Below are 57,671 nucleotides of genomic sequence, written 5' to 3' on the forward strand. Positions count from 1 at the left end.
GTTAACGCAAATCAAAAAACAGGTTTAATTGAAGGAAGAATTACTAACTAATGAAGAAAAATCTTGTACGTATTATTCCGGAGAACATGGATAGAAGATCAGTAGCTTATCATCGCGATGTGTCTGCTAATTTTTCTTTCTCAAAAACATCAAGAAATATATTAGTACTTATTTTTGTTTTCTTTATGATTTCTGCTCTCAGTTTTCTACTTGCTAAAAATCTTAAAGAGTTACAAGCCTATGATGTTTCAAAATTCAGTGCAGGTAATATTATATCCGACTATACCATGTCAAATACTGAAACAATGAATGAGCAGCAAATTCAGGAGTTTTTAACCTCCAAGAATGCTTGTAGTGATCGTAATATTCAGCGGGCCACCAACTTCCCAGGCTACCAGTATCACATTGAAAATGGAAAATTTGTCTGTCTTTCCGAAGAAACTTTTGAATATAATGGTGAAAAACAAACTGCCGCCAGAGTTATTTATCAAGCTAGTCGTGATTTTCAAATCAATCCACAGGTCCTCATTACCCTGATTGAAAAAGAGCAAAGCCTAGTTACTGATACCTGGCCAAATCACATTCAATACCGTAGCGCCACTGGTTTCGGCTGTCCCGACACTGCTGCCTGTGATGCAAAATATTATGGTTTCCGCAATCAAGTCAGAAATGCCGCCAAACTCTTTAGGGATGTCCTAGATGGTGGTTATACTAATTACCCAGTCGGTGAAAACTTTATTTATTACAATCCAAATTTCTCTTGTGGCGGCTCTAAGGTCTATGTTGAGAACCTTGCCACTTCTGCCTTATATCGCTATACCCCATATCAACCAAATGCTGAGGCTCTTAAAAATTATCCAGGCACTTCATATTGTGGCGCTTATGGTAATCGCAACTTCTATATGCTCTTTTCTCGTTGGTTTGGAGATCCTACTGTTTCAAAACAAGTTATTAAATTTAAAGCCATTGCAAGACCAGATGCCACAGCTAATCAACAGGGGATTATTCAAGATGGCAAGTACTTCCTCTCCACTGGTTTAGATCCAAACTTCTATCTTGATGTTCAGTATGCCAGCAAAAATGAGCATGCGCTTATTCAGATGTATTCTCAATGGTCTAAAGAAAATCAGGCTCAGCAGTGGCAGTTTACTCATCTTGGTAATAATATTTACACTATCAAAAGCGTCCTCTCTAATAAAAATCTTTCATACAGCTTCGATGATATTCTAAACAAACCACAACTAAAGCTCACCACTGAAAATCTCGATGACTGTTCTAACCGCTGGAAAGCAGTTAAAACTCAGAATCAGTATACTTTTTATTCTTCCTGCGATGAAGCTAGAAGTCTAGCCGTACGTGGTCAATCTGTTACTTACGCTACCCCAGTAGAAGTCAATCTATCTAGTAATCCAACCACGCAATCTGAACACTGGCAACTCACGCCTGCCTCCACTCCCGCTCCTATCAAACCTCTCATCGAAGATGGCAACTATTATATTAAAACCTCCCTCAATCCAAACTTCTATCTTGATGTTGCTTTCTCCAGCCCAGCAGATTTTGCCAAAGTCCAACTCTATTCTCAATGGTCCAAAGAGAATAAAGCTCAGATCTGGAATATCAAACATCTAGGTAACAATAAATATCAGATTAAAAGCAGTCTTTCCGGTAAGCTCCTCAGTTTCAATCTCAACAATGTTTCAAATAATGAGCCAGTCTTCCTCCTGTCAGAAAGAAATAATAACTGTTCACAAATTTGGCAAGCTGAACAAGTAGATGGTGGCTTCTTCTTCCATACTACTTGTGATGAGAAAAAAGCATTAGATGTTAATGGTGCTCTTGCTTATTATGGTACACAGATTCAGATCTGGGATAAATGGTCCAACACCAATAAAGCTCAGATCTGGAGTTTAGAGAAAACATTTCTTTAGTACCCACTCTTCTTTCTCTATCGTGCTATAATTAAAACATGATGAAGGTAGATAAATCTTGCTTAAAAAACTGTATTTTAATATCCGGAACCGACCAGATTCTTTCGCAAAAAATTGCCGACAACCTTGGTCTTAAATTAGTAAACCGTACTTCGGATACTTTTAGTGACGGAGAAGTTCACGTTCAGATTCTCGACGATATTCGAGGTAAAGATGTCTTCATTATTCAGTCTACCAACCCTCCCATCGATCAGCATCTTTTTCCAGTTTTACTTTTAGCAGATGCCGCAAGACGTGGTTTTGCCAAGAGCATTAATCTAGTCATCCCTTATTTTGGCTATGCCCGTCAAGATCGTATGGCCGAACCTAATACTCCAATCAGCTCAAAAGTTATCGCTGATATATTACATTCTGTTGCCGTTAATCACGTTATTACCATTGATCTGCACTCCGCCCAAACTCAGGGTTTCTTTGATATGACTATAGAGAATATTACTCTTGAAAAGCAATTTGCCGCCTATATTGAAAAACATTATAAAAAAGATTCTTTTGCTATTGCTTCACCGGATGCTGGCGGTGTTAAGCGTGCTCGCAAGATCGCCGACCTAGTTCACTGTAATGATGTTATCATTATTGATAAAAACCGTTACGTTAAAAATAAGAGCAAGGTTATGAATATTATTGGTGACCCCAAAGATAAAAATATTATCATTATCGATGATATGATCGATACCGCAGGTACCATTTGTCATGCTGCCGCCGCTCTCAAAGAAAAAGGTGCAAATCATGTTAGTGTCATGGCCACTCACCCAGTTTTTAGTGGTAATGCCTATGAAAACCTCAGTAAAGAGGATATCGATAAAATTATTGTTACCAATACCCTCACCGTCAAACCCGAGCTCACTAAAGTTGACTTTATTGATATTTCAGAAATTCTTGCCGAAAATATTTATCAAATTTTTAGCCATAAATAGGGAATTATATGCAAAAAATTAAGAACATCATCAAACTTCTTCGTCCAAAACATTCAATCAAAAATCTTCTAATCTTCCTTCCATTAATTTTTGGACTTCGCAACCTCACCTTTCAAGATTTTCGTAGTTGTATTGCCGGCTTCTTTGTCTTTTGTTTGGTTGCCTCTTCAATTTATATTATTAATGACTATAAAGATATTGAAAAAGATCGTTTACATCCAGTTAAGAAAAATCGCCCGCTGGCCAGCGGTGCCGTCACTAAAAAAGAGGCCTGGATTACCTTAGCTGTCCTCCTGATCTTAGCCACTGTTATTTCATTAATTTTTCATTTCTCTTGGGTCTCTATTGCGCTCATTGTAGCTTATTTCTTCCTTAATTTATTTTACTCTCTTGGTCTTAAGAACATTCCAATCATCGATGTTTCTATTCTCGCCTCAGGTTTCCTTATTCGTCTCTTCCTTGGTAGTAGTCTCACTAATATTGCTATCTCCGCCCTACTCTACCTAGTTGTTATGTCCGGCGCCTTTTATCTAGGTATTTCAAAACGCTATAATGAAATCACCAAGACCGGTAGCCAAACTAGAGCTGTCCTCAAAAAATATAATGCTGATTATCTCAAATCTATCATGAATATGTTCTTGATGTTAATCATCGTTTTTTATACTGAATGGTGCATCAATGCTAATAATTCTCATCGTGACCTCTATCTTATTAGTGTCCCTCTTCTCATTATTCTCATGATTTCTTACATCTACACTGCCGAAAAGGATAAATATGGTGATCCAGCTGATGTTATCATGAAGAATAAACACCTTGCTCTCATGGGACTTATCTTTGTCGGTTATTTAATGGTCATTATTAGGCTCTAATATGAATGTTTATGATTTTGATAAAACCATCTATGACGGTGATGCTTCCTTAGATTTTTGGAGATATAAAGTCCGAAAGGAGCCGCTCCTATTAGGTTATCTCCCATACCAAGTCTTTTCAGCTTTCCTTTTTAAGGCTAAAATTATTAGTCGTAAAGAATTTAAGCAGCGTTTCTTTATCTTTCTAAGATCCATCCATAATTTAGACCTGAGTAATTTTTGGGATCAACATCAATCCAAAATTAAACCATGGTACCTAAAGCAGAAACAGCCAGACGATCTTATTATTTCAGCATCACCAGAGTTCATTCTCAAAGAAATGACAGATCGCCTTCAGATTTCTCTAATTGGTACTAAAATGAATCCTAAAACAGGGAAGATTACAGGTGAAAACTGTCGTGGTGAAGAAAAAGTTCTTCGCTTTAAAAAGCAGTACCAAGACGCCTCCATCAATCAATTCTACTCAGATAATCAAAGTGACACTCCATTGAAGCTTTTAGCAAAAGAATCATTTCTTGTTAAGAAGGATCAACTTAGTCCTTGGTCTTAAACTAATATCCAAATTTATCTCTTCTAAAAAATAAAAGCCCACATGGGCTTTTATTTTAATATAAAGCTCTCCCCCAGAAGAAAACATGTGGATGTTTTTCTTTTGCTTCGTCGTCGATTTCTCGTTTTAGAAACTCAAAATTACTTCCGTCTGCCTTCACGATTTTATGATCCAAAAGATTATAGAATACACCCATGTAATGATTATTAATTACTACTTTACTTTGTGGATTCTTTTCAACATAAGCTCTCGCTTCCATTAACTCTGTCTTAACTATGCGGTTACTCCCTGGCGTAATCGCTCTGAAATATAGAAATGGTAATTGGTTTAAGATAATAGTTACCACAAGCATTACTGATAATATCTTCGCAAGATGATCTTCCGGCTTCTGGTTCATTCGCCCTAATATGATCGCTAAGGCTATTGGGGTTAGTAGATAAATATTTGGTGCGTATCGAGCCCACCAGTTTTCCGTAGGTAATACCAAATAAAGCAAAATACTTATTAAGACGCAACTAATTATAATTTTATATATAGCCTCGTCACTCCCAGTCTTCTTCTTATTTTTTAAAACAGTAATCAAGTAACCAAGAATTATTGCAATACTTAAGATGAAGATAAAGCTATAGAAAATACCAAAACCGCCAATTCGTGTATCCGTAATATTGAGACTATTAATCTCTTCATTATTCCAAGTTAGTGGAATTTTATATTCAAGTGCCTTCCAAGAATAGAGCTGCACATTATCACTTCTTGAAAACACAGAAATCAATAGTTTTTCAATCTGATTTTTATTCATTAATTCCGCAGGTTGCATTGTTGTGATAATATCTGAGCGATTATCGCCAAGTAGTGGATAGAAGGGGTTCTTCATCGTAAGCGTATTTTTTACATAGCTAGTACTTCCAATCACTAAGATTGAGAAAAGTATCGAAAATACTGTCATTCCAAACAACTTATAATAGTCGGCAGCCTTAATTTTTTTCTGTACCATAAGGATAGTCAAATAGATGGCCAGTGGTAGAATACCAGCTGCGATCAATAGAATACCAGTTAGTTTTAGATTAGCTAAAATACAAATGCTAAAGAAGAAGATGAATAATAGGTCAACCGTAATTCGTCTATTTTTTATTAGCTCAAAAGTGATCAAGCTAATCGTTGCAATATAGATATAGAAGGCAATGGCTAGATTTCCGTCGATGTAGAAACTGAAAAATTGTGAAATCACTACTGGGGAAAAGACTGTTACACAAGCTAAGACTATGCTTTGTAAATTCTTAAATTTAAATCGTTTAAAATAATTTATCAGTATAAATAATGCTCCGCCAATCAATAGGAAATTCAGTGACTTTGCCGTCTCAATATTCCCAAATACACGGTAGACTGTAGCTCCAAAAATCCAACTTAGATTTTGATAGTGGTCTATCCAGGTAAAAATCTTAGCTCCTCGAATATGGAAAATATTATCACTATAATCTTCCGCTGTCTGATAAACTGGATTCCATCCATGTGCCATCATTCCAATCGCTCCCTTATGATAGCTATTTCCATCATAGGAGGAGTCATAAATCTTGCTAGCCACAAAAATCGCTCCAAACAACATTACTATGAATAAACCAATACTTAGTAGTTTATTTATCTGTGACTTATTATTCTTTGCTCCGATCAAGGTAAAGGTAATTAAAGTAATAATTAATGAGGACCAAAAATTAATAACCGAGATATTTAGCCTAAAGCAGAAGAGAATCACTGAAACCAGTACATCAACTACAATAAAGCCAATTAGTAACAATCCTGTACCGTATATTATTTTTAATAGTCTCTCAAATTTCTTCATAATCTCTCCCTTCTTATTTTAGTATAAATCTTGTAAAGAAATTCTGTCCCATTTCATATTTTGTAATAAAATTCTTGATGAAAACCTTTGATTCATTATGCTCGAAGTTTGCCAGAGAACCATAATCATCACTCTCAAAACGGTACACCGAGGCTTGTTTGTAAGTATATACTAGTGAACGATTAATTTCTGTCAGATTTGTCGGGAGAGACAATAGGAGTATTAAGTTAACAATCCATAATCGATATTTCTTTACCGTCTTGTCTAGATAGAAATTTACGGTCTCAATAAATAATAGAATCATAATTGGTATTGTCGATCGATTGCCGAAATCTGCTCCTCCACCAAGATAAAAGAGCGGTAGAATCGTTAATAAAATAATTGCAAACAGCACCGTGCTTCTGTTCTTCTTTGTTAAAATTGCCAAGAAGATCGAAACTTCAAACACTAAATAAACTACATAAGACAGTAGATATTCTCTGAGAGGAACAATATATGTCCTAGAAAACATTAATCCCACAGGACTCGAGTTTTGTTTATATAGGAATAAAATTGGTATAACACTTAGTGCCGGAATAATATTCTCAAAACAACAAGCTTTCTTAAAAGTCGCCGAAAAACCCTCTTTTCTTACATCAATTATTAGCTCACGTATCATTATTAATAAAAGACCTACCGTGGGTAGCGGTGCAAAAGCTACTGCAAGTGATAAATATAATCCAAAAAGTTTTATATTTTTATTATTCATTAGTAGCATAGTGACAATCCAAATTGGAATCGCTTGATGAAAAACCCAAAACCAATACGTGAAAAAACCATGAAAGGAGAACATCTGTAATGGTGTGTCAATGTAATTGATCATGTTAGGAAATTCAAAGCTTCCACGAATTAATAATCGGTCAAAGAAATAGGCTAGAAAATCAACTCCTGTTATCGCAATCAAGATTAACAAAATTTTTAAACTTGCTTTCTTAAAAAATCGAAAAATCAGATAGCAAATCGCTGTTACTCCAAAATATAAATAAAAGAATAAAAACAGTGAGGCTGCTGTATAGCTCTTGCTGATTTTTCCCACTGCTGCCGCCGGCAAGAACCAGGCCAAATAATAAGATAATAATCCTCGTTCTGAACCAATAAAATCCGCTTCCTTGGAGCCAGTTTCAAAATCATACTTCACCGGCCACTTATGATTGACCATATCATGAAGCAAAGCATTTCGACTATTATAATCCCAGTTCTGAAACATTAAACCACCTGCTCCTGAAATAATATTTAATCCCAGAATCATCACTAAACTTAAAGTAATTACTTTAATATTAAAGATTTTTTTATATTCCTCTAAAGTTCTAGTCTGAATACTTTTATAAAATATCACTAGTCCATAGATAGCAGCCAACATACAGGGAATTGCTACATATACTTTAAACCAGAACCATAGCCATATCAAAATTGGTATCATTAAGAAGATATAAATGAGTAATAAAATTGTTTTATCAACCTTCTTGTAGAAGTTCAGCCAGTTATTCTCAGTTTTCATTGTTACTCCCTATTATTTAACATTAGAAACATCTCAGAGGCATGCCAAATGCTAGATAGTCTTGGCCCCTTCTCATGACTATAGTGTTCATTGATCAGTTTTTGTTCTTCCGCCTCAGCTTCGGTTAATTCACCATCAAAAGTTAATGGGTATGCTTCATCCAAAATTGTCGTCAAACCATAATGACCAGGTTCTTGATGTACGCTCGCCCATTCTTTTGCCGGATGCATTGGATCTACAATATTGCCATGTTTGGCTTCTTTATAATCATTTAACCACCAAGTTAATCCCAGGTATTTATCAGGCTTTCCCAAATTAAAGTCATATCCAAGTTCAATCCTGTTTTTTCTCCCCCCGTTGATTAATAGGGCAGTCGGATAGTAACCCATTTCTTCCTCATCAACCTTACCAGTAAATTCTCCATCAATGGCTTTTTGTTTTACTTCAGTACGAATTTTATTTATCAAATCTTGTCGATTATTAGTAATCGCGCCAAGTAGATAAAGTAACTGGCCAGGATTATCTGCAGACTCTACGCATTTCGGTTCATTTTTTTCTAGTTTATTGCGACAATCGTAAATAGAACCAATCTGTTTCATCCAATTTTCAAACAGCCAAGTATTCTTAGTTTCTTCAAGTACCATAGCTGCCATCATACCCTCCCGGTACAATCCAGATTCATTTGTTTTTGCCATTAATGTTGTTCTTGGTTTTCCTTGGTTAATATTCACCAAAATTTCTTGATGTAGAACTTTTAGGATTCGACCTACTTTAGATTCTTCAAAGTTAGGTAGATTAATCTTATTTTTGCTGGTAGAAATAGTTTCAGTTGTAATATTTTCAACAAGTTTCGTTTCGCGATTATTAAGTCTATCATCTTCCCATTGGTTGTAATTATTCCAGTCCTCCCAAATTCTCGCCATGCGTCCTTTTTCAATATGTACGCCGGTTTCATCTTCATAAATTCTTGTAATTTTACCAGCCTGGTCAAGTAATAACACGGTGTACATGTTTGGGATAATCATCTCGTGGGTAAAGTCAAAACTTCGAACTGTTTGCTTAGTCTGTAAGTCAATTAATTTACCTTTTTTATAGATCAGCTTCTTGCGATCGCCCATGCCAAAACTAAAGAAATCCGAATTCTTTTTGTGGCTGATTTCATATTTTTGAATAAAATATGTCTGAGCTCTTAGCGGTACATCAAGTTCATATAGATACTCAGCTAACTCATTCGTCATTTGTTTTGTAAAATCATTTCTCAAAAATGGCTTATAATCAACCCCCGCTCTGTCTAGTGCTTCAACATTTTTTATCTCACGATTGTTCAGGTATCCAGAGAATGAAACCCATCCAACTAGGCTCACTATAACTATTACCACCCCAGCCACTACTTTTAACTTTACCTTCCTAATTACTACTGCCGCAAAAATTACTAAGCTTAATACGATTAATATTAGGATGTATTTTGGCATTGTTGCTTTGAAGCCAAATTTAGCGTGAACTTCTTGAAGATATTTTATAATACCAATCACCTGTAGGAATATATAGGTAGTCATCGTCTGTATTTTGTATTTTACAAAGAAGTCGCGCACGTAATTTAAAAATTTTGTTTTTTCATCCAAATGCGTGAAGATATAAAATAGGATTGCAATAATTAGAAAGTTATAATGTAGAACATATAGAAAACTTTCATATGGATTATAAAAAATATGTAATACAAAGTTAAAACCATAGGCAGAAAGTAGGGCAAAATAGATTTTCTCTTTGAAGATTTTTCGTTTAGTAAAGAAGTAGTAAAGATTAATTAAACTAAATAATCCAAAACATACTAATCCTAGCATGTTTATCAAATTACTTTTCTCTAGAATTAGACCTCCTAGTAAACCAAATTGATATACAAATGAAGTATTCATCTGGAAGATTACACGTTTAGCGCTCCAGGTTCTTTCAATATATGTAAATTCTTCAGAATTTTTATCCAGTACAAAGCCATTAATACTCGAGGTAAAGAAATTATTCGCAGATGGCCAAAAAGCTTTCTGTACATCAGCCAACATCACTGTGATTGAAAGTACCACTAGGAGGATCGAGCTAAACTTAATAAATTTACACTTTACGTTCTTGTTTAAGAAGATAATTATACTAAGTAAAATTAAGAACTGTACAATATTAGTGAGAGTAAAAGCTAAACTAAAAATTCCTGCGATAACTAGCAGCGCATAATCCTTTAATTCTAATTTCTTATCGATTAGACCAGCCGCAATGACCCACATTACCATTAATCCAAACTGTGAAAATACATAGGTTTCAAAGATTGAATTGAATGACACTTGTGTAAATGACAGTACTAAGATTACGGTTGCTAGTAAACCTGTTTTTTTACTAGCCCCAAGTTTTTGTATTAATCGATAAAATAAAGTTGCACTTAACGCTCCAACTGCGGCTTCGAAAATGACTGCTGCCACAATTACTCCAGTAACACGTCCGAGTATTCTTACGAATGGCTGTGTTAAAATCACAAATAAAGGATGCACTGAAGTTCGATAATGTAGCCCCTCCTGCATGGTCATATCTTGTAATACTCGTGGTGTGTCACCTCCGTAAAACACATCGGTTTCTGTGCCGTTAGTAATTAGGTTTACAAAAGACAGTAAGAAGAGATTTAGAGCAAAGACTACTGTAAATATTTTTAAAAACTCTTTAATTTTATCACCGTGGCTTGTTAGAAAATCTTTTATCTTCATCTTTAACTCTTTCATCTTATTTTTCCTTACTCCACCTCGTTATTTTTTAGAAGTCTTCCTTCATCTTCTTAATAAACGCCTTCCAGCTATGCCTCTCCTCAAGTAATTTCTGCGCCTCCTCCACATACTCTTCGTATTTTCTTGGGTTCTTTCTAAAATCTTTCAGCTTCCTTACGTAGCCATCAACATCTCTAATTTCTTTGACTAGGGAACCAGTCTTTCCATCTTGAATAAATTCATGTACGCCACCGTCGTTACTGGCCAGAATTGGCAACCCTGCCGCAGTTGCCTCAAGTAGAATATTTGGTACGCCATCACCCACGCTTGTGTAAAGCAAAATGTCATAATTCTCAGTTGGCAAGCTTGAAAATCCATCAAATGCCCCTCGATAATTAATTACCGGGACTCCATTAAAGAAGTTTTTATCTACATCATCCGAAAACGCCCCAAATACGTCAATCTGAAACTCCTTTGGATCCAACTTATTTGCGATTAACTTAATCATGTCTGGCATCTTTTCTCTTGTCACTCGACTCGCCCAAAGCACCTTCACTTTTTTGTTAGCTTCAGCATGATGAACCGGTTTTATTTCATCCATGATTGGTTGATATTGGACTTTGAATAGTTTCTCGTCCAGTGCGTTCTTCTCGACCGATTCTTCAACAAAAGTTTGATTGTCTGTGAAAATTTTCTTTACTACTGGATAGATATCAAAAATGAATGGATCATCAAAAGAGAAGCGGCAAGTAAAGTTACTCTCTGGAATAAAACAAGAGGCAAATACTGAGACAGTCAATTCATAATGATTTTTGATGAGCTCCTGGTGCTTATATGCCCAGGCATACGCATATTCTGAGTTAATAATATGTAGTCTCTTGCATTTAAGTTGCGTAATTACTCTTGATAATAACTCGTCTTTTTCATAAGGGGGGAGCCCCTCCGCCAATTTGCCAAACTCAATTAAATCAGTATTTTTTGGTAACATTTTTGCCCAGACATTTTTATTCGGCAAAGTTGTAATCACTGTAAACTTAGAACCCGGATGAATCTCCTCTATTGCTTTCATCATGTTTAGCATTACCTTATCAGCACCCCCTCGTACCACCCAAGGTACCATGAAAATATAATCAGGCGTATGTGTAACCGACTGCGCAATCTTCAAATAAGTTTCTCCAATCATTGACAAGTCACTTGGATCATAAATCTGGGTGCGTTTCAAAATAAATGGGTATGGATAAAGTTGAGTTTCAAGTGGATTGATTTTTGCCCATTCTCTCACTACAAATTCCGGAATTTTTCCAAGCTTATTTTTTTGATTAAATTTATTCAAAACCTTTAGAGTTAGTTTTGCTGGTGGCGTAATAAAATAGTTTAAGAAATTATTATCTCGAATTTTCTTATATAATTTATAGCCTTTTCTCTTTAAAGAGACTTCAACTGGTACGTCAGCATGTGAATCTGCACGAAATTCGCGTACTTTTGCAAAATCAAAAAACTCCATATACGGAATAATTTGATTCGTATTATTACTGGAAGAAAGTCTTGAGTTATTTGATCTACGGTAAAATAGAATTGTTTCTTTCGCAATTATATGCTTAATTCCGGCATTTGTTGTTTCGATATTAAAAACATAATCCTCATGAGAATAGCCTCCAGTCAGATGCTGGTAAGGGAACTTTAGTAGGGTAGAAGTCTTTGCCATTAGGATTGCACACCAACGGTTTTCTCCTAGCAGTACAATTGTATCTTTCTCACGCGGCAAGGTTTCCGTTTGAATAGTCAGGACATTGTTTACTTCAGTACCAAAGGTTAAAATTCCTTCCGGATGTACGATTACTTCTTCAGTTGCACCAATTAATGCTCCGTAGGCCACGACTAGCCAGTTATCTGAAATTAGATCGTCGCCATCTAGGAAGGTCAAATATTCACCACTAGCTTTTTGTGCTAGGAAATTACGAGATGGTCCAGGATCGCCAAAGTTGTTTTCATAAATTACTACATTTGGCATCTTTGCGTATCGCTTAAAATATTCCTTGGTGATCTGGTCGCCATTATCGATATGAATTAAAATTTCATAACTAATCTTTTTTTCTTCAAGCCTCTTGGTTGCCTCAAGAATACCTCTCATCGTTTTATGCGCCACCAACCCTTCGTTGTGCGCAGTGACTGCCACCGTTAAATCGTACCTCTTCATATTAGCTTGTATTATAGCATAGTGTATCTAATGTTATAATTAAGCCATGAGAAAAGACGCCAAAAAGTCATCCTCGAGTGCAAAAGTTGTTATTATCCGTAATACCTTTCCTCAATTTTACGGAGGCGGAGAAACCTATCAACTAACTCTTTCTAGTCTTCTGTCAGACCATTCTTATCACCCGATTATCTTTAGTTCTTCGGAAAAACTTTTAAAAAGTAGCAAGCAATCCAAGATTTCTTGCCAGCGAGCCCCCTTCCTTAAATTCCAGAACTGGAGTGGTCTAAAAAATCTTCTACTTCCATTCTATTTTCTTTGGCAACTTTATCTTTATTTTTGGTATCATCACCAATTTAAAAAACTAAAACCCATAACTGTTATCATTGAGTCTCGCGATGATTTTCTCGCTGCCACGCTCGCAGCCAAAAAACTAGGCATCCAAACTCTCTGGATTGATCACATGGATTTTCGCAGTTGGGTTCTTCAAAATGTTGAACAGAAGTATAAGAATCTTATCGGTAAGCAAATTTTAAAAGCCGCAAGAATAGTAGATCGTATTATCTTCATTTCGGATTATGAACGTCAGTTTTTTGAAAAGCTCATTAAAAAAACATCGCTGCCACCTTTTCAAAATCTAATCACTATCAAAAATGGCGCCATCGATACTTTTTCTGAATACCAAGCTATTCCGATTACTCCAAAATCCCTCATTTATCTGGGTCGCCTTGAAGATTACAAGGGAATTAAGGAGTTAATTGCTGCCTTTCAGGAAATTTCATCAAACCATAAAGATGCTACTTTACATATTTATGGTGCCGGTCCTCTTGCTGATTATTGTAAACAGCATCAAACCTCGCAGATTATTTATCATGGGTTCTCCGATCAGCCCCTAGCCAAGGTTGCCTCTGCCGAAATTTTTGTCTTGCCATCATATATTGAAGGGCTCAGTCTCGCTCTCATTGATGCTGCCATGTTGCAAAAAGCAATCATCACAACCAATATCGATGGTAATCCAGAGGTTGTACAAGATTCTTTTAATGGACTTCTTGTTCCAGCAAAAGATCAGCACTCTCTTGCTAAGGCTATTGATAAACTTTTACAAAACCCTGCACTTACCCAAGAATTCGCTAAGGCTTCCAGAATAAAATATCTCAATGAATTTGATTTTGCGAAAACTGTTAAAGAGCAACTAATTCCAATCATAGAAGGGAAAGATCATGTCTAAACACCCTACAGTCTCTGTCATTGTCCCAGCTTACAATGTTGAAAAATATCTTGCTCCTTGTCTCGATTCCATTTTAAATCAAACCTTCTCTGATTTTGAAATCGTCATTATTGATGATGGCTCTACTGACCGCACTCCAGAAGTTATTTCTAAATATTCTTTAGATCCACGCATTAGATCCCACACTCAGCAAAATTCTGGTATCTCCGTTGCTCGTAATCAGGGACTTAAAATGTCTCGCGGTCAATATCTTTGCTATATTGATAGTGACGACCTCATTGCTAAAGATTATCTCGAAAAACTCATTACTCCACTTCTTCAAAATCCCGAAATTGATATCACTGTTTGTGGCTATCAAGAAGTCTATCAGACTCATAGTTTTCACCACATTCCCACTCCAAAAATCTCTTCCGGTATGCAAGCTACTCAAGATTTTCTTATCAAACAGCAAGATCTTGATATCCTAATTTGGAATAAAATGTATCGTAAAAACTTATTTACGGATAATCACATCCTCTATCCTGCTGGGCAAATTCATGAAGACAACCTTACTACTTATAAGCTATTTTTCGCTGCAAAAAATATTCAATATTTAGCAGAAGAACTCTATTTTTATCAACGTAGAAATTCTTATATTACTAAAAACTTTACTTCCACTGAAAAGACTCTGACTCGTCTTAAGTCAAAAGAGCAGATGGCGAAAGAAGCAAAGACCTATCTCCGAACTCCTGAATCTAAACTTATTTGCAATGTTTCACTTATTTTGGCCTATTTTGCCTACATTGATAATGCAATTACATGTCATATTGACCAAAAATACTATCAGGAATACCGCGAGAAAGCCCTCCGTGCTCTAATGATTAATCGAAAAAACCCCTATCTTACTCAAAAACTCCGTCTCTATTCAGTCTTACTCTCCACACCGAAGGGCTTTCTTTATCGCATATTTCGCAAAATCACTTTAAAACAGGTATAATATAGTTTAAAATCACCAAAAAAGGAGTTAACATGAAAATTCTCGTCACCGGTGGTACCGGTTATATCGGCTCCCACACTGTTGTCGAACTGCAAAATCAAGGGCATCAAGTCGAAATCCTCGACAACCTTTTTAATAGCAAGATTACTGTTCTTGATAAAATTAATCAAATTACCGGCCAAACCCCAGTCTTTCATCAAGTTGACCTACTCGATTATCAAAAAATGCGTGAACTTTTTGCCTCCACACATTTTGATGCGGTCATTCACTTTGCTGGCCTAAAAGCCGTTGCTGAGTCTATCGAGCAGCCTCTTCGCTACTATGAAAATAATGTTACCGGCACTCTCAATCTCTTGAAGTGTATGGCTGAATTTAAGGTTAATCGAATTATTTTCTCCTCTTCTGCCACCGTCTATGGTAATATTAACTCTGGTAAACTCGATGAGTCAATGACTACTGGTGTTGATATCACCAATCCTTATGGAGAAACCAAGCATGTCATAGAAAAAATCCTTGAGTCCGAGGCTACTTCCCGTCCTGAACTTTCAGTTGTGATCTTAAGATATTTTAACCCAGTTGGCGCTCATATCTCTGGTCTCCTCGGTGAGGATCCAAACGGCATTCCCAACAATCTTATGCCAGTCGTTATGCGTGTTGCTGAAGGTAAAATTAAAGAGCTTCAGATCTATGGTGACGATTATAATACCCCAGATGGTACCTGTATTCGTGATTATATCCATGTAGTAGATCTCGCCAAGGGCCACCTCGCTGCCTTGAAGGCCACAGATACTCCGGGTGCCAAAGTTTATAATCTAGGCTCTGGTAAGGGTTCTTCTGTCCTTGAGATTATCAAAGCCTTCGAAGATGCTAGTGGCAAACCACTCCCCCACCACATCTCTGATCGTCGCCCAGGTGATCTTGCCGAAATCTTTGCTGATCCAAGCAAAGCTAAGCGAGAGCTTGACTGGCAGACCGAGCTTACAGTGGCCGATGCTATGCGCGATACTATTAATTTCTTAAATAATCAAAAATAGGTACACCAAAAAATACCGGTTTTAAAAACTGGTATTTTTTATAGATTATTTTCGAATCTTCGCCGCCAAACTTGCAAAAGGTAGGATCAATGGGTTCAGATATTTCCATTTTTTCACAATCGCCTGATTACTTCTTGCTACTGCTAAGGCGTGTGAAATGCGCCAGCGTATCATTACTCTTAATAGCCAGTATTTCTGATCTTTAGTTGGATTGTCTCCCACCCACGTTTTCAGATAGTTAAAACTTCTTTGCCAATTCCGCCAAGGTAGGGAAGAACTTGCTACGGTGCTAGTCTCGGTTCCATAATGATAGATATAGTATGGTTTTGCTAAAAATTTTAAATCCATCAGTCCTTCAAGTCTGGCACATTCCAAATAATGTAAAACAAAATTTGTGTCTTCCGCGAAGTCCCACCCAAGTGGAAATTCTAAGTTGTATTTTTTAATAATTTCAGCTCGAAACATTTTGTTCACGGAAGCATATAGCCTTCCGTCCGAGGCCAAATTCTTCAAAATATAGGTTTTATAATCTTCATCTGCCCTACGTTCTTCTATTTGGTTTGTAAACATTTCTTTTTCTGTCTTTTGGTGAATTCTCTTATATAAAAATCCTGCAGTTATTACCGCCACACTCTTATCAGTTAAAAGCTTGCTCATTTCGCTTAAATAGTTTTTAGATACCGTATCATCAGAATCAATAAATGCTACCAGCTCACCGTGCATCTTCTTTAAAGCTGTATTCCTTGCGGCGGCAGGTCCAGCATTTTCTTGTTGGATCAGTACAATTTTCTTCTTAGAACCAGTCAATTTTTGTTGACGGCAAAACTCCGATAATAGGGAAAAGCTATCATCTTTTGAGCCGTCATCCACGCAGATAATCTCCAAATTTTCATAACGATTCTTTACTAGTCGATCCAGTAGCTTTACTGCCTTGTCTCCCGTATTGTAGACCGGAATAATAATCGATATGAGAGGTGTCTTCATACGCCTATTGTACCATTATGAAAATATTTTTTGTCCAACTTCTCTATGATATAATTTAAGATATGAAAATCCCTAACCTCGGTAGTCGAAAAAACCGCATTCTTTTAAAAGAACTCGTCAAAACTGATTTTAAACTGCGCTATCAAGGGTCTCTACTTGGGTATCTTTGGGCAGTCTTACGCCCCATGATGCTTTTTGCTATCCTCTATGTAGTTTTCGCAAAAATCCTTAAAATGGGTAGCGACATTCCTCATTATCCTGTCTACCTCCTAGCCGGCACCGTTCTCTGGAGCTTTTTCTCCGAATGTACGAATCAGGGAATTCAGGCCATCGTTGCTCGTGGTGATCTCTTGCGCAAAATCAGCTTTCCAAAATGGATCATTGTCGTTTCCGCCACTGTCACCGCTCTAATCAACTTCCTAATTAATTTAGGCGTCGTTATTATTTTTGCCCTCATTAATGGTGTGACCCCAAATCTTGGTTGGCTCTTAGTCCCATTTATTATTCTTGAACTCTACCTTCTCTCTCTTGGTATTTCTTTCTTCCTTGGCGCCATTAATGTTAAATATCGTGACATTTCCTCCATCTGGGAGGTTTTTATGCAAGCTCTTTTTTACGCAGTTCCGGTCATTTATCCTATCACCATGGTCGCCAGCGCCAGTCCGCTTGCCGCTAAAATCTTTCTCTTAAATCCAATTGCTCAAGTCATTCAAGATGTACGCTACTTCCTTATCACCGATCAAACTATCACCACCTGGAATTATCTCGAAAATCGCCTTCTTTATCTTATTCCGCTTGGTCTGGTTTCTCTAGTTATTATTTTGGGTGGTATTTATTTTAGAAAGAGATCTAAATATTTTGCGGAGGAGGCCTAATGTCTAAACAGAATCAAAAAGAGCTTAAAAAATCAAAAAAGGCTTCTGCCTCTAAAAAATCCTCGTCTGAGAAGCTGGTTGAAGGATCTCAGGATATAATCATTGTTGATCATCTCTCTAAAAGCTTCAAACTTCCTACTGAGCGTTCTTGGGGTTTAAAGCAAGCCATCTTTAATCGCCTCAAGGGAATTAAAGGTTACACCAAGCAGGAAGTCTTAAAAGATATTAGCTTTACCGTGAAAAAAGGAGAGTTTCTTGGCATTGTTGGTCGTAATGGCTCCGGCAAATCTACTCTCCTAAAGATCCTTGCGCAAATCTATACCCCTGATTCTGGTTCTATTACCGTTCATGGTTCTCTTGTTCCATTCATTGAACTTGGTGTTGGCTTTAATCCCGAACTTACTGGTCGCGAAAATGTCTATATGAATGGTGCCATGCTTGGTTTTTCCAATGAAGAAATGGACCAAATGTTTGATGATATTGTAGAGTTTGCAGAGCTCGCCCCCTTCATGGATCAAAAACTCAAAAACTATTCTTCCGGTATGCAGGTTCGTCTCGCCTTTTCCATTGCTATTCGTGCCCGTGGTGATATTCTCATTCTCGATGAAATTCTGGCTGTCGGTGACGCCGCTTTTCAAGAAAAATGCAATCAGTACTTTGCCTCTCTCGATAAAAGTCAAACCGTGATTCTTGTCACTCACTCCATGGAAAATGTTCGTGAGTTTTGTGATCGTGCCATCCTTATCGATCAAGGTAAAATTATTGAAGAAGGTGATCCTGAAGTTGTCGCTGACGCCTACCTGAAGTTGTTTAGCTAGAAAGGAATCTTATTAATTACGACTATCTAATCGTTGGGGCGGGCTTCTTTGGCGCCACTGTTGCTGAGCGGCTCGCTGCTGCCGGGAAGAAAGTTCTAGTTATTGATCGTCGTCCTCATCTTGCTGGCAACGCCTATTCTTACAAGGATCAAGCAACTGGTATTGAAATTCATCAGTATGGTTCGCATATTTTTCATACCGAAAGTGACGAAGTCTGGGGCTATATTACTAAATTTGCCGAATTTAACAACTATATCCATACTGTTTTAACTCGCCATAATGGCAATCTTTACCCAATACCAATCAACCTTGATACGATCAATCTCTTATACGGCAAAAATTTTACTGTCGAGGAGGCAAAGGCTTTTATTACTGAAGAAATCAAAAAAGATATTAAAAAATATCAAATCAACGAGCCTCAGAACCTTGAAGAAAAGGGAATCACTTTAATTGGTGAACCACTTTATCAAGCCTTCATCAAGAATTATACTGAAAAACAGTGGGGAACCGATGCCAAAAACCTTAGTGCTGAAATTCTGAAGCGCATCCCAGTCCACTTTGACCATGATAATCGATATTTTACTTCTGCTAAATATCAAGGCATTCCAAAAGCTGGCTACACTAAGATCGTTGAAAATATGTTCCAATCAGAAAATATCGAGGTTCGCCTAAACACGAGCTTTAAAGATCTCCCAGCAGATCTTAAGATGCTCACAACCATCTATACCGGACCAGTCGATGAACTTCTAAATTATGAGCTTGGCATTTTACCATATCGTAGTCTTCACTTTGAGACAGAATGGACTAAAGAATCTCTTGGTTGCGCCGTTATTAATGAAGCAGATAAAAATATTCCATACACTAGGACACACGATTATAAATATTATCAAATTCATCAACCCGAAGTTCTAGCTTCCAAAAAATCCTATCTCTGTAAGGAGTATCCGGCTGATTATGAGGTTGGCAAAGAGGCCTACTATCCAGTCAATAATACCGAATCCGAGGTACTCTATCAAAAATATCTAGAACTTCTAAAAGAGCGCTATCCAAACATTATTCTTGGTGGCCGCTTAGGTGCTTATCGATACTGGGATATGGATATAGCAATTAAAAATGCTCTTGATCTCGCCGCTCTCATCTTAAAAAATAAAAACATTTCCTAGAATTTTAAACGTAGTGCTATAATACCCTCATTAAGGAGGTTCACTTATGTGTGGAATTGTTGGTTATGTCGGAGAAAAAGATGCACAGGAGTTTTTACTTCAAGGCTTAAAACGACTTGAATATCGCGGCTACGACTCGGCTGGTATTGCTACCTTAAATCAAGAGAAACAGCCCACCTTGCTTCGTGCTGTTGGTAAAATCAAAAATCTTGAGGAAAAAATTAAAAACCATCGTACTTCCGATCATCTCGGCATTGGTCATACTCGTTGGGCTACGCATGGTAATCCTACTGAAAATAACGCCCATCCTCATCAAGCCGGTTCAATTTTTCTTGTCCATAACGGTATTATTGAGAATTACCAAGATCTTAAAAAGCAGCTTACCTCTCATAAATTTCAGTCAGATACTGACACAGAGGTCCTAGCCGCTCTTATTGATAGTTTTTATCAAGCAGGTAGTATTAGTCTCGAGGATGCCGTCACTCAGGCTCTCAAACTTGTTAAAGGTACTTTCGGTATTGCAGTCTTAAGTGTACTTGATCCTAAACATCTTGTGGTCGCTCGTTCCGGTTCTCCTCTTGTTATTGGTGTTGGCGATCAGGAAACCCTTATCGCTTCTGACGCTTCCGCCCTTGTTGGTCACACCAAAAAAGCTATCTACCTCAATGATGGCGAAATTGCTCTTGTTTCAAAAGACCATATTGAGGTTAAGACACTTGATCTGCAGCCTGTTTCCGCTCAGGTCGAAGAAATTCTCACCGATCTTTCCGCTATTCAAAAAGGTGGTTATGATCATTTCCTCCTCAAGGAAATTATGGAGCAGCCAACCAGTCTCAAAGAAACTTTAAGAGGTCGTATTAATCAGTCAGAGCACTTCGTTCATCTTGGTGGCCCCGGCCTTACGCCTAAAGAACTCAAATCCATTCATCATTTAATCATGGTCGGTTGTGGTACTGCCTATTATGCCGCTCAAACTGCCGCATATCTCCTCGAGCAGTTTTTACCAGATGTCACAATCGAGCCAGTCATTGCCTCGGAATATCGTTATCGTCAGGCTTATATACCAGACCATTCGGTTGCGCTGATCATTTCTCAGTCTGGTGAGACTGCAGATACCTTAGCCTGTCTTCGTGAAATCAAGGGGCAGGGAATTAAAACTATTGGTATTGTTAATGCTATTGGTTCCACGATTGCTCGTGAAGTTGATGGTGGTACTTATGTTCATGCTGGTCCTGAAATTTCTGTCGCCAGCACCAAGGCCTTCACTTCGCAGGTTACCGCTCTTTTGATGTTTGGCCTAACCATTGCTGAAGTAAAAGGTGTAAATTCACGTCTCCTTGCGCCTATTATTGAAGAAATTGCCCAACTCCCTGATGAAATTGCTAGAATACTGCAGTCAGTCAATCCTTTAATGTCTAATCTCGCACATCAATATAAAGACTATCAACATGCCATTTATCTTGGTCGTGACGTCAATTATCCCATCGCTCTCGAAGGGGCTTTAAAACTAAAAGAAATTTCGTATATCGATGCAAATGCTTATCCTACTGGTGAACTCAAGCACGGCCCCATCGCTCTCATCGACGACCGCTTCTTTGAGGTTGTTATTTTGCAATCCGGCTTCCTCTTTCAAAAGTCTCTCTCCGGCATTCAAGAAGTTTTAGCTCGCGGCGGCCATGTTGTCGTCTTCACGGACACCGATTTTGATCTACCTGTGGAGTCGGTAATTAAAATTGATACAAACTTCACCATTCTCACCCCTATTCTCTTTAATCTCTTAAACCAACTTTTTGCCTATCATATGGCTGTTGCGAAGGGTAATAATGTTGATCAGCCTCGCAATCTTGCTAAATCAGTTACTGTCGAATAATTTTTATATTCTTCTTATGTCTTAAACTCTGTACCTTTTGTTCTTTCTAGAGTAAAATAACTGTAAATGAAAAAAGATTCTAGTGTTGTATTTTTCCGTTTCTGTCTGATGCTTGGTGATTCTTTAGCCATCATTGCCTCTTTTCTGTTCGCCTATTTAATTCGTACAAAAATTGACAGTCGTCCATACTACTTCGTCTCCGATCCGCTCAAATTTACCTTTTCCGTTGCCGTCATGGTGCCAGTCTGGCTAATTATTTTAGCGATTCTCGGCCTCTATAATAAAAAGATCTTCCTAGGGCGTTCTCATTGGCATGAAACCTCGCGCCTCCTTGCCGCCTCTGTTATTGGCGTTATGTTTTTAATCAGCTTTGATTTCTTCCTTGAAGGAGACTTATTTCCAGTTCGTCTCATTGCTTTTTATGCAATGGTTATCTGCTTCTTTTCGCTCACTATTGTCCGTTTCTTTCTCAAGGTTATCCGTCGAATTATTTTACAACAGCGCATTGGTTCGCTTCGCGCTATTATTATCGGTAATACCAAGGCAACCTCTCGTCTAATTTCACAAATGCTTGATTACCCTGAAGAAGGTTATCGTGTAGTCGGTGTTGTAGCAGGGAATCAATTTATTCCCAAAGAATATCGTAAGAAGCTTCAATACTCCTCGCTAAAAGAGGCTCTTAAGAAATGTGAAGCGGATGTAATTTTTCAAACCGATGAGAAACAAACCGAATATGTCTATCGTCAGTCTATTAACCATCACCTCCATTATTACTTTACTCCATCTGAAACTACCCTTTCAACTTCCATGGGGGAACTGGAACTCATCGGTAGCACTCCAGTGATTATGGTTAAAGCAACCCCACTTGTTGGTAGCGCTAAGGTTGCTAAGCGTCTCATGGATCTTATTCTAGGTACCCTTCTTCTTCTCCTCGCTTCACCGGTCATGCTTATCATTTGGCTTCTAATTAAATTATCTACCCCGAGAGCCCATGCTATTTATTCTGAAATTCGACTTAGTCGCTTCAATCAAAAAGTAAAAATCCATAAATTTCGCAGTATGAAAATCAATTATTGTGGCATGAGTCCGGAAGCTGCCTTCCACAAAATGGAACAAGAAGGGAAGATCAAAGACGCAGAAAGGCTTAGCAAAGAGTACCGTGATAATGGTGATTTTCTTGAACATGATCCTCGTATTACAAAAATCGGCAGATTTATTCGCGCCACCTAACTTGATGAATTACCCCAACTCATCAATGTAGTAAAGGGTGACATTTCTCTTGTTGGTCCTCGCGCACTTGTCCCCGGCGAGCTCAGAAACTATGGCGATCGTTCACTCCTTCTAACTGTCAAATCTGGCCTCACCGGTCTCGCACAGGTCTCCGGACGTCGCTCTATCAGTTTTGACGAACGTCGCGCTCTTGATCTCTATTACATCCAAAACTGGTCCGTTCTCTTTGATCTTCAGATCATTTTACGTACCATTAAAGCAGTTCTAATTCGTAAAGGCGCCAAATGATGTCAGCGCCCTCTAATCGCAATCCCAAAGGATCCCATCATGATTTCGCTCATCAATTCAAAGATCGTAATCTAAAAGTTGCCCTTGTCTGCGATTGGCTCACTGTTGTTGGCGGTGCCGAACAGGTTCTCCGTGAAATTCATCATTTATTTCCTCACGCCCCTATTTATACTTCTCAATATCGCCCTAAGAAGATTGATTGGTTTAAAGGTGCCGAAGTTAAAACTGGTTGGCTAAATTTTTTACCAGCCTTCACTAGGCGCTTTATCGCTCCACTTCGTCAAAGCTATTTCAAAAACCTCGATCTAACCGCGTATGATCTGGTTATTTCTGTCTCCGGTTGTGATGCTAAATATGTTAAAACTCGTCCAGGTACACATTTTTGTTACTGTCATGTACCTACCCAATATTACTGGGGTAAAAGTGAAGAATATCAAAAAGATCCAGGCTTCGGTCCGCTAAATATTATCGTTCGTCCTATTTTTAAATTACTTTTACCAAGACTCAGAAAAAAAGACCTTGAAGCAGCCGCACGTCCAGATTTTTATATTACAATTTCCGATTTTGCTAAAAATGAAATTAAAAAATTCTATAAGAGGGAAGCAAAAGTTATTTTTCCACCAGTAAATACTGTCAATTTCTCAGAGGTCGCAGAATATAAAAACATCAGACAAGGGAATTGTCAAATAATAGAACAACATAAAAATAAGAAAAGTCAAATAAACCAAAAATCACACGAAACAATAAAAACTACAAAAAGTCAAATTGAACAAAATATTTATCACACCACAAAATTAAATGAAAATCAAATTAAACTTGTGGAAAACTCCCCAAACAACGGTCAGTACTTTATCAACTTTTCACGACAAGTTGGCTGGAAGCGGCTCGACCTTGCAATTAGTGCCTGCATCGAGTCAAAACAGCCGCTGGTTTTAATCGGTGATGGCCCTGAGCATCAAAAACTGCTTCAACTTAGCAAAACTCACTCCGATTTAATCACGCTTCATTCTACTCTTCCGCAATCAGAACTTAAAGAATATTTGAAAAATGCCAAAGCCTTCATTTTTCCATCAGAAGAGCCTTTCGGTATCGCTCCAGTTGAAGCTCTCGCTGCTGGCTGTCCAGTTATTGCTTTTAACAAAGGTGGCGCCAAAGACTACATAAAAGACGGTAAAAATGGCCTCTTTTTTGAGTCGCAAACCGTCAATTCCCTTGTTTCTGCGATAAAAAAGTTTAATCAACTCTCTCAGATATCTGCTGATAGCAAGATAGCTCTCCAAAAAGCCTCACAAGAAAATCAAACATCCCACTCTTCCCTCCTTTCGCCTCTGGAAATTTCTAAAACCGCTGAAAAATTCTCAAACCTCCATTTTAAGGAACAATTAGAAGCTTATCTCGCACAGACCATCTCGGCGACAGAAGTGCAATTTCAGCAAGAACATACTAATCAAGAAAGGTAATCTTGATGACAAAAAAATCTACCAATAAAATCAATTCAAAATCCTTAGGTTCCGTCACCCCCTCTCTTTCTAAAATCCAGAAAGTCATGCTTCTCTGTTTGCCTTTCTGTTTATTTTTTTCTTACCATCCCGTCATTCCGATTTTTTCTACATCTACCACCAATTTTGAATTATCCATTCCGCTACTCTGGCTCCTAATTTTTGCCATCCTCTCTCTCCCTGAAAATTTTCGCCTCTATATTTATTCCCTTAGAATCGTCATTAAAACCAAATCTCTCGTTAATAAGACATCTCGTCCCTCTTCTCGTCATAAAACAGATAAACTCTACCCCCATTTTCTTCGTCTTTTTACGTTAATATACCCATTCTTTGTTACTGTTAATAGCATTGGCTCGCCTAATTTTTTGCGCGCCATTCTTACCTCTGGCGTCATCTGGTGTATCTGCCTTTCCCTATTGACAATTCTTCAAAATATTTCACAATATAAAACTCAAATAGGGAAAAGTTTCAATAAAAATCTTCTTATTGCCGGCACTCTTGCTTCAGCTTTTTGCTGGCTTCAATCAATCTTGGACATCACTGGCGCCCCTCGCGAAGCTACATTTTTGTGTAAAGGTTGCATATCAACAGTCTTTGGATTCCCTCATCCAAACGGTTTTGCCATCGAGTCGCAGTTTATGGCAAATCTCCTCCTTGCCCCAATTTTTCTCAGTCTTTTTTATCTCCTTGAGGGACCAAAAAATCACTTAAGCAAACTAAATTCCGACCCCTACCCAGCTTCAAAACTTGGCCACTTTCTTCGTTTTGGTCTTCCTCTCTTTTTAATCGCCACCCTCTATCTTACCCTTTCTCGCGGCGCTATTTTCTCTTTCTGGGTTAGCGTTTTTGTTTTATTTATCTATCAAATTGTCAAACTTATCAAACAAAAATCTTGCAGACGGGAGATTCTATTCCGCCAGCCACTCATCTTTTCTGTAGTAGTTTTTCTGCCATTCTTCTTTACGTTGTCGGCTCAGGGTTTATTCACCGAACTCGGTCCAACCAGTCATACTTTCCTTGATGGAGTTTCTACTTCCGTCAGCCAGCTTTCCCTAGGGCGTATTGACCTTACTAAAGTGCTTCATAAAACCAATGAAAATAATAAATCTCACGAATCTCACGAGACCCACGAGGCCCACAAAACTCACGAATCCAATAAACTACATTTATCAGACTTGAATACCGACGCTGCCGCCTCAGTTCAAAAAGCCCCTCAGTTCACCAGCTATATTGAAGAATCAACCAATATTCGTCTAAATCTCAACCGCCTCGCTCTCTCTTCCTGGCGAACTTCACTTAGGCGTATGCTCGCCGGTGTCGGTCTTGGCGCTGCTGGCCTAACGTTGTATCAAGAATTTCCTGAACTTGGTAGCCCCAAAGAAATCATCCAAAACGAATACCTCGCCATCCTCTATGAACAAGGCATCTGTGGTGTTGTTATGATTATTTGTGCCGCTATTTTATTCGTTCTAACTTATAAATTACATAATAAGAATCATGAAAAAATATCAATTTATGGACGCGTTCTTGCTCTTTCTTTTGCTCTTACTCTCTGCTTTTTTTCGGGGCTCCCCAATGCTCTTCATATTTATCTTCTAACCCCGCTTCTCTTCCTTCTTTAAAATTCTTCTCTAGCTACTGAAAAATAATATTTTTCATCATTATTGGCATTATTAGAATTAGGATCAACTACTATCTCTGATGCATCGCAGATATAGTAATATTTTTCACGATCATTTTTTAAGTGATAAAACTGTGCAATATTAATATTGAAGTCTTGTTGAAGTAAAGTTTTCTCCTGATCGATATTAGTTTGTTCAATATTTCGACAGATTAAGTAAAAGTTACATTCTAATTCATCTTCAAATAAATAAATTTTACAATCTTCTGCATACCCCTTCATTGTTTTAAAAGACAATTCGCCGCTAGACCTTAACTCAAATTTTTGTAGTAATAAATATAATACTTTTCTTGGCAGAAACTTTGGTCCAGGTATTTTTTTAATCAAATGCCAGTACCTTTTGAAAAGAAAGACTAAAGCATTTCGCTCTTCAAATAACGAGGGAAAATCTCTTTTTTCACACAATGCTAACCAACTTTGGTTATTTAACTCTACCAAAATATTTTCCTCAAATTTGTCTCCATTATTTTCAGACCAAATTTGTACATACTGAAATAAATCATAATTACATTTGGACAAATCTTCCTCTGATAAATCCCTTTGATCAGTATTAATAATTTTTTGTGCTAGTTCTAATACTTCTTTTTGGATCAATTCTTGAATTTTCTTTGTCAAAATATTAATGTCTTGATCTGCTGGACGAGGTACTCCCGAAACAAATTCGCAAGATATTTGTCTCTTTTCAAATATTGCAAGCTCGAGTTCACTATGTGGTGGAATTTTGCTGATAAGGTTCATAATTTTATAATCTGAAAATTTACCTTTAATTTTTGCCATTACACAACGATCGCCATTACTAGCCCAATAAAGATAACCCTCATAATCACCAGATTCATCTGTTTTATCTAAACCGTTATGACTTGTTAACCACCTCTTTACCTTAAATGAGTAGGAAAAATCCTTATAATAATCTGCTTGCAAATACTTAGGTGGTTCTCCATTACCACATACCCATACGACATAATCTGATGCTTCCAGGATGTAAAAATCATCATTCTTTGCGCGGAAAAAATACCAAGTCGTATCTGGCTCAACTGCATGAAAACCTATGAAACTTACCTTATTATGTATCCGATAATGTTTAATAATTTTCATCAGTTCTTTTTGCTGAATTTCCATAACATTTCTCTATAAATCCTTATTTGCTTCTTTACATTATCTTAGCATAATAGAATTTCATATTTGAAATAAGTTAATTTATTTATTTTTTAAATGGTTTTATTTCTAAATCCTTAAATGTATTAAAACACTACGCGACATTTTTAAATGATATAATCATCCTAAAAGGAGAAATAATGTCAGTTGAACTTCGCCCATGGACTGATCAAGATTATGAAGCATTAGTCCACATCTGCAACCATATAGACCGCACTTATCTAAGCGATACTATTCCAAATCCATATCATCTTGAAGATGCTAAAGAATATATTGCAATAGCTAATCAGAGTGAAGGACAAACTGGAATTTATCGTGCCATTCTTAATGACGGAAAAATAGTTGGTAATATATCAGTTGTTAAGAAGAAAGATATTCGAAAAAAAGATTCTGAACTAGGTTATTACCTAGGTAAAGAATTTTGTTCTCGAGGAATCATGACTGAAGCCGTTCGACAAATTTTGCTACTTTCTTTTAATCGATTAGACATTATTCGCATTTCAGCATACACTTTTGCCGAGAATATTGCTTCCCAACGAGTTTTAGAGAAAAATGGTTTTATAAAAGAGGGTATCGCTAGAAATTCCTTCTTTAAAAATAATCAGATTCACGATGAATTTCTCTTTAGCATATTAAAAGAAGGAGTTAAATAATGTCACAAAGAAGAATCGTTTTCCCGGAGTTTACCAACCCCTATATTCAAGAAGCTATCAAGATCGCTAAAGAAAAATTTTCCGATTTTGAAGCTGTCGGTGCCGATAATCTTGAGCATGCCTGTGCCGCCGTTAAAGCTGGTGTCGCCGATGCGATGATTGCTGGTATCGATTATACCTCTCGAGAAGTCATTCTCGCTGCCCGCGATATTATTGGTGTCAAAAACCCTCGCCAGCTTGAAAAGCCAACTTTCTCTGCTAGCTTCATTTTTACTAAAGAAAATAAAGCCACCCCTCTCGGACAATCTGTTTTTATTCTTGGTGACGCTGCCGCTTGTAAACATCCGAACTTCGACCAGCTTTATGATATTACTCTCCAAACTCACGAGACTGCCGCTAAATATTTTAAATACCTAAACTATGAATCTACTGATTCGGCATTAAATAATTTCCTCACTCCCCGTATCGCTATGCTAAGCTTCTCTACTCTCGGTTCTGGTGGCAGAGATGAAACTATTTCGCTTGCACAAGCTGTCGTGGAAAAGGTTAGGGAAACTCATCCTAAAATTCTAATTGACGGAGAAATGCAGCTTGATGCCGCGATCAATCCCCGTATCGGCGAGAAAAAGGCTCCAAACTCCCCTGTAGCTGGTTACGCCAATGTCTTAATTGTCCCAGACCTCAATTCTGGCAATATCCTCTATAAAGCCATGGAACAATTTGGTAATTTCACTGCTGCCGGCCCAATTCTCCAAGGTTTCAATGCCCCAGTCTCCGACCTATCCCGCGGCAGTACCGTTCTTGATATTGTTTCGGTCATCGAAGCTGAGTTAGCTCTCGTCAGCTAAAATCGTGTTATGATAAACCAATAGAAAGGAGATTATGAAGGGTAAGATTAAATATTTCGGCACAGACGGAATCCGCCAGAAAGCAGATGCCTTCACTCCTGGTTTTATCCAGGCTATCACCCTCGGCATTGTTCGTTATCTAGGTAATGCTCGTGAAACCGCTGACGGTATGGAGCGTCCAGTGAAGGTTCTGCTTGGTGGTGACACTAGGGAATCTACAGAGTGGATTCTCCGCTATTTTGAGGAAGCACTTGAGACCGTTGGCATTGACCACGGTAGTGTCGGTGTTCTTCCCACTCCTGCTATTAATTACGCTTTTTATCAGATGGGCTACGATCTTGCTATTGATGTTACCGCCTCCCATAATCCTGCTTCCGATAATGGTGTTAAAATTTTTGAGCGTGGTGATTCGATCGGTGGTCTTGAGGCAGTCATGCCAGGTGGTATCGGTTTTAAAGGTACCGGTACAACCACAAGCGGTAAAGATCTTTCTTCCTTTGTTAAAAAATATCCTTATGGCGTTAAATTAAGTCAAGCTGGTGTTCAGGCTATCGAGAATGCTCTTGAAAATGAAACTGGCTTCGATGTTGGTTCCGTTGAATATGCCGAAGATCTTCATCAACAAGCCAGGGATATTTATCTTGACCATCTCAAAGACTATCTCTCAAGTTTTGGTCCATCCACACTTTCGCAGCGTGAAAAACCTGATTTTTCGGAATTAAAAATTGGTCTCGACTGTGCCAATGGAGCTACTAGTGTCACTGCCCGTGAAATCTTTGAACACTTTGGCGCTCAGGTAGAGGTTATTCATAGCGACCCTAGCTATGGCGAGACGATTAACCAGTCTTGCGGTAGTACTCATCTTGATTCTCTAATTCAATTAGTAAAAGGGCATCAGCTTGATTTTGGCGCCGCTTTCGATGGTGATGGCGATCGCTGCCTAATGGTTGATAAGAACGGCACTGTCATTGACGGCGACGATATGATTGCCTGCATTGCTGGTTACCTAGGTCTGCCGAAGGTTGCTATTACCATTATGGCAAATAAGGGTCTCTTGAACTGGTCTAAGGATACCGGCATCGAGCTTGTTATGACAGATGTTGGCGATCAGAATGTTTCCGCCAAAATGCGTGAGGAGGGGATTCTTCTTGGTGGCGAACAGAGTGGGCATATTATTTTGCCAGGCGAATCCATGGGTGATGGAGTTCTCACTGCCCTAGTTATCTCCAAAATTTATAGCGAGACATTAAGAAGAAGGCAGCATGAAGATCAACTTATCCTAGATTATGAAGCTATGCAAGACGCCAAAAAACAGGAGCAGGGTAAAGAATCGACTACCCAAAAAGCTCCTCAAGAAGTTTCCCTGTCTTCTATCTGTTCTTCCTTGCAAAAGCTTCCTCAGGCAATCAAAAATCAAACAGTCAGCCCTTCCCTTAAACAAGCCTTCCGTAATCATATGCCGCTTGCCGAAGAATTTATTAATCAGAAAACTGCCGAACTCAACTCTCTCGGCTGGAGTCTCAATATTCGTGCCAGTGGCACCGAGGAACTCGTGCGTATTACTATTTGGGGTGACGACCCTGATAAGATCAATCAAAAAGCTCTAGCAATTGCTGCTGATTTACAAGCACTTGAATCTTCTCTCTAGTTAACTTAGTTTTATTACTTAATCGTAAAGGAAAAATATGATCAAGATTATTGCAGTTACAGAATATAATAAAATAGTCGCCGACAGAATTCGTCAATTGCTCATCCAACTTTCACGTAGTGGCAAAGATAAGGGTGAAATTCCGCAACAATGGTTCGAGCAACTCATTTCTTCTCCTTGGCATGACTTACTTCTTGCAGTTGAATCTGCGAAAGATGGCAATGTTAAACAAGACCACCCTGTTCTCCCCGAGCAGATTCTTGGTATGGCCTCAGTTTCTGTAATTTTTGGTGCCGGCATTGGTAAAAATGCCTATCTTGAAGATTTTGTCGTAGACCAATCAGCTCGTGGCAAAGGTATAGGAAACCTCTTATTTAACGCTTACGAAGATTGGGCAAGGGAAAAAGGCTGTAAAAATCTTGAGTTCACCTGTGGTCAAGGCCGCGAGGCTGCCCAGCAATTCTATAGGGACCACGGTGCGGCAACCTACGACACCAACTTTTTCCGCAAAAAGTTAGATAACTGATTTATCTTGAAGATTTAGAAAGGCATCAATGGCTTCAGAACAAGATAAGTCTCACAATAATCTTCTTGCTATTAATTTTCTTAATAATAAAGTGCTGCCATGTTTTCTAAATTGTAAGAATAAAAAAATAATTAGTGATCAAGCAGTCTTCACCTACATCGCAACTAATTTCTGGAAAATCCCCTTTATCTTTAATAAAGAAGAATACATATTGTATGGCTACGATTTTATTGGAGAAGCCGACAATTCCGTTGAGCCACTTAGCTTTTTTATTAAAAGCAATGATAAAAGTTTAACTGATCATACATTTGAAGTTCTCCCAATTTCTTCCGAAAAAAACAACGATGTGATTAGCTATATATATTTCAATAAATATGCTAGAACTAAGCAATACCATCCAGTATTTTCGGACGAAATATTTTTAGTTAAAATCAATTTTCAATTATAATATACCTATGAATATCTATATTTCTGGCATCTCTGGTACCGGCATGGGGCCGCTCGCTCTCATGGCAAAAAATGCTGGCTATCAAGTTTTTGGCTCCGATCAACAACGTGGGGCTATTTCAAATGAACTCGATCAGGCACAAATTCCTTTCGCTGTTGGCGCGCAAGATGGCCAATATCTTCAAAAAGTTCACGAGAAGTATCATCTCGATTGGTTTGTTCATACCTCCGCTCTTCCCGAAGATCATCCAGAATTACAGCTCGCTAAATCCCTCGGCCTTAAAATCTCTAAACGCGACGAGCTGACCGCCACTCTAGTTAAAGAGCTCAATCTCAAAATGATTGCCGTCGCAGGTACTCACGGAAAAACTACTACAACGGCCATGTTAATTTGGGCTGCCAAAAATCTTCAACTTCCCGCCGCTTACATTGTGGGCTCCACTTTAAATTTCGCTCCTTCTGGCTCCTATCAAAAAAACGATCAATATTTCATCTACGAAGCCGACGAATATGATCGTAATTTTCTCCACTACCAGCCCTGGCTCTCTCTGATCACTTTTGTTTCATATGATCATCCTGATATCTACCCCTCTGAATCTGATTATCAACAGGCTTTTCTTCAATTTGAAAAAAAGAGCCAATCTCTCATCTTTGCAAATCCGGCTGCCGCCCCTTCGGATCTTTCTCAGCTCTCATCTCAGTCATTCCAGGTTTTAGAAACTCCAGATCCTCGCCTTACTCTCGCTGGCGCTGCTCGTCGCGAAGATGCGAACTTAGTCTTCTACGCTATTAAACAGATCTTGGCGGATCAACCAAACTCTCATCAAGTCTCTGATCAGCAAATTATCGACATTCTTAATCAGTTCCCAGGCGTTGGTCGCCGTTTTGAGCGTCTCGCCGACGGACTCTATTCTGACTATGCGCATCACCCGGAAGAAATCCGCGCCACTGTTGAGATCGCCAAAGAAGAGGCTAAGAATCTTGGTAAAAATGGTGTAGTCGTCGTTTATCAGCCTCATCAAAATACTCGCCAACACGAAGTTTTCTCTCTTTATCAGGACGTTTTTCTTGGTGTCGATCAGCTTTTTTGGCTCCCAACTTATCTCACGCGCGAAAATCCTGGCCTAAAAATCTACACCCCAGCCGACTTTATTGCCACTCTCAAAAATCCTGAGATCGCCACCTCTGCCAACCTTGACGATCAACTTAGATTAAAACTAAAATCTCTTCTTCAGGATAACTACCTGGTTATTCTTATGTCCGCCGGTCCCGCTGATCAGTGGTTCCGTGATAGTCTAGCCTAGACCTCTCCGCCAGCTTTTCTGTTATGCTATAATTAAAACGTTTATGGGTGGTTTTATTAAGAAGGAACATCAGGAGGAGAAGGGTCGTCTTTCTCAGCTTTTTAAGCAGATTAAGACCTGGCAGCTCCTGCTGGCCCTCATCCCTCTACTTTTTTTAACCGCAACCTTTTTGCGTTTTGATCACCTCAAGATGCATGATTTAAAAAATAAAGTTCTTCAGGCGGATCAGGGAAAAACCGCTGACGGCAAGGAAATCACCTCTCAGGAGGAAATTGATCAGAATCTAAAAACTACTCTAACCAATTTAAAACAATATACCGAATCTCACATCATCATTAATTTCATCGAAAAAAATGGTCGTAATGTCCTAACTTTTGGTACGGGCCCTTTTTATTTAGAAAATCAGTATAACCGTAAGGCCACTGCTGCTCTAGCTGAAGCAGAGAATCAACTAAAGCAAACTGGCGATAATAATCCAAATGGCAATATTTTTGCCAAGGCAATGGAAATCTGTAAGCCACAGGCTATTGCTCACGGTTGGGCCTGGAATAGTCCTGGCTACCTTAACTGTATGACCGGAGTTATCAATAGTTATCCCTCAACCGATCAGCTCACCACCTCTCTCGCGGCGAATATTCCGCCAACTTCTCTTTATCGCTATGATTTTTCTTCCCCCGTCTGGGCGCCCAACCTTGCTGGCTTTTCCGTTCTTCTCTGTCTTCTGATTTTTATTCTCATTTTACTTCGTTTTATTGGATTTTTAATTCTTCGTATTGCCATTATTTTTATCAAATAAAACATTAAAATTTTCACCTCTATAAAAATACCTTAAAACCCCTTGACAGATTAATCCCCCTACCATAAGATAAGACTATATCAATTAAAGGAGGAAAAATGGCCTACAGTCACACTAACAGTAAAGGCATCACCTATTATCTACATAAATCTGAGGTTACCCTCCGTGGTGGCAAGCCTCAGACTATTTATTTCTTCACTAAAACTGAGAATAATCCAAAGGGTACTCCAGTTGATCTTCCTGAAGATCGCGTTGTTAACGAAAACCCACGCAACGGTTTCCTTACCCTTTCTAAGAAGAAATAATTTCGAGATTAAGGTTAGCTAATTTAGTAATCAAACACTAAAATCTTATAACAAACATGAAAATACCAGGTCTATACCTGGTATTTTTTGTATCTATGGTTTTTTGGATCCGCGCATCAATCTATTTTTTGCATAAAAAATGGACTGGCAAAAGCCAGCCCTGAAAAGAACAGCCAATAACTCGTTTAGTCTATCACCTCCCCGTTTCTAAAAGTGAACTCTATTATAATTTAGACAGCATATCTAAGAGCTCGTAAATTGTTTGCGAACTGGACCAAGCCCAACCGTCCCACTCTTCACCAGAGTTAAGAGGTGTGCCATTGTGCGCTAGCCATACTGGATGGCAGCTGTCCAGGAATCCGTTATTGTAACGGTACTGGATTTTTAAAGTCCAGTTGTTACGCGAGAATTCCTGCTGCACGACATCGTAGTTTCCACCGGTTGCCTTCCAGGTCTTAGTTACTACCGTAAACCCAGAATTCTTGGCAGAGCTCTCGAGGGCGTCCGCAAGTTGCATCTTATAACCGCTATACTGCTTACGGTTATCTTCTCTAATATGAGCGTCGGTTACCCTCTTTGTCTCAGCCATGACAGCCTTTTCTTTTTCTCCAGCAGGCTGGATCTGATTACTAGCGTTTCCACTAGCCTTATTACAGGTCCCACTATTACAGTTGCAATTACAATTGCAACTGCACTGACAACTACTGTACGCTGCTTTTGCCGAACTAGTCGGCACTGAAAAAAAAATTACTAAAGCTATCGCAACTAGGCCTTTGAAAATATTACTTAACATAGTCATTTCTATCCTCCTTTTAAAAAACTATGTTATGGCCCCCGCCCTATTGCGGGATTTTTAAGCCACTCCTACATCAATCTTATTATAACATTTTTTAATAGAATGTAAAACAACAGCTAGCTTTTAGCGGAGCCAAATAAGAATTCCAACCACTGCTCAAAATTCGATAATTTTCTTGCCTCTATTCTTTCATCAAGGGTAAGTTTTGGATGTTTATTCTTTGCAATTTCACTATTATTCGGCAAATCAATCATCACCTCCCCTGGTAATTGCTTCCTCAGCAATTTACGTGCCTCCAGCTCCTGGTATTCATCAGACGCATAATACTGATTTTCTAATTTTGTCTTATTTACATCAAGTTGGAGTAGCTCCATCTCTGTCTGCTTGGCGTTCATTTGTTGCTGCAACTCCCAGTTTTTAGCAATTGAGCCAACCGAAGCAATTAAAAGCGCTGAGAAAAGCAATGGAATAGAGAGTAGCAAAATATTATTAAAATCTAAGACCTCAGTTTTTAACCAAAAACGTAAACGGTTAAAACGTATCCTGAATTGTTCCTTTTTCGAGCGCACACCCATATATCTTATTATATCAGTTTGTGATAAAATTAATAACAACCTGGGGGCGTAGCTCAGGGGTTAGAGCAGGCGGCTCATAACCGCTTGGTCGTTGGTTCGAGCCCAACCGCCCCCACCAATTTTAAAACGACTTCTGGTCGTTTTTTGTTTAGCATAAGCAGTTTAATATTATAAAGTGTTACAATATATTCTATAAGCGAGAAAAATATGGTGCAAAATCTAGAATCTAGAAACTCTATCAACGAAAACCAAAATACTTCTAACCAGTGGGATGATATTGCTAAAATAGCGAAGGAGGTCTGGCAGAAAGAGACGGAGAAAGCTCCAGATTATGCCACAGATTTTTACCGGGCAGCTCTTAGCGTCACAAGGGATTTTGACCTACGCAGACAAAATCTAGAGTCTAGTGGTAACAAAATGACTCAGCAGGAATTTGAGAAATGGGAAGACGCCCTGTCTGATGAGCTTGAATTTGCAGGTGATGAGCTTGAGAAAACGGATAATACACTTGAAACCATGGCCGAATCTGCGCGAGCAATGATTCTTACAACCGATGAGTATAAAACCTATAAAACCATCGAAGCCCAAGCGGGGAACTATTATCATGAAAGATCGGCTGCTCTTAAGCAAGCCATCGAGTCTTCTGGACAGCCAGAGTCCGAGAAGGATCTTAATAGTATCAGGGAATTCTATTTTGCTGTTATAGATCATCTTGATTATCGCTATGAAGATCCAGATAGGGTCTTTTCTATGGGTGTAAAAGAATTTGATAAACAACGTATCATGGCTCATAATAATGTGATCAAGCACCTCAATGAACTTAACGACTTGGCAAGAAAATATCACGTCAGGCCATTTACTCTTCGTAATTTCTGCCCAAGTGACGCTCGCCCAAAGGAAAAACAAACTCCCGCCGTTGCAGATTTAATGGCCTATGACCGTTATTCAGTTCAAAGTTATTACACTATTGCTTTTTCATCTGAAGTGAAACGCAGAGAGGCTATCCAGGAACGCAATAGTCGATACGGTGGCTAATTGATTTTGACAAATATAGATAAATATGCCATAATATAGTATCTAGACATTTTAGGGGAGGTGATTATATGTCTAAAGCACTTAAAAGTGGAGTTGAGATTATTGAGAAAATGTCTCGTGAATTTTTCTATTTACACTTTATTCGAGGTGTATGTAAAACACGCCCGTTTGCGTCGCTAGCCTCGTTTAAGGCAAAGAATCTTTCGGAGAAGGAAAGAACAGAGGTGCGTGCCATTCTATCTAATAATGGTATACCCTTTGAGTTAACCAGCTCAGAGCAAACTCTCGATGATGTTGCCGCCGCCATTTCAGCGCGAGCTGTTGCGCTAAAATAATTTTTGCCCCCGCATGTCGGGGGTTTTGTCTTTTCTTGTATTTTCTCCCCACGCAGACTATAATCATAAGTACTATGGATAATTCCAATAATGATCAAGTCTTTCACAGTAGCAATATTGCAAATCAGACACTAGCTGGTTCTGCAGCTGATCCTTTTACTTTGACCGATAAAGAGAAAAAACGTCAAGAAAAACAGGTAGAACTAAATGATAAGCGCATGCGAAGAGCTGCAATGAGGGCCGCTAAAAAAGCTGAACGTACGGCTAAATTTGCCGCATTCCGTCAACGCCTTGGTCATTGGCGAAAAAGTAACCCCCTTGTCTTTATCTTATCTTCGGTTGGCGCCTCAATCCTCATTCTTGCCATCATTGTTGGTGCCAGCTGGCTGATCGTTTCGCAGATAACTCGCGAAAAAGCCACAACCCGCACAGCTAATAACAATATTGATCCTACTGACTATATTTCCGTGAACTGTAGATGCGCCAAAGGTTCTCAAGCTTACAATGATCTTAAGGAGGATTATGAAATGGCTGCGGAGCGTGAAAAGAGAATTATTGACAATTTTGACAATAAAACCGCCACTCCATTCCAAACTATTGAATTTATTAATACCGTTATTGGCTCGGGCTATCTAGAAGACGCTTATGACTCTGCTGGCAATTTGAATACCGTCAAGGCTTTTGATAATTACAGCCAACGAATTCAAACTGCTAATATTACTAACGATGATCAAAAAGCTCTCCTTGAACTATATTCTCTTAGTATCTATAACACGGCCAAACAATATAATCAGACCTTAGAAAAACTATTTAATTACATTCCTGAAAACATGTTTGACGGCACCAAATATATCTACTACAGTATTTCCTACGAAGCTTACAAGGGGCTTGGCTATACTGAAAAAGCTAATTCTATAGCTAAAATCCTAGAATCAATTCCTTACGGCTCCGGTTCTTTTTAGTCTCTCTAGTCCAGCCCTTTTTCATTCTTATCGTAGTCTTCATCTTTAAGTTTATGGTAAAACCTAAAATGCTCATGTATAATAAAACTATGCAAAAGATGCGTCATCGTTTTGGCTTCACTATCATTGAAGTCATGCTGGTTTTAACTATTTCCACTGCTCTTGCAATGGCAATTCTAAGCACTATAACCACCAATATTCATCGACAGCGTTTTTTAGACTCTTACACAGATCTCGCAAATTATATCCGTAGTGCTTACTCAGCTACTATTAATGTGCAAAATCCTAGATTATTTACAGAAGACAGCGGTTTTTCTTGCACCTTGAACTCACTCTGGGATGAAAACGGACGCCTTACGACAAATACCGACACCGATAATTATCCTGGTCGCAGTCGCTGTGCAATTTATGGTAAGCTCATTACTTTTGGCGAGAAAGATCCTGAAACTGGCGCCCCTAGTACAAAAGTTCACATGTACGACATTATCGGACGTGTTTATACCGGTCAAATGAATATTGAAAATTCCACCGGTGATAATGCTATTAATTCACTTAAAGCCGTTGCCGCTAATGTTGTTACTCTGAGAAGTGCTCCAGGCTCTTGTCGAGTACATTTCGCAGGACAAGAGTCCTCATATACTCCACAATGGCAAGCTAGAATTGAACAAACCGCTAATCAAGAATTATTACGTGGCGCTATCATGATCGTCAGGTCTCCAGTTTCCGGCACTGTTCATACTTATTCTTATGATCAGCCAGGTCAAACTTTTGATGTTGGTGATTTGCTCGAAAAACTCAATCGTAATGCCCCTAATCAATCCTGCGAGACTGCTAGTCTTGATCAGTACCGCCCCTATGCCAGTAGCGCCCTGCTTTATGGCGCACTTGGTGAAGTTGTTTCTGGCACGTCTAATATCTTAGAGTACGAGCTTAAAGATTCCAGAATGCAAAATAAACAAGATTTTACTCTGTGTGTTTCCTCTGATGATATTCCTCTCGCCCCCAAGAGGCGTCGACCAATCCGCATTAAAGCTGATGGTAATAACTCTTCCGCAGTTCAGTTAGTTGATATCGATAGTAATGATAATCCCTGCCAATAGTGGCGTATAATGGTAATGTATATGTTAAACTTTCCTAAAAATTTAAAGGTTACCCAGACTAAGAATCGTCTCTCTAAGGATTCCTCCCTTACTTCTTCTCGACGTGGTGACACTATTATTGAGATTATTTTCTGTTTTACTATTTTTTCAATCATTACCATTGTATCGATTGGTCTCATGAATCGAAATCTTTCGCTCATTCAAGGTACTCTCGAGGTTTCCATGGCCAGAAATGAAATCGAAGCCCAGGCCGAAGCGATTCGTTTTATTCACAACTCCTATCTTTCAGAGCGTGAGTTAGTCCGCGACCAGAATATTGACCCCACGAAGTGGCAGGAATATCGTGATCTCTGGCAACGGCTTGCTAGCGTACAGAATGGTTTAAATAATAACCCTATTAAGATTTCTAAATACAGTGAACAGAATTGTCGTCAGTACTACGATGCAGCCAATGTTGCCGGTGAGGTTCATAATATTTTTACCGATAAGGCCTTTATTGTTAATACTAGGAAATTAGACCCCAAAAATCCCGATAGGACAATTGTTTCGGCAAGGGAACATCAATCACTCTTTCAGGAGGCTTCTTTGTATCCTCGTCTAGTTTTTTCAAATTCTTCACAGGTTGGGGCTTCTAATGGGGCGGACAGTTCCGCCAACCTCAATGAGTCAAATTCTGGTAGTAACTTATATCTCACTCCCGCCTTTGTCACTCCTTATCGTATAGAGGGTCTTTGGGTTATTGGTACCCGTGATGTCACGGGTGTCAGCAATCCTGATGCTATAGACGACTCCGGTCTTGACCAGCAAGCTCCAGAATTCTACGATTTTCATATTCGTTCTTGTTGGTATGGCCCAAATCGCAATATCCCTTCAATCATCAGCACTATTATTCGTCTTTATAATCCGGAGTTTATTAAAAAAGATTAGTATGCGAAGAATAATTCAAAAACCTACCAGCAAAAACCACTCCAAAAAAGGCTTTACTATTATGGAGCTCTCTCTCGGCCTTGCTTTTATTTCCTCCCTTCTGGTTATGGTCTCCATTATTTCTATTCATATCTCTACGACCTACCATAAGGGGCTAGTTATCCGTGCAGTTAATTCGACCGGTCGTCTCTTAGTAGATGATCTTTCACGTACAATTGCTGCTGCACCTGCAAGGGCGCTTACTGATATCTGTCGTGCCGAGTATGCTTCAGATAAAGCGGAAATGCAAAAGTGTTTAAACGATAATGCGCGCATGTATGTTTATCAGCAAAACTACGGAACGGTTAGGTTGCGGTCAAGTGGCTCCCTGTTGCAAAATGTCCCAACCAACGGCGTATTCTGTACTGGTCGTCATAGTTATCTATGGAACACTGGTTATGTTTTAAACAGTGAAGATTATGAACTTGTATCCGGAGCTGCCGCCACTTTTAATGATGGTCAGAGTGCTGAGAAGAAAGATTTTAAATTGCTTAAAATTGAAGATAGTAATCGTGATCTCTGTTACCAGCACACACTAATGCATACCACCTCAACGGCTCAATATGATTTTGATCATACAAGAAATGATTTTCATCTAAAAGGTTCTATTTCTACCGAGCTCCTTGAGCAATCTGACGATCGTCTTGTGCTATATGATTTTGTAATCTTCCCAGTCACTCAGCATTCTGTTACGCTTCACTCTTTCTATTCTGGTACCTTTATTTTAGCTACCGAACGGGGTAGTATTGATATTACTGGTGTTGGCGAATTCTGCAAGACCCCTCCAACTGACGGCTTCTCGACCGATTTTACCTACTGTGCAATTAATAAATTTAACTTTGCGGCGAGATCGACTGGCCAAAATAGAAAGGGAGAATAATGAAACTGTTTTTCAAAAAATATCGCTTAGCTCAAGGAGTTAGTACAAAAAAAGGTGCAACTTCCATGATCGTTACCGTTTTTACTATCATTCTCTTTAGTATTATTACCCTTGCTTTTACAAGACTTATTCTTTCTGAGGTCAACCAGACTACTAACTCTAACCTATCTAAATCTGCTTATGATTCTGCTCTTGCTGGCGTAGAAGATGCTAAGGTTGCCCTACTAAAGTATCACGATTGCTTAAATAAGGGTCATACTGTAAACTCCGGGAATCCTTGCAGTAAAATTATTGCTGCCATGCAAGATGGTGTTCGCCGACAAGATTGCAGTACTGTCTCTAATGTACTTGGTCGTACCATCGATGAGCAACATGGTGTTACTATTCAAGAAGTCAAAGACTCAAGTCAGGATGGTGGTTCTGCTGCCTCAAAATTACAGGCCTATACCTGCGTTACTATCCAAGAGGATCTCGCGGACTATCGTTCTACTCTCAGCTCTGATACTCGCACTCGTATCGTCCCTCTTCGTACCGATCAAATTCAAAATCTCAGATACATTAATATTAAATGGTTCTCAGATACTAACTATGTATCTCAGCAACGCAGTGGCAGTGGTCTTAGCTGGGATCAAAATGATGGCCTTCTCCCTAGTGGCCAGCACTCGATGTCGCCTCCATTAATCTCTGCTGCCTTCTTCCAGTCTGATCGTAATTTTAATCTCGGTGAGTTTAATATTGCTAGCAGTGAGAATAGTACAAACCGTGCGATGCTCTTTTTGAAACCTACCAACGATAGTAAGGGGCGTAACGACTTCTCTGCTACTGAGGTCTCAGAAACCTTCGACAAGAATGGTAATCACCTATTTGCCGTTAACTGCCAAGAGGGAAGCTTCTTCTGTTCCGCTACCTTTGAAGTTCCCAATACTTATCGAGGTAGTACTGACCGTAATCCTGCTACCACTTTTCTCCTCCTCACTCTCCCATATGGCGCTCCTGAAACCGACTTCTCTGTATCTCTCTATGATTCCAAGCGACAATCAATCAACTTTACTGGCGTTCAAGCTCGCGTTGACTCCACTGGTCGCGCCAACGATCTTTATCGACGGGTCGAAAGTCGCGTTGAGCTTGTTGATACCTATTTCCCATATCCGGAATTTGCTATTCAGCTTAATGATGACAAGAATAGCAAAACCCGAAAATCTTTCTATACCACCGTCAACTGCTGGACCGCTGTTGATGGTACTATGGACCAATGTGAGAATTATAACGAAAGTTCAAGCTATAGTCGGTTCTAACTATAAAAAAGTAGCAGTCCTATACCTGCTATTTTTTTATGTAAAATACCAAAAAAGAGCATTGCTGCTCTCCTATAATCTTTAATTTGGTGGCGGGGGTTGGATTTGAACCAACGACCTTTTGGTTATGAGCCAAACGAGCTACCAGGCTGCTCTACCCCGCGATAGAACAACTTAATTATAGTGACGTTTAATTAAGTTGTCAACCCCAGATCTCAAAATCTAATTATAATAATTTTCTCGCGGTTACTCTGACGGCTTCAGCTAGACTCATTCCAGCGTGTGGGGCAGCAGCTACATCAACCACTGTTAATCCGTTTCGCATTACTAAACTTATCTCTTGTATTAATATCTCTGCATTTGGCGCTACAATTGTTGCTCCAAGAATTTTCTTTTCACGATTGCAAATTATTTTTACAAATCCATCTTCTGCGCTAGGACTCCAGGTTGCCTCTTTCTGTGTTAATCCAGATATGGCACTTGTATATTTTAAGCCCATCGCCGCACATTGCTCCTCAGTTATTCCTACGCTTGCTACTTTTGGATATGTATTGGTCATCCGTACGAATCCATTATTTTCGACAATAGTTTTTGATCGACCATTAAACGCTACTGAAGCCGCAATTGCCCCCTCGTAAGTATCTTTCTCGTAAGAGCTGAATGGAAAATCACTAATCTTCTTATTTTCCTTTATTGTAGCCACACCTCCTGCTGCAAAAATATTTTTATTTGAAGTTTGCATCTGATTAGAGACTAGAATTCCTTCAGGCGTATATTTTACATTGGCATTTTCAAGCCCTAAGTCTAACTCTGGTTTCTGTCCAGCAGCCAACACTACGCATTCTACTCGTACGGATTTTTTCTGCCCTCCTCGAAGTAGTGAAGCCTTGATCACTTTAGTCTTCCTGCCAGTCGCTAAAGTTTGAATCCCATCATTTTCAACACTTACCACCTTAGTTTCTGTCAAAATCTTAATACTTTTCTTTTGATTGAATTTAGCTTCAATAATCTTCGATGCCTCGAGGTCCTCTTTCGGTAAGATGCGATCATTTATTTCTATTAGAATTACCGAGCTTCCAAGGTTTGCTAGAAACTCACTCGCCTCCACCCCATTCTGTCCAGCGCCAATTACTAGTACCACTTTTGGGATCCGTGGTAGCCCCAAATATAATTCCGCAGGTGTCACAAAACCGGTTTCTTCAAGTCCAACAACCTCTCCAGTGTTCATTGTTGTACCACTTGCGATTAAGAACTTCTTTGCCGTAATAGTTTTTTTCTCAGTTGCCACTTCAATAGGTGAAATAAATCTTGCACTACTCCTAATCACTTCAATCTTTGATTCAATTAGCTCTCTCTGTTTCGCCTCAATAAACTCCTCTGTTTTATTTTGTATCTCACTGTACATTGAAGGAAGATTTATTTTCAGCTGATCAGAGTTTAATCCAACACTTGACCCCTCTCGTGCTTGGCATAATAGTTGTGAGATTTTTCCGGCCATTAATTGTGAAAAAGCACAAAGCGTATTATTTCCACCAATTAAATCCTTTTCAATAATTGCTACTTTCTTTTTTGCCGCTGCTGCCATCATTGCCCCCGCAATACCTGCCGCGCCGCCGCCAATCACCACTAAGTCGTAATCAAATTTTTTCATATAATTTTATTCCTTTCCCCTAAAATAAATGCCAAATCCTTATTGTATTTTCTTACCTCCGCAACAATTTTACGGTCGAGATCAGATTGTGTAATCGCTGTTTTATCTGTCACCCATTGACTTACTTTTTTCGTCACTTCCTTTGCAATTAATTCTGCTGTCCCTTGTTCCAGATTTAAAGCCTTAGCTTCTTTTTTTAAGTCTAACATTAGTTGCTTTTCCGAAAACTCTAGCTCCTTTGCCTGACGATTTTTAAGTATTCCCATTTTCACTCACCTCTTTATCATTTATTTTTGAATAATTCTAAATGCCAATAGGAAGATTGCTAAGGTGATGAACAATGTCCCAGATAGGGCCTTCAAAAAGTTTTTATTGTTAAGACGCCATTTTTGAATCTCCACCACTGTCTTTCCGTGTCTTACGGCTAATCTTAAAATCACTAATGGCAGCAGGGCAATTACTGTATATAAAATCAACATTGTAATCTGTAATGGCATGGAGAGTTTTAATAGACTATCTGCGGTAATTAACATTAATACGATGAAAAATGGTGCTTCAGCGAAGCTTGCGAGCAGCCCCAGTGCAAAGGCCTCAATATTGCTATCTGTCTGTTTTGCTCGTTTCATAATATATTTTGCAACTGGCTTAGGTAACCATAGTTCAGTTGATCTTCCAGTGCGGTAATAAAATAACCAAATACAAAGGGTTAAAGCCACAAGCACCACGGCTAAAACTACTAGACAAATCGTTGACAGATTAGCTCCAAAAAAGAGAAAGACAAAATAAGCTGTTGCTGCCAGACTTGTTAATACCAGAAAAAATACTCCAAAAATATAGTTAGAAACTAAAAATTTTGTTCTTTTCTTTATATGTTTACCCAAACTTTCGTGGTAAAGCAGAAGTAGTGACCCAAGATTCATCTGCAAAGTGGCATGCGCTAAAGCAGCTAAGACAATCACGCCGATCGCCGAGAATATTGTAAGACCTTCCATACTTAAATTATATCATATCTTGCTTATGCTAGATTATATCTTGCTTGTGCTAAACACAAAAAGTATTTTTTCCTATCTATTACAATTAAAACAATCACGCTAATGCTTGCCAAAAGAAGTTCATAAATATACATTCAGCTCATTAGAAATTAAATGAGGTAATACTATGCAAAAAGCATCACAAACACCACGCCAAAAAACAAGCTTAGAAGGGAAGAAACGGCAGCCATCCCACTGCAGCTGTTCACGTATATATCAAGGTCAGTCCTCTATTTCTGAGGAAGCGCAACCACGTATTAGAATTCCATATAAACGTGAACATAAATTCAAATATTTAATCTATTCGGCTCTCCTATTTTTAAATTTCTGCTCTCTGTTCATATTGCCAGCATCAACCTTTGCTACAAGTAAACCCTCGGACGCAAATGGAAAAAATGTTGTAAAAGAAGAAAAAACCTGTCCCAGTGGTCAATATCTAAATCCCGAAACTAAGCGCTGCAAGAAATTTCCCCCACAAAAAATGAAAACCTGTCCTGAGGGCTATTTTCTAAACGTAAAAACCAATCGTTGCAACAAGAATCCAGTTCCCAAAAAATCTACGCAAAATAACCCAAAACCGAAAGAGCCTACCAATCCTTTGCCTAATCATCCTGATTCAAAAGATCAGAACGACCAAACTAAGAAGCCAGCAAAAGATTGCCTGCCGGGTTATTTCTTAAATAAAATTACTGGTCGTTGTAATAAGCAACACGAGCAAGCCGAAAAGACCTGTCCTGAAGGCACCTTCCGCAATAAAATCACTGGACGCTGCAATAAAATTCAAGCTGAGTCTCAGAAGAAGCCCTGTCATGCTGACCAATATCGTAACCCAAAAACTGGCCGTTGTCATAAAGTGGCCACGTCAACCGCACCCAAAACTTGCCCTGCCGGTAAGGTTCTCAATCCTGTGACCAATCGTTGTAAAGGTGAAGAAAAACCTCATGAGGTCAAAGCCTGTAAAGAGGGTTATGAAAGAAATGAGCAAACTCACCGCTGTCGCAAAGTCCATCAAAATACGGGCGCCTCAAATCCGGTAGAAGTCCCAAAATTGGGCGACAAGAAAGAAGAACAAAAGAAAGATTTTAACGGCACCACAGCGGTTGCTGGTTCTGCGGCGGTTGGTCTTGGTATTGCTATCTTCCAGTTTAAAAATGAAATCTTTGTCATCATTCGTAAAATTTTTCTTCATAAGTAGCAAAACTTGATATAAAAACTATTGTTTTGCCTACTTATTACTACTACAAAAAAGGCTTCAAAATTTATCCAACTCTGTTAAATTCCATAAAAAACTCAAATTAGCAGTCTTGACATGAGAGTGCTAATAAGCTATACTCATAATAACTTAGCAATTAAAAACGATGAGTGCTAAATAAATATAAAGGAGTAATAAATGAGTAAAATTATTGGAATTGACCTTGGTACGACGAACTCTGCTTTCGCGTACATGGTCGCAGGAAAACCAGAAGTAATTACTAATGCCGAGGGTGACCGCACTACTCCGTCAGTAGTCGCTGTCACTAAAAAAGGCGAACGTCTTGTTGGTAAAGTTGCGCAGCGTCAGCGTGTCACTAATCCAAAAAATACTATTTATGGTATTAAGCGTTTAATCGGCCGTAAATTTGAAGATAAGGAAGTCCAGAGAGATCTCGACATCATGCCATACAGGATTGTGAAAAAAGGTGATGGTGTTGCCGTAGAGATGGATGGTAAGACTTACACTCCAGAAGAAGTTTCTGCTATGATTCTCTCTAAAATTAAAGCAGACGCCGAAGCTTTCTTAGGTGAGAAGGTTACTGAAGCTATCATTACCGTTCCAGCCTACTTCGATGACTCTCAACGTCAAGCTACTAAAGATGCCGGTAAGATTGCTGGTCTTGAGGTTAAACGTATTATCAACGAACCTACAGCCGCAGCCTTAGCTTATGGTCTTGAAAAGAAAAGCGAAGAGAAAATTGTAGTCTTCGACCTTGGTGGTGGTACCTTCGATGTTTCCATTCTTGAGCTCGGTGACGGTGTCTTTGAGGTAAAGTCCACGAACGGTGATACCCATCTAGGTGGTGAAGACTTTGATAACGTTATCGTTAACTTCCTCTGTGATCAGTTCAAAGACGAATCTGGTATCGATATCAAAAATGATGCCGCAGCCATGCAGCGCGTTAAGGATGAAGCTGAAAAAGCTAAGAAGGAACTCTCGTCAGCCAAAGAAACTGAAATCAACCTTCCATTCCTTTCCGCTGACTCTGAGGGTCCAAAACACTTTGAATACACTCTAACTCGCTCCAAGATGGAAGAGCTCGTTGCTCCACTTCTTGATCGTCTTGCAGGTCCAGTCGAAAAGGCCCTTAAAGATGCCAAGCTCAAGACTTCCGATATTAACGAAGTCGTTATGGTTGGTGGTATGACCCGTATGCCAGCCGTTGTTGAAAAGGTTAAAGCTCTCTTTGGTAAGGAACCAATGCAGGGTGTTAACCCAGATGAGGTAGTTGCAGTTGGTGCTGCCATTCAAGGCGGTGTACTTCAAGGTGATGTCAAAGATGTTCTTCTTCTCGATGTTACCCCACTTTCTCTCGGTATCGAGACTATGGGTGGTGTTTCTACCAAGCTAATTGAGCGCAACACTACTATCCCAACTTCAAAGTCTGAAACTTTCTCTACTGCTGCTGATAACCAGCCACAGGTTGAAATCCATGTTTTGCAAGGTGAGCGCGAAATGGCCGCTGATAATAAATCTCTTGGTCGTTTCATCCTCGATGGTATCGCTCCAGCCCCACGTGGTGTTCCACAGATTGAAGTTACCTTCAATATTGATGCAAACGGTATTTTAAACGTTACAGCTCGTGACAAGGGAACTGGTAAGGAGCAAAGTATTACTATCCAGAACTCCGGCAACATGTCTAAAGAAGATATTGAAAAGGCTCAAAAAGATGCTGAACTTCATGCAGATGAAGACAAAAAGAAACGTGAAGCTATCGACGCTAGAAATAAATTAGAACAGGCTATTTATCACAATGAAAAAATGCCAGATGAGTTCAAAGACAAGATTTCTGACGAAGATAAGGAGACTATTAAGAAAGCTATCGAAGAAGCCAAAGAAGTATTAAAAGATACAGCCGCTGATGCTGCTAAATATGAAGAAGCTGAAAAGGAACTCTCCAATAAGATCATGCCTATTGGTGCCAAGCTCTATCAATCCGCTTCAACCGATTCATCTGCTAATGACGGTAATTCATCTAAAGGCACTTCCGATGGTGAACCTGTAGAAGGCGAAGTTGTTGATAAATAGAATTACTCAATTTCTCTAGGATATATTATTCATCCAGTGAATAATTCAAAAATACTCCGCAAGGAGTATTTTTGAAATGTCATGAACATTATCTAATAAAACTATACTTATTACCTCTAATATGATATATTTAATCGGATTAAAAGGAATATATTTTTCATGAAATCACCAATCAAAAAGTTTTCTAATTTTTCATTCTCTCAAAAACTAAACTGGCTTCTAAAAATCGGTATTAGCCTTTCAGGTCTTATTTTTACTTTTTTACACTTTATTGATCCTACTACCTGGCACAAACTTCCCAGCTATCTAGTTACTATTATTCTTCCGTTTATCCCTGAGCTTCTTGCAAAACTAAACTTCAAAGCCACTACTAGACTACAAATCGCTTTTAATTTTTTCTTGATTATCGCAATGGTCTTAGGTATCGATCTTGATTGGTATAAGTCAATTATTATCATGGGATATCCAAGCTATGATAAAATCGTCCATACTCTAAGCGGTGTTTTCACTGCGTTTTGCGGTAAAGAGATTCTGGATCACTTTTATGACGGTAAGGACCTCGTAGTAAATCATAGAGCTGCTTCTGCTAAAGCTGGCTCCTCTGGTCAATCCACTATCAAACGCAAAATCTACCACTCAGGCTTCGCCTTCCTTTTCATCATCTGTTTTGTTGTCTTCACTGCTGCTATGTGGGAATGTTTTGAATTTACCTATGACCAACTTTGTGGTGGACACATGCAAGAGCTCAATGCTCCTGGGGTTGGCGATACCATGGGTGATATTATCTCTGCTTCTATTGCCGGCTTCCTCACAGCTATCTTCATTAGAAAGAAATAAAAATCTATGTCAAAAAAGCAACCCGCCGCGGTCTCTCAAGTTTCATCTGCAGAAACAGCTATTCTAATTTCATTACTTCAGCAAGTTCTTGCAAAAAATATTGCAGGTGATGTAGTTGAACTTGGCTGTTATAAGGGTGATACTTCAGTTCTTTTCCAGCGTGAATTACAAAAAACGAATAAAACCCTCTGGTTATACGACTCTTTCGCTGGCCTTCCCGAAAAAACTAGGGAAGATAGCTCGGCTGCTGGCGATCAATTTAAATCCGGTGAACTCTTTGTCACAAAACGCGAAGTCATTGAAAAATTCAAACGACACAACCTTCCTCTTCCAAAAATTAAAAAGGCCTTCTTTGAAGACTTAGACCCCATCAGTGATCTCCCGAATAAAATCTGCTTTGCCTTTCTCGATGGCGACCTCTATACTTCAATTAAAACTAGCCTCACGCTAGTTCAAGACAAGATGCAGTCCGGAAGCATTGTTATTATTCATGACTACAATAATCCAGAACTTCCTGGCTCTGCTCGTGCCGTTGACGAGTGGTTCAAAAATCATCCCGGCAAATATTCCAGTTTTCAGGTTAAAGAAACATTAGCCATCATCTATCTTTAGCCAGATTCTAAAATATTTATGTTAAAATAAAACTAATGGATAAATATTCAAAAAAGTGGTCAAAGATTTTCAAACAAAAATTATCGTCTCCCTTTTTACCGATTATTTCTTTTTTGGTGATTTTATTAGTGGGAGTTCTAGCCTTTCAATTAATACCAATTCACACTACATTAGCCTGGCAGCCAGGCTGCAAAATAGGCTCAAACGCATCTCTTGCGATGGCGGCTAGTAGTGCGGTTAATTTTAATTTTAGCGTCGAAGATCTGTCGACGTCTAGTCTTAAGAATACCAACCTAAAGGTTGGACTCAGTACAGACAATTGTTACGGAGCTACGGTAACCATGTCCAGTATAGACGAAGGTACTAGTATGGATTACGAAGGGCCCGCTTCCTCTCAGAAGATTGATTCAATCAGTGCCAATATCCAGGAGTCGAGTTTTGCTGCCAACCATTGGGGATATCGTATCGAAGACGGATCAGGGGTCAATAATTACAAGCCGATCCCCAAGCTTTCTGCGCCAGAAATAGTTTATTCTAAAACAACACCAGAAAACACTGACCTTAATTTTAATTTTGCAGTAAAAGCCTCTCCGAGCCTAACACCAGGATCCTATAAGAAAAATATCTTATTAACCTTTGCCGCTAGCCATGCATTGACTACTGCGACTTTTTTGCCAGGAACTGAGTTTGCGAATATTGCCAAAACACTTGTTGGCAGCGGTACCGCAAGTAGATTCGAAAGATCAGACACGCCGCCCGCAATTTATGGGCAATTAAACCCAACCCCTAGCGACCTTGCAAAATATCCCAAGGTCTCAACCGTAGATTCAGGTACGCCAATCTTTCTGTGGCTTGACGGAGATAAGCTGCTGTGGTGGGCTGACACAGATTTAGTGTATACGAATGAGGACTGTGAAACAATGTTCAGAGAAGTAGCCGGTTATACTTATGATGAGAATAAGGGGTTGTTTGCAGACTTGCGTGGTATTGATACTTCACATACGAAAAATATGAAATCTATGTTTGCCTCGACTGAGGAAAAGGCTAGAGGATATAGCAAGATAATTGGACTAGATCTTTCTGAATTTAATACAAGTAATGCAGAAAACATGGAGTCGATGTTTGAGGGCATGCGCGCAACAAGTGGCATAGATCTCTCAAAATTTGACACTCGAAAAGTTACTACTATGAAAGCCATGTTTAAGAGATCAAATATAAATGGTTTGAATATAGACGCTTTTGATACTAGTAATGTCACTGACATGTCTGAAATGTTTGATGCATCACGCGCTACTAGCTTAAACTTTAGTAGATTCAATACTAGCAAAGTTACAAATATGTCCAAAATGTTTAGATGGGCCAGTACTCAAACATTGGATCTTTCCAGCTTTAATACTAGTAATGTCACTGACATGTCTGAAATGTTCAATGGCTCAGGTGTTTCTAATTTAAATTTATCAAATTTTGATACTAGCAAAGTTACAAATATGTCTAAAATGTTTTCTAGTCAGAACATTATAGGATTGGACATCCATACGTTCAATACTAGCAACGTCACAAACATGTCAGACATGTTCTCTAATATAGGTGTTTCTAATTTAGATATATTAAATTTTGATACTAGTAATGTCACTGACATGTCAGGCATGTTTAATTATGCACGTAATCTAGTAAGTATTAACTTGTCAAGTTTTAATACGAGCAAGGTCGAAGATATGAGGAGTATGTTTAGTGCAATTGGTGTATCTAACATTGATCTGTCTAACTTTAATACCAGTTCGGTAAAACAAATGAATTACATGTTCTCTTCTCTTCCAAACCTAACTAGCTTAGACCTATCAAATTTTGATACCAGCAATGTTATAAGCATGATGGATATGTTCAGTAATTCTGAAAAATTAAATTACTTGAATCTTAGTAGCTTCAATACTAGCAACGTTACAAATATGTATGGTTTATTTAATGGATGCAAGTCGATGACAAACTATGACCTTTCGAATTTTAATACTTCAAAAGTATGGTCTATGGCAACGATGTTTAAGGATAATTCAAGCTTGAGTTCCTTAAATCTTTCAAACTTTAACACCAGTAAGGTAAACCGTATGGATTCTATGTTCTCTGGTACCAAAAACCTAACGAATTTAAATATTTCCAGCTTTGACACGTCTGAAGTATCATCCATGCCTGAGATGTTTCAGGCGACAGGACTATCCACTCTGGACTTATCTCATTTTAATACTTCAAAAGTATTGAATATGATGTCAATGTTTAACTCAAGCTCCAACTTAACGAATCTAAACCTATCTAGCTTTAATACTAGTAGAGTAACTGACATGAATAGTATGTTTAAAGGCACAACAAGCTTAATTAATCTAGATCTTTCTAGCTTTGACACAAAGAATGTAAAAAGAGCAGTATCAATGTTTGATAGTAGTGGCGTGCATAGAATAGAAGTGGCAGCAAACCAGTTTGATATGCGGAGTATCGACATGAGGTACGAAGATAATTCAAGAGCTATGTTTAAAAATGCAATAAATTTAGTAGGGGGTAACGGTACAACAATATACAGTTCAAGATACTCTTATGACGGAGACTATGCTCACGTCGATGCACCTGGCAACCCAGGATACTTTACTCTAAAGCACTAAAAACGATCGATGAAGTTTGATTTGAGTCCATGTCATCCGATTCTTTTAGAATTTACCGTCCGGATTAATCCTATTACTAACCATTTTCCGATTCACGCATGGGTTTAGCTTGGTCCTTCCGTCTTTTCTTCTTATGTACTAAGTGTTCATAAATTATACCGTCTTTCATCGAATATAAGTTAGAAAAAATCTCTTACCTTCCCCTAGCGAGTTTTTTGTAAATTCAAAAAAATTATTTAGCATAGCTCTTCTCCTTTATCTATAGTAAGCTTTTTTGCTTTCATCTCTTGGGACGTTCCGCAAGTTCGTTTCTAGTATTCTAAATAAATAAAAAAACGACCACAAAGTGGTCAATTTTTAACATGGTATGTCTTTCGCTTCGCGAAAACCATTCCAATCTGCGTCGGTTCAATAAAGAAAAGTAATCTTTTCTTTATTTCTCCTCCTTGATTGGTCGGGGCGACAAGACTCGAACTTGCGTTTACCCCTTGGGACGTTCCGCAAGTTCGTCGCTGGTATTTTATAGAAACAAAAAACGACCACCAAGTGGTCTATTTTAAATATGGTATGTCTTTCGCTTCGCGAAAACCATTCCAATCTGCGTCGGTTCAATAAAGAAAAGTAATCTTTTCTTTATTTCTCCTCCTTGATTGGTCGGGGCGACAAGACTCGAACTTGCGACCTCAGCGTCCCAAACGCCGCGCGCTACCAACTGTGCCACGCCCCGCTACTGTTAAATTTACCACACTCCCCCTAAAAATGCAATGTTATGTTAATATATTATTATCTGTTCTTCTTAGTTTAATGGCTTATACCACAGACTGAGTTAAGATAAAGTAATCTATTTCGAGAAAATTAAGGAGATTAATGAACGCACAAAATTCATCTGGCAACAAACCAAAGGTCAACCTCACCAAGAAAAATAAATCTAACACCTTTAGATCGGTTATTTTTACGCTACTTTCGATTATTTTTATCGCCTACTGTATTAACTTATATGGCAACCATAGCATTAAGATGAAGGAGGTTCCTCTCTCTGATGTTATCTCTCGCGCTAATGATGAGCATGGCAACATCAAACGCATTACCGTATCCGGCAATGAACTGGAGATTACCCTTAAGGACAAAGATATCCCTACAGAAACCTCTCGCAAGGATCCTTCGGGAACGCTTTATGACCAGGGTTTGATTAATCGCTGTGCCGATAAAGCTGGTGATGATCTAAAAAAATGCCAGGAGAAATATCCAGCCATTAATTATGTCGACCCTATTAATTACACGGAAATTTTCATCAACATCCTCACTATCGCCGTGCCAATTATTATTGCCGTCATTTTCTTCGGTCGTCTTCTTGGGCAAGCTCAAAGTATTAATAAGGAGAATATGGGCTTTGGCAAGGCTCGCGCCAAGCTCTATGGCCCGGATAAGAAGCGTGTTCTCTTTACCGATGTTGCTGGTAATGAAGCTGCCAAACAGGACCTCTCTGAAGTAGTTGATTTTCTCAAAAATCCTAAAAAATATGAAAAACTCGGTGCTAAAATCCCTCGTGGCGTGCTTCTTGCAGGCGATCCAGGAACCGGTAAGACCTTAATGGCGCGCGCCGTTGCTGGAGAGGCCAACGTTCCTTTCTTTAGTATTTCTGGTTCTGAATTTGCCGAAATGTTTGTTGGTGTCGGTGCTTCTCGCGTTCGTGACCTCTTTAGTAAGGCCAAGAAAAACGCCCCAAGTATCATCTTTATTGACGAAATCGATGCTGTCGCTCACAAGCGTGATGCTCGTGGTGGGGCCGGTCGCGAAGACGAACAAACTCTAAACCAGATCCTCGTTGAGATGGATGGTTTTGATAATGAATCAGGGGTCATCGTCATTGCCGCTACTAACCGTGTTGATATGCTCGACAAAGCTTTGCTTCGTCCAGGCCGTTTTGATCGCCATGTTGATGTTACCCTTCCTGAACGTAAAGACCGTTTAGCTATTTTAGAGGTTCACTTTAAAAATAAGCCAACCGCAAAATCTGTCAATTTAGAAGCCCTCGCTGCTAAAACTGCAGGATCCTCTGGTGCTGATCTCGCAAACATTGCCAATGAGGCTGCCATCACTGCCGCACGCCTCGGTCACAAAGAGATTACTGGCGCCGATCTTACAGAGGCCTTTGAGCGTGTCGCCATTGGTCCAGAGCGCAAGTCGAAAGTTATGAACGAAAAAGAACGTAAAATTACCGCCTATCATGAGGCTGGTCACGCTGTGGTTGGTCACGTTCTCCCAGATTCCGATCCAGTCCATAAAATTACCATTATCCCTCGCGGTCATACCGGTGGTGTGACTTGGTTCCTTCCTCCTGAAGATCGTAGCTATAAGAATATTTATGAATTAAAAGATACTCTTGCTCGTGCTATGGGTGGACGTATCGCTGAAAAAATTATCTTTGGTGAAGATAGTGTTACTACTGGCGCCTCTTCCGATCTCCAGCACGTTGCTGAACTTAGCAAGGAAATGATTATCCGCGAAGGCATGGGTAATAAAACCCGTAATCTCGTTTATCCATCCGAAGCTACTGGTTATTACACTATCAGCACTGGCAAGCCATATTCTGAAAAGACTACCGAACTGATTGACGAGGAAATTGCCCAATTTGCTAATGAGGCAGCAAAGCGTGCAGAGGCCGTCCTAAAAGCCAACCATAAGGTCTTGGATCGTGTCGCCGAGGCTCTTCTTGAAAAAGAAACCCTTGAAGAAGAAGATCTTAAAAATATCTTTGAAGGCTCTACGCTTCCAGATTCCGCTAAACTCCACGACTAATCCGTATCTTTGACGGGGAATTGAACAAATAAAAAATACCTGAATTCAGGTATTTTTTAATCCATCGATTATTTATAAAATAAAGCGACTATTTTTTAGCAGAGAAACGGCCAGACGTATCTTAATATTCGAAATGACTTCACTCGCCGCACAAATCTTGTCGGCCATCGTCACAATCCAACTTTCTTTATATTTTGGCATCACAATACTAAGAGGGAACATATGCGCCTGAATAATATTTTTCTCAATGGCATTCAATTTAAATTCCTTCTTAGCGTTATCAAAAGCAATCAGTGGATGTAAATAAGCATGTGCCTTAGGCATAGCCGTTTTGTCATGCCAGTCGTACAAGAAAAAATCATGTAGGAGCGCGCCTCGGACTAATGAGACCTTATCCACCTTCACTCGAAAAATCGCAGCAAGAGTTAAACTCATTGTTGCCACACTAATCGAATGATCATAAGTAGAAACATTGGCATGCTGAATAAAACGTTTTTCACGTTTCATGTTCTCAGAATCTAAAATCTCCTTACCTAGCTTATGCACCAGGATAAGATTATTCGTTTTCACCTTTATATTATAACATGAAAATGCTTAAAAATCTCAAAAACTCCATGCGTCTGCCCCCTCAACATCATGTATAATAAATATAAGATGAAGAAGTTTCAGTTTCGCTCCGTAGTTGCCATGGCAAATAGTAAACTTAGTGTGAAATATGCTGCTATTTTACTCAGTTTTAGTACTCTAATTTCTGCTCTTCTGGGCATCTTCCGGGATCGTCTCTTAAATTCTTACTATCTTGATACCTACCCCACGGGTATTGATGCCTATACTGCTGCCTTTACCATCCCTGATTTTATGTTTTTTGTACTCACTTCTGGCGCTCTTGCAGTTAGTTTTATCCCTGTTTTTAATCAACGTCTAGTCTCTGGCAATAAAAAATCCGCCTGGGAGCTCAGCTCTTCCATCCTTAACCTCATGGCCATCGTTACCCTGATTTCTAGTATTTTGATTATGGTTTTTGCAGATCCTCTGGTTCGTTTTATCGTCGGTCCAGGCCTCGATGAATCTGGTACTACGCTTGCCATTAACATGATGCGCGTCATTGCCATCAATCCCTTCCTTTTTAGTATTGCTACAGTCTTAAATTCCATCCAGCAGGCCGTCGGTCGCTTTGTCTTCTTTTCTCTCGCCCCCGCTCTCTATAATGTCGGTATCCTTATCGGCATCACGGTCTTCACTAACGGCATTAATCTCTTCGGCTTGCAGCTCTTCGAAGGTGGCATTATGGGGGTTGCTATTGGTGTCGTTTTTGGCGCCATTCTCCAGATCTTCATCAGCCTCATTGGTCTTTTTGGTCTTGGTTTCGATTACCAGTTTAAAATCTATTGGAAAAATCTTGGTTTTAAAACCGTTCTGAAGCTCTTGCCAGCTAGATCTCTCGATCAGGGAATTGATTACGTTTATTCCATCCTTGCCACCAATCTTTCATCTCGTATGGGTAAAGGCGCCCTTCGTTCTTTTCAGCAGGCAAATAGTCTCCACCAGATGCCAGTCAATCTTATCGGTGTCGCTATTTCGACCGCCTTCTTTCCAAAGTTAACCGAAGAAACTAATAACGAAGATACTACAAAGTTTGATGATGTCTTCCGTCGCGCTCTTCGTATGATTATCTGGATTTCTCTTCCAGTCTCTGTCATTGCCTATTTTGCCCGTGGCTATGTTGTTAGTTTCGTAAAAAATGGTGGTCAGCCCATCATCGCCAGCGTCCTAGGCTCACTTGTTCTTGCCATCTTTGCTCAATCCATCTTTCATATTGCCTCTCGTGGCTTTTACGCCAGGCAGGACACCAAGACTCCATTCGTTGTTAGTATTATTGCCGTCGGCTTTACCATGATCCTGTCAATTATCTTTAGTGTCATCGGTCTTGGCCCTGATGGCTTAGGTTGGGCTCAATCTATTGGTGCCGTTCTTGAAATTCTCATCCTTCTTTTTCTACTCCAGAAAAAATCTCGTCAAAACCTACTTAATAAAGACTTCTGGACTGCTTTTATTCGTATGCTTATTGCTACCATCGTCACCAGTATTTCTGCCTATATACTTACCAAACTCCTGCCACTTCGTGCCACCGATAATTCGGTCTTTGTCACTATTCCAAAATTCTTCGTTATTTCACTCGCCTCACTTGGAATCTATGGTGCAGCCAGTTTTCTCCTAGACCTCGAAGAAGTTCAACCATTCTTTGAAAAGCTCAATAAGATCCTCTTTCGAAATCTCCGTCCAAAAGACAAATAAGCCTCAACTCTCATGTTATAATCATTACCATGACAGAGCAAAACAAGAAAGTCGTTTCCGACTATAACGGCTATGATTATAAAAAAATCTTCTGGGAAGATGCCGATCGTAAATATGAAGATATGGCAGATCGTCTCGCAATTAGGCGCCTTCTTCCTCGCAAGATGGATACTTTTGTAGATATTGCTGGTGGCTATGGTCGCCTCGCCAAAGAATATCTTGATCGCGCTAAGACTGCCACTCTTTTTGACTATTCTCAAACTGAGTTAGATCAAGCCAAAGAAGAATTTGGTGACCGTATTAATACCGTCCAGGGTGACATCTATCACACTCCATTCAAGGATAATCAATTCTCTTGTCTCCTCATGGTCCGGGCCACTCATCACTTCGAAGACCTCCCTGCTGTTATTAAAGAACTAAATCGCATTCTTGAACCAGGTGGAGTTGCTGTAATTGAAGTTGCTAATAAGCGCACTCTTCCAAAGATGTTCCGTTACTGGTTTAAGAAATCTAAAGTCAACCCATTCGACAAAAAACCTTCCAATCTTAAGAATATTGATAAGGATGGTTTTTATAATTATCATCCAGCCTATGTTGAGGATCTCTTTAGAAA

General features: G+C 39.0%; 47 protein-coding genes, 3 tRNA genes and 2 pseudogenes (1 of these 52 running past the window's edge). 38 read left to right on the forward strand and 14 right to left on the reverse strand.

Features of this window, described 5'->3' with window-relative positions; translation table 11 throughout:
- The first annotated feature begins 50 nt into the window (after nucleotides 1-50).
- The 4 genes from G3KMM_RS00005 to G3KMM_RS00020 are packed head-to-tail and all read left to right on the forward strand — an operon-like array spanning nucleotide 51 to nucleotide 4,321.
- Nucleotides 51-1,928, forward strand: a complete 1,878-nt coding sequence (locus G3KMM_RS00005; RefSeq protein WP_129603702.1) for an RICIN domain-containing protein — start codon at nucleotides 51-53, stop codon at nucleotides 1,926-1,928.
- 38 nt (nucleotides 1,929-1,966) lie between these two features.
- Complete coding sequence (locus G3KMM_RS00010; protein WP_129603706.1) at nucleotides 1,967-2,902, forward strand: ribose-phosphate diphosphokinase; 936 nt, start codon at nucleotides 1,967-1,969, stop codon at nucleotides 2,900-2,902.
- Between the two features lie 8 nt (nucleotides 2,903-2,910).
- Complete coding sequence (locus G3KMM_RS00015) at nucleotides 2,911-3,771, forward strand: UbiA prenyltransferase family protein (protein WP_129603711.1); 861 nt, start codon at nucleotides 2,911-2,913, stop codon at nucleotides 3,769-3,771.
- Nucleotide 3,772: 1 nt separating this feature from the next.
- A complete protein-coding gene (locus G3KMM_RS00020; protein ID WP_129603718.1) occupies nucleotides 3,773-4,321 on the forward strand; it encodes a haloacid dehalogenase-like hydrolase in 549 nt (182 codons plus the stop codon).
- Nucleotides 4,322-4,376: 55 nt separating this feature from the next.
- Here G3KMM_RS00020 and G3KMM_RS00025 read toward each other — a convergent pair whose 3' ends face one another.
- From G3KMM_RS00025 to G3KMM_RS00040, 4 genes are read right to left on the reverse strand one after another with little or no spacing between them, the layout of a single operon-like run.
- Nucleotides 4,377-6,158: a hypothetical protein gene (locus G3KMM_RS00025; protein ID WP_129603723.1), complete on the reverse strand. Its 1,782-nt coding sequence runs from the start codon at nucleotides 6,156-6,158 to the stop codon at nucleotides 4,377-4,379.
- 13 nt (nucleotides 6,159-6,171) lie between these two features.
- Nucleotides 6,172-7,695 (reverse strand): hypothetical protein, encoded by a 1,524-nt coding sequence (locus tag G3KMM_RS00030; RefSeq protein WP_129603729.1) that lies wholly within the window; start codon nucleotides 7,693-7,695, stop codon nucleotides 6,172-6,174.
- A 2-nt stretch (nucleotides 7,696-7,697) separates the two neighbouring features.
- Nucleotides 7,698-10,439 (reverse strand): hypothetical protein, encoded by a 2,742-nt coding sequence (locus tag G3KMM_RS00035; protein WP_129603734.1) that lies wholly within the window; start codon nucleotides 10,437-10,439, stop codon nucleotides 7,698-7,700.
- A gap of 46 nt (nucleotides 10,440-10,485) precedes the next feature.
- Nucleotides 10,486-12,633: a glycosyltransferase gene (locus tag G3KMM_RS00040; RefSeq protein ID WP_129603737.1), complete on the reverse strand. Its 2,148-nt coding sequence runs from the start codon at nucleotides 12,631-12,633 to the stop codon at nucleotides 10,486-10,488.
- A 46-nt stretch (nucleotides 12,634-12,679) separates the two neighbouring features.
- Here G3KMM_RS00040 and G3KMM_RS00045 point away from each other — a divergent pair, with 46 nt between their 5' ends.
- From G3KMM_RS00045 to galE, 3 genes are read left to right on the forward strand one after another with little or no spacing between them, the layout of a single operon-like run.
- Nucleotides 12,680-13,858 carry a glycosyltransferase family 4 protein gene (locus G3KMM_RS00045; RefSeq protein WP_129603740.1) on the forward strand — a complete coding sequence of 393 codons (1,179 nt, stop codon included), beginning with the start codon at nucleotides 12,680-12,682 and terminating at the stop codon, nucleotides 13,856-13,858.
- Nucleotides 13,851-14,834 (forward strand): glycosyltransferase family 2 protein, encoded by a 984-nt coding sequence (locus G3KMM_RS00050; RefSeq protein WP_129603743.1) that lies wholly within the window; start codon nucleotides 13,851-13,853, stop codon nucleotides 14,832-14,834. The genes G3KMM_RS00045 and G3KMM_RS00050 overlap by 8 nt, the downstream gene beginning before the upstream one ends.
- A 32-nt stretch (nucleotides 14,835-14,866) precedes the next feature.
- Nucleotides 14,867-15,868, forward strand: coding sequence for a UDP-glucose 4-epimerase GalE (gene galE / locus G3KMM_RS00055; RefSeq protein ID WP_129603746.1), 1,002 nt, complete (start codon nucleotides 14,867-14,869; stop codon nucleotides 15,866-15,868).
- Nucleotides 15,869-15,913: 45 nt separating this feature from the next.
- Here galE and G3KMM_RS00060 read toward each other — a convergent pair whose 3' ends face one another.
- Nucleotides 15,914-16,852: a glycosyltransferase family 2 protein gene (locus G3KMM_RS00060; protein WP_129603749.1), complete on the reverse strand. Its 939-nt coding sequence runs from the start codon at nucleotides 16,850-16,852 to the stop codon at nucleotides 15,914-15,916.
- A 62-nt stretch (nucleotides 16,853-16,914) separates the two neighbouring features.
- Between G3KMM_RS00060 and G3KMM_RS00065 the strand changes: the two genes are divergently transcribed.
- From G3KMM_RS00065 to G3KMM_RS00100, 7 genes and pseudogenes are all read left to right on the forward strand, one after another.
- Complete coding sequence (locus G3KMM_RS00065) at nucleotides 16,915-17,727, forward strand: ABC transporter permease (RefSeq protein ID WP_129603754.1); 813 nt, start codon at nucleotides 16,915-16,917, stop codon at nucleotides 17,725-17,727.
- A pseudogene (locus G3KMM_RS00070) lies at nucleotides 17,727-18,527 on the forward strand (ABC transporter ATP-binding protein); the annotation flags it as partial. The gene G3KMM_RS00065 and the pseudogene G3KMM_RS00070, both read left to right, overlap by 1 nt.
- A 47-nt stretch (nucleotides 18,528-18,574) precedes the next feature.
- Entirely contained in the window at nucleotides 18,575-19,708 is a 1,134-nt protein-coding gene (gene glf, locus G3KMM_RS00075) for a UDP-galactopyranose mutase (protein ID WP_241569010.1), read from the forward strand.
- 46 nt (nucleotides 19,709-19,754) lie between these two features.
- Nucleotides 19,755-21,578 (forward strand): glutamine--fructose-6-phosphate transaminase (isomerizing), encoded by a 1,824-nt coding sequence (gene glmS / locus G3KMM_RS00080; RefSeq protein ID WP_129603770.1) that lies wholly within the window; start codon nucleotides 19,755-19,757, stop codon nucleotides 21,576-21,578.
- Nucleotides 21,579-21,812: 234 nt separating this feature from the next.
- Nucleotides 21,813-23,096 (forward strand): annotated as a pseudogene (locus G3KMM_RS00085) (exopolysaccharide biosynthesis polyprenyl glycosylphosphotransferase).
- Nucleotides 23,093-24,556 carry a glycosyltransferase gene (locus tag G3KMM_RS00095; RefSeq protein ID WP_129603776.1) on the forward strand — a complete coding sequence of 488 codons (1,464 nt, stop codon included), beginning with the start codon at nucleotides 23,093-23,095 and terminating at the stop codon, nucleotides 24,554-24,556. The pseudogene G3KMM_RS00085 and the gene G3KMM_RS00095 overlap by 4 nt, the downstream one beginning before the upstream one ends.
- 5 nt (nucleotides 24,557-24,561) lie before the next feature.
- A complete protein-coding gene (locus G3KMM_RS00100) occupies nucleotides 24,562-26,217 on the forward strand; it encodes an O-antigen ligase family protein (RefSeq protein ID WP_129603779.1) in 1,656 nt (551 codons plus the stop codon).
- Here G3KMM_RS00100 and G3KMM_RS00105 read toward each other — a convergent pair.
- Nucleotides 26,214-27,395: a hypothetical protein gene (locus G3KMM_RS00105; protein ID WP_129603781.1), complete on the reverse strand. Its 1,182-nt coding sequence runs from the start codon at nucleotides 27,393-27,395 to the stop codon at nucleotides 26,214-26,216. The genes G3KMM_RS00100 and G3KMM_RS00105 overlap by 4 nt on opposite strands.
- Before the next feature lie 176 nt (nucleotides 27,396-27,571).
- Between G3KMM_RS00105 and G3KMM_RS00110 the strand changes: the two genes are divergently transcribed.
- The 8 genes from G3KMM_RS00110 to G3KMM_RS00145 all read left to right on the forward strand — a co-directional run bounded on the left by G3KMM_RS00110 (nucleotide 27,572) and on the right by G3KMM_RS00145 (nucleotide 33,958).
- Nucleotides 27,572-28,084, forward strand: coding sequence for a GNAT family N-acetyltransferase (locus tag G3KMM_RS00110; protein WP_129603784.1), 513 nt, complete (start codon nucleotides 27,572-27,574; stop codon nucleotides 28,082-28,084).
- Nucleotides 28,084-28,932, forward strand: a complete 849-nt coding sequence (locus G3KMM_RS00115; protein ID WP_129603787.1) for a phosphate acyltransferase — start codon at nucleotides 28,084-28,086, stop codon at nucleotides 28,930-28,932. Before G3KMM_RS00110 ends, G3KMM_RS00115 begins: the two co-directional genes overlap by 1 nt.
- A gap of 34 nt (nucleotides 28,933-28,966) precedes the next feature.
- A complete protein-coding gene (locus tag G3KMM_RS00120) occupies nucleotides 28,967-30,580 on the forward strand; it encodes a phosphohexomutase domain-containing protein (protein ID WP_129603789.1) in 1,614 nt (537 codons plus the stop codon).
- A gap of 37 nt (nucleotides 30,581-30,617) precedes the next feature.
- Nucleotides 30,618-31,106, forward strand: coding sequence for a GNAT family N-acetyltransferase (locus G3KMM_RS00125; protein WP_129603791.1), 489 nt, complete (start codon nucleotides 30,618-30,620; stop codon nucleotides 31,104-31,106).
- Nucleotides 31,107-31,134: 28 nt separating this feature from the next.
- Nucleotides 31,135-31,554 carry a hypothetical protein gene (locus G3KMM_RS00130; protein WP_129603794.1) on the forward strand — a complete coding sequence of 140 codons (420 nt, stop codon included), beginning with the start codon at nucleotides 31,135-31,137 and terminating at the stop codon, nucleotides 31,552-31,554.
- A gap of 7 nt (nucleotides 31,555-31,561) precedes the next feature.
- Nucleotides 31,562-32,857, forward strand: coding sequence for a Mur ligase domain-containing protein (locus tag G3KMM_RS00135; protein ID WP_129603797.1), 1,296 nt, complete (start codon nucleotides 31,562-31,564; stop codon nucleotides 32,855-32,857).
- A 43-nt stretch (nucleotides 32,858-32,900) separates the two neighbouring features.
- Complete coding sequence (locus G3KMM_RS00140) at nucleotides 32,901-33,653, forward strand: hypothetical protein (RefSeq protein ID WP_129603800.1); 753 nt, start codon at nucleotides 32,901-32,903, stop codon at nucleotides 33,651-33,653.
- A 98-nt stretch (nucleotides 33,654-33,751) separates the two neighbouring features.
- A complete protein-coding gene (locus G3KMM_RS00145) occupies nucleotides 33,752-33,958 on the forward strand; it encodes a hypothetical protein (RefSeq protein WP_129603803.1) in 207 nt (68 codons plus the stop codon).
- A 223-nt stretch (nucleotides 33,959-34,181) separates the two neighbouring features.
- Here G3KMM_RS00145 and G3KMM_RS02890 read toward each other — a convergent pair whose 3' ends face one another.
- Both G3KMM_RS02890 and G3KMM_RS00155 read right to left on the reverse strand, forming a co-directional pair.
- A complete protein-coding gene (locus G3KMM_RS02890; protein ID WP_129603806.1) occupies nucleotides 34,182-34,547 on the reverse strand; it encodes a hypothetical protein in 366 nt (121 codons plus the stop codon).
- Between the two features lie 323 nt (nucleotides 34,548-34,870).
- Nucleotides 34,871-35,329, reverse strand: a complete 459-nt coding sequence (locus G3KMM_RS00155; RefSeq protein WP_129603809.1) for a hypothetical protein — start codon at nucleotides 35,327-35,329, stop codon at nucleotides 34,871-34,873.
- A 42-nt stretch (nucleotides 35,330-35,371) separates the two neighbouring features.
- Between G3KMM_RS00155 and G3KMM_RS00160 the strand changes: the two genes are divergently transcribed.
- From G3KMM_RS00160 to G3KMM_RS00195, 8 genes are all read left to right on the forward strand, one after another.
- Nucleotides 35,372-35,447: transfer RNA gene (locus G3KMM_RS00160), tRNA-Ile, on the forward strand.
- Nucleotides 35,448-35,536: 89 nt separating this feature from the next.
- A complete protein-coding gene (locus tag G3KMM_RS00165; RefSeq protein ID WP_129603812.1) occupies nucleotides 35,537-36,364 on the forward strand; it encodes a hypothetical protein in 828 nt (275 codons plus the stop codon).
- A gap of 68 nt (nucleotides 36,365-36,432) precedes the next feature.
- Nucleotides 36,433-36,699, forward strand: coding sequence for a hypothetical protein (locus G3KMM_RS00170; RefSeq protein WP_129603815.1), 267 nt, complete (start codon nucleotides 36,433-36,435; stop codon nucleotides 36,697-36,699).
- 74 nt (nucleotides 36,700-36,773) lie between these two features.
- Nucleotides 36,774-37,661, forward strand: coding sequence for a hypothetical protein (locus G3KMM_RS00175; protein ID WP_129603818.1), 888 nt, complete (start codon nucleotides 36,774-36,776; stop codon nucleotides 37,659-37,661).
- 89 nt (nucleotides 37,662-37,750) lie between these two features.
- Nucleotides 37,751-38,761, forward strand: coding sequence for a type II secretion system protein (locus G3KMM_RS00180; protein ID WP_164998448.1), 1,011 nt, complete (start codon nucleotides 37,751-37,753; stop codon nucleotides 38,759-38,761).
- 15 nt (nucleotides 38,762-38,776) lie between these two features.
- Nucleotides 38,777-39,688, forward strand: coding sequence for a hypothetical protein (locus G3KMM_RS00185; RefSeq protein WP_129603824.1), 912 nt, complete (start codon nucleotides 38,777-38,779; stop codon nucleotides 39,686-39,688).
- 1 nt (nucleotide 39,689) lies between these two features.
- Nucleotides 39,690-40,607 (forward strand): hypothetical protein, encoded by a 918-nt coding sequence (locus G3KMM_RS00190; protein WP_129603827.1) that lies wholly within the window; start codon nucleotides 39,690-39,692, stop codon nucleotides 40,605-40,607.
- The gene (locus tag G3KMM_RS00195; protein ID WP_129603830.1) at nucleotides 40,607-41,902 is read left to right on the forward strand and encodes a hypothetical protein; all 1,296 of its coding nucleotides are present in this window, start codon (nucleotides 40,607-40,609) and stop codon (nucleotides 41,900-41,902) included. Before G3KMM_RS00190 ends, G3KMM_RS00195 begins: the two co-directional genes overlap by 1 nt.
- 87 nt (nucleotides 41,903-41,989) lie before the next feature.
- Here the strand turns inward: G3KMM_RS00195 and G3KMM_RS00200 are convergent.
- From G3KMM_RS00200 to G3KMM_RS00215, 4 genes are all read right to left on the reverse strand, one after another.
- A tRNA-Met gene (locus tag G3KMM_RS00200) sits at nucleotides 41,990-42,066 on the reverse strand.
- 62 nt (nucleotides 42,067-42,128) lie between these two features.
- The gene (locus G3KMM_RS00205; protein WP_129603833.1) at nucleotides 42,129-43,553 is read right to left on the reverse strand and encodes an FAD-dependent oxidoreductase; all 1,425 of its coding nucleotides are present in this window, start codon (nucleotides 43,551-43,553) and stop codon (nucleotides 42,129-42,131) included.
- Nucleotides 43,550-43,819: a hypothetical protein gene (locus G3KMM_RS00210; protein WP_129603836.1), complete on the reverse strand. Its 270-nt coding sequence runs from the start codon at nucleotides 43,817-43,819 to the stop codon at nucleotides 43,550-43,552. Before G3KMM_RS00210 ends, G3KMM_RS00205 begins: the two co-directional genes overlap by 4 nt.
- A 21-nt stretch (nucleotides 43,820-43,840) precedes the next feature.
- On the reverse strand, nucleotides 43,841-44,545 hold the full coding sequence (locus tag G3KMM_RS00215) for a hypothetical protein (protein WP_129603839.1): 705 nt from the start codon (nucleotides 44,543-44,545) through the stop codon (nucleotides 43,841-43,843).
- A 166-nt stretch (nucleotides 44,546-44,711) separates the two neighbouring features.
- Between G3KMM_RS00215 and G3KMM_RS00220 the strand changes: the two genes are divergently transcribed.
- The 5 genes from G3KMM_RS00220 to G3KMM_RS00240 all read left to right on the forward strand — a co-directional run bounded on the left by G3KMM_RS00220 (nucleotide 44,712) and on the right by G3KMM_RS00240 (nucleotide 51,964).
- A complete protein-coding gene (locus tag G3KMM_RS00220) occupies nucleotides 44,712-45,779 on the forward strand; it encodes a hypothetical protein (RefSeq protein ID WP_129603842.1) in 1,068 nt (355 codons plus the stop codon).
- A 195-nt stretch (nucleotides 45,780-45,974) separates the two neighbouring features.
- A complete protein-coding gene (dnaK, locus tag G3KMM_RS00225; protein WP_129603845.1) occupies nucleotides 45,975-47,867 on the forward strand; it encodes a molecular chaperone DnaK in 1,893 nt (630 codons plus the stop codon).
- 159 nt (nucleotides 47,868-48,026) lie between these two features.
- Nucleotides 48,027-48,704, forward strand: coding sequence for a DUF2238 domain-containing protein (locus G3KMM_RS00230; protein WP_129603848.1), 678 nt, complete (start codon nucleotides 48,027-48,029; stop codon nucleotides 48,702-48,704).
- A gap of 6 nt (nucleotides 48,705-48,710) precedes the next feature.
- Nucleotides 48,711-49,316 (forward strand): TylF/MycF/NovP-related O-methyltransferase, encoded by a 606-nt coding sequence (locus G3KMM_RS00235; RefSeq protein ID WP_129603851.1) that lies wholly within the window; start codon nucleotides 48,711-48,713, stop codon nucleotides 49,314-49,316.
- Between the two features lie 35 nt (nucleotides 49,317-49,351).
- A complete protein-coding gene (locus G3KMM_RS00240; protein ID WP_129603854.1) occupies nucleotides 49,352-51,964 on the forward strand; it encodes a BspA family leucine-rich repeat surface protein in 2,613 nt (870 codons plus the stop codon).
- Nucleotides 51,965-52,615: 651 nt separating this feature from the next.
- On the opposite strand, the gene G3KMM_RS00245 is transcribed toward G3KMM_RS00240, so the two are convergent.
- Nucleotides 52,616-52,691, reverse strand: a tRNA-Pro gene (locus tag G3KMM_RS00245).
- Nucleotides 52,692-52,831: 140 nt separating this feature from the next.
- Here G3KMM_RS00245 and ftsH point away from each other — a divergent pair.
- Entirely contained in the window at nucleotides 52,832-54,763 is a 1,932-nt protein-coding gene (ftsH, locus tag G3KMM_RS00250; protein ID WP_129603860.1) for an ATP-dependent zinc metalloprotease FtsH, read from the forward strand.
- A 72-nt stretch (nucleotides 54,764-54,835) separates the two neighbouring features.
- Here the strand turns inward: ftsH and G3KMM_RS00255 are convergent, their stop codons facing one another.
- The gene (locus G3KMM_RS00255; protein ID WP_206660616.1) at nucleotides 54,836-55,333 is read right to left on the reverse strand and encodes an HD domain-containing protein; all 498 of its coding nucleotides are present in this window, start codon (nucleotides 55,331-55,333) and stop codon (nucleotides 54,836-54,838) included.
- Between the two features lie 84 nt (nucleotides 55,334-55,417).
- On the opposite strand from G3KMM_RS00255, the gene murJ reads away from it, so the two are divergent.
- Together murJ and G3KMM_RS00265 are read left to right on the forward strand one after the other, a co-directional pair.
- Nucleotides 55,418-57,058 (forward strand): murein biosynthesis integral membrane protein MurJ, encoded by a 1,641-nt coding sequence (murJ, locus tag G3KMM_RS00260; protein ID WP_206660617.1) that lies wholly within the window; start codon nucleotides 55,418-55,420, stop codon nucleotides 57,056-57,058.
- 29 nt (nucleotides 57,059-57,087) lie between these two features.
- Nucleotides 57,088-57,671: the 5' portion of a class I SAM-dependent methyltransferase gene (locus G3KMM_RS00265; protein WP_129603866.1), read on the forward strand. It continues 184 nt past the right edge of the window; the window shows 584 of its 768 coding nt (coding positions 1-584); the start codon lies at nucleotides 57,088-57,090; the stop codon falls past the right edge of the window.

The sequence above is a fragment of the Candidatus Nanosyncoccus nanoralicus genome (assembly GCF_004138405.1).
GTDB classification, from domain to species: Bacteria; Patescibacteriota; Saccharimonadia; order Saccharimonadales; family Saccharimonadaceae; genus Nanosyncoccus; species Nanosyncoccus nanoralicus.

Bases quoted from the DNA above. Each gene is read 5' to 3' on its own strand.
- G3KMM_RS00015 (WP_129603711.1), top strand. From the start codon at position 2,911: ATGCAAAAAATTAAGAACATCATCAAACTTCTTCGTCCAAAACATTCA.
- G3KMM_RS00240 (WP_129603854.1), top strand. From the start codon at position 49,352: ATGGATAAATATTCAAAAAAGTGGTCAAAGATTTTCAAACAAAAATTA.
- G3KMM_RS00125 (WP_129603791.1), top strand. From the start codon at position 30,618: ATGATCAAGATTATTGCAGTTACAGAATATAATAAAATAGTCGCCGAC.
- G3KMM_RS00020 (WP_129603718.1), top strand. From the start codon at position 3,773: ATGAATGTTTATGATTTTGATAAAACCATCTATGACGGTGATGCTTCC.
- G3KMM_RS00205 (WP_129603833.1), bottom strand. From the start codon at position 43,553: ATGAAAAAATTTGATTACGACTTAGTGGTGATTGGCGGCGGCGCGGCA.
- G3KMM_RS00025 (WP_129603723.1), bottom strand. From the start codon at position 6,158: ATGAAGAAATTTGAGAGACTATTAAAAATAATATACGGTACAGGATTG.
- G3KMM_RS00220 (WP_129603842.1), top strand. From the start codon at position 44,712: ATGCAAAAAGCATCACAAACACCACGCCAAAAAACAAGCTTAGAAGGG.
- G3KMM_RS00050 (WP_129603743.1), top strand. From the start codon at position 13,851: ATGTCTAAACACCCTACAGTCTCTGTCATTGTCCCAGCTTACAATGTT.
- G3KMM_RS00165 (WP_129603812.1), top strand. From the start codon at position 35,537: ATGGTGCAAAATCTAGAATCTAGAAACTCTATCAACGAAAACCAAAAT.
- G3KMM_RS00195 (WP_129603830.1), top strand. From the start codon at position 40,607: ATGAAACTGTTTTTCAAAAAATATCGCTTAGCTCAAGGAGTTAGTACA.
- ftsH (WP_129603860.1), top strand. From the start codon at position 52,832: ATGAACGCACAAAATTCATCTGGCAACAAACCAAAGGTCAACCTCACC.
- G3KMM_RS00030 (WP_129603729.1), bottom strand. From the start codon at position 7,695: ATGAAAACTGAGAATAACTGGCTGAACTTCTACAAGAAGGTTGATAAA.
- G3KMM_RS00235 (WP_129603851.1), top strand. From the start codon at position 48,711: ATGTCAAAAAAGCAACCCGCCGCGGTCTCTCAAGTTTCATCTGCAGAA.
- G3KMM_RS00170 (WP_129603815.1), top strand. From the start codon at position 36,433: ATGTCTAAAGCACTTAAAAGTGGAGTTGAGATTATTGAGAAAATGTCT.
- G3KMM_RS00005 (WP_129603702.1), top strand. From the start codon at position 51: ATGAAGAAAAATCTTGTACGTATTATTCCGGAGAACATGGATAGAAGA.
- dnaK (WP_129603845.1), top strand. From the start codon at position 45,975: ATGAGTAAAATTATTGGAATTGACCTTGGTACGACGAACTCTGCTTTC.
- G3KMM_RS02890 (WP_129603806.1), bottom strand. From the start codon at position 34,547: ATGGCTGAGACAAAGAGGGTAACCGACGCTCATATTAGAGAAGATAAC.
- G3KMM_RS00120 (WP_129603789.1), top strand. From the start codon at position 28,967: ATGAAGGGTAAGATTAAATATTTCGGCACAGACGGAATCCGCCAGAAA.
- G3KMM_RS00035 (WP_129603734.1), bottom strand. From the start codon at position 10,439: ATGAAGATAAAAGATTTTCTAACAAGCCACGGTGATAAAATTAAAGAG.
- G3KMM_RS00210 (WP_129603836.1), bottom strand. From the start codon at position 43,819: ATGGGAATACTTAAAAATCGTCAGGCAAAGGAGCTAGAGTTTTCGGAA.
- G3KMM_RS00145 (WP_129603803.1), top strand. From the start codon at position 33,752: ATGGCCTACAGTCACACTAACAGTAAAGGCATCACCTATTATCTACAT.
- G3KMM_RS00190 (WP_129603827.1), top strand. From the start codon at position 39,690: ATGCGAAGAATAATTCAAAAACCTACCAGCAAAAACCACTCCAAAAAA.
- murJ (WP_206660617.1), top strand. From the start codon at position 55,418: ATGAAGAAGTTTCAGTTTCGCTCCGTAGTTGCCATGGCAAATAGTAAA.
- G3KMM_RS00155 (WP_129603809.1), bottom strand. From the start codon at position 35,329: ATGGGTGTGCGCTCGAAAAAGGAACAATTCAGGATACGTTTTAACCGT.
- G3KMM_RS00215 (WP_129603839.1), bottom strand. From the start codon at position 44,545: ATGGAAGGTCTTACAATATTCTCGGCGATCGGCGTGATTGTCTTAGCT.
- G3KMM_RS00180 (WP_164998448.1), top strand. From the start codon at position 37,751: ATGCAAAAGATGCGTCATCGTTTTGGCTTCACTATCATTGAAGTCATG.
- G3KMM_RS00230 (WP_129603848.1), top strand. From the start codon at position 48,027: ATGAAATCACCAATCAAAAAGTTTTCTAATTTTTCATTCTCTCAAAAA.
- G3KMM_RS00065 (WP_129603754.1), top strand. From the start codon at position 16,915: ATGAAAATCCCTAACCTCGGTAGTCGAAAAAACCGCATTCTTTTAAAA.
- G3KMM_RS00175 (WP_129603818.1), top strand. From the start codon at position 36,774: ATGGATAATTCCAATAATGATCAAGTCTTTCACAGTAGCAATATTGCA.
- G3KMM_RS00060 (WP_129603749.1), bottom strand. From the start codon at position 16,852: ATGAAGACACCTCTCATATCGATTATTATTCCGGTCTACAATACGGGA.
- G3KMM_RS00095 (WP_129603776.1), top strand. From the start codon at position 23,093: ATGATGTCAGCGCCCTCTAATCGCAATCCCAAAGGATCCCATCATGAT.
- G3KMM_RS00100 (WP_129603779.1), top strand. From the start codon at position 24,562: ATGACAAAAAAATCTACCAATAAAATCAATTCAAAATCCTTAGGTTCC.
- G3KMM_RS00135 (WP_129603797.1), top strand. From the start codon at position 31,562: ATGAATATCTATATTTCTGGCATCTCTGGTACCGGCATGGGGCCGCTC.
- G3KMM_RS00010 (WP_129603706.1), top strand. From the start codon at position 1,967: ATGATGAAGGTAGATAAATCTTGCTTAAAAAACTGTATTTTAATATCC.
- G3KMM_RS00045 (WP_129603740.1), top strand. From the start codon at position 12,680: ATGAGAAAAGACGCCAAAAAGTCATCCTCGAGTGCAAAAGTTGTTATT.
- G3KMM_RS00185 (WP_129603824.1), top strand. From the start codon at position 38,777: ATGTATATGTTAAACTTTCCTAAAAATTTAAAGGTTACCCAGACTAAG.
- G3KMM_RS00110 (WP_129603784.1), top strand. From the start codon at position 27,572: ATGTCAGTTGAACTTCGCCCATGGACTGATCAAGATTATGAAGCATTA.
- G3KMM_RS00115 (WP_129603787.1), top strand. From the start codon at position 28,084: ATGTCACAAAGAAGAATCGTTTTCCCGGAGTTTACCAACCCCTATATT.
- G3KMM_RS00105 (WP_129603781.1), bottom strand. From the start codon at position 27,395: ATGGAAATTCAGCAAAAAGAACTGATGAAAATTATTAAACATTATCGG.
- galE (WP_129603746.1), top strand. From the start codon at position 14,867: ATGAAAATTCTCGTCACCGGTGGTACCGGTTATATCGGCTCCCACACT.
- G3KMM_RS00140 (WP_129603800.1), top strand. From the start codon at position 32,901: ATGGGTGGTTTTATTAAGAAGGAACATCAGGAGGAGAAGGGTCGTCTT.
- G3KMM_RS00130 (WP_129603794.1), top strand. From the start codon at position 31,135: ATGGCTTCAGAACAAGATAAGTCTCACAATAATCTTCTTGCTATTAAT.
- glmS (WP_129603770.1), top strand. From the start codon at position 19,755: ATGTGTGGAATTGTTGGTTATGTCGGAGAAAAAGATGCACAGGAGTTT.
- G3KMM_RS00040 (WP_129603737.1), bottom strand. From the start codon at position 12,633: ATGAAGAGGTACGATTTAACGGTGGCAGTCACTGCGCACAACGAAGGG.